This window comes from Pseudomonas sp. NBRC 111132, assembly GCF_001320565.1.
Taxonomy (GTDB): domain Bacteria; phylum Pseudomonadota; class Gammaproteobacteria; order Pseudomonadales; family Pseudomonadaceae; genus Aquipseudomonas; species Aquipseudomonas putida_P.
Window position 1 is genome coordinate 55,569 of record NZ_BCBI01000013.1, and the last position, 57,671, is coordinate 113,239.

Genomic DNA, 57,671 nt, shown 5'->3' on the forward strand with positions numbered 1-57,671 from the left:
GCGACCACGGATTTTCGCGTCACCGGCCAGCAGCAGCCAGCTTTCGATCACCAGGAACACGCCGACGGCCGCCCAGCCATTGATCAGGCGCAGCACAGACCACCAGGTGACGTCATAGAACAGCCCCTGCAGCAGGATGGTCACGGCGATCAGCGAGGCGAAGCTGGTATAGGCGCGGATGTGGCCGATGCGCAGGATCAGCCGGTCGTTGAAGATGGCACCAAGGGTCAGGCCGATGAAGTAAGTCGACGAGACGATACCAATGGTGGTGGCGGACTCACCGGCAGCGCCCAGGCGCAGGGTGGTCAGGGAAGACATGAAGCCGTTGCCCAGGGCGATGATGAACAGCCCGAGCAGGGGCGCCAGCGCCATGGCCAGCAAACGCGGAGACATACGTACCTCTAGTTGGATGAGCGGAATGAGCGCCTTCTCGGACGCGCACACCGGCTCGGCCCAACAAGGGGCGAGTGGCGACACGGATGCGACCTGGGCAAGACTCAACCGCTGGGCCTTTTGGGAAGGGGCCGGGCGGGGAGGGTTGAGCCTATTTCACATGTGCGTTCATGTGTTCAGGCGCTGACTCTGTCTTTGCTGCTGGTTGCCACCGTTCAAGGCGACGGGCGAAAAGGAAGCGGGATTCTACGGGCTTGGAAGCTTTTGCCCAAGGGGCAACGGTATGCGACGAGACGCCGCAGTCTGTGGGCGACATGAAAGTGTCTTTTACAGACAATCTTGAGGGCTGCTCCGACAGGGGTGAGGTTATCTGGGCAATCTTGCAGACTGCTGCATAATGCTGAACCCACACCAAGGAAGGCCCCCATGTTCGCGTCGTTGTTTGCAGTCCTGGCCCCGGTATTCATCGTCGCCGGCATCGGCTATATCTGGGCCCGCAAGGGCCTGGACTACCCCACCGAGTTCATCGCTCGGGTGGTGATGACCGTTGGCACACCGTCATTGGTACTGTCCACCCTCAGCCGCACCGAGCTGGACCCCGCCGCCTTCACCAGCATGGCCATGGCCTGTCTGCTGTGCACCCTGGGCATGGCCATGGCCGCTTTGCTGGTGTGCCGCGTTTCGGGGATGCACTGGCGGGTACTGCTGCCGGCGTTCATGTTCCCCAACACCGGCAACATGGGGCTGCCGATCAGCCTGTACGCCTTTGGTGAACATGGCCTGGCCCTGGCCGTGGCGTTCTTTCTCACCCTCTCGATCGTGCAGTTCACCATTGGTATGGCCATTTCCGGCACTGCCGCTTCGCTCAAGGCTTTGCTGCGCAACCCCATCGTGATCAGCCTGGCCGGTGCCATGCCGATCATATTTCTGGACTTCGAGCTGCCGCGCTGGCTGGCCAATACCGCGGACTTGCTGGGTGGCATGACCATTCCGCTGATGCTGCTGACCCTCGGGGTATCGCTGGCCAGCATTCGCCTGCGCCATGTTGGCAGTGGCATGCTGCTGGGTGGTTTGCGCATTGGCCTGGGGGCCGGGGTGGGCTGGGCGGTGGGCGCAGCGCTGGGTATGGAGAGCCTGGAGCGTGCAGTGCTGGTGGTGCAGTCGGCGATGCCGGTAGCCGTGTTCAACTACCTGATGGCGGTACGGGCCAACCGTGAGCCGGAGCAGGTGGCAAACCTGGTGATGTGCTCGACAGTGCTGTCGTTTGCCTGGTTGCCGGTGGTGTTGGCCTGGTGGATGTAGGGCAGTGGCCACGACATCTTCCGGCCCTTTCGCAGCACAAGGCTGCTCCTACACGCACTGCCTCGCATTTGCAGGCGATGCCGTCGCTGTAGGAACAGCCCTGTGCCGCGAATGGCTCAGAAGTCTACACTGGCCGACAATCGCAGCACTCTCGGCGTACCTTGGGTCAAGTAGTTGTTGGAAGTCGACGCCGAAGCCCAGTACGCCTTGTTCGCCACGTTCTCCACGTTGGCGCGCAATGTCACGTGCTTGTCATCGACCTTGAAACGGTAGCGTGCGCCCAGGTCCACTCGGGTCCAGGCCGGAATGCTCAGGCTGTTGGCCGCATTCACATACTGGCCACCCGTGCGCAGCAAGCGGGCACTGAGCGCGGCGCCTTGAATGCCAGGCACGTCCCAGTCGGCACCCAGGTTGTACTGGAAGCGTGGCACGCCAGCGGCGCGGTTGCCGTCGTTGCTGCCATAGGCCGTGTGCTTCTGCTCGGTGTGCATGAATACCGCGCCTGTCAGCAGGCGCAAGCCGTCGACGGGCTCACCAAACAGGTTCAGTTCCACGCCTTTGTTGACCTGCTCGCCGTCCATGCTGAATGTGTCCAGCGCAGCGCCCGGAGCGCGGTAGGTGACGCTGTTGGGCTGTTCGATGCGGTACACGCCCAAGGTGGCGCCAAAACTGTTCCAGTCCAGTTTCACCCCAGCCTCGACCTGCTTGCTGCGCTTGGGCGGGAACACCTCGTTGGCATTGCTGACACTCGACGGTGCCGTCGGGCCCTGGGCCAAGCCCTCGATGCGGTTGGCATAGAACGACACATGCTCCCAAGGCTTGATCACCAAGCCATACACCGGTGTGGTGATCGACTCGTCGTACGGCGTGTTGCGCACCCCCGTGGCGGTCGCCCAGCTGTCGACGCTGATCGATTGCCGGCGCACACCCACGGTCAACAGGACGCGGTCATCAAGAAAACCCAGGGTGTCGGACAATGCGACGCTCTTGTTGCGGTTTTTGCCGACGATGCGCGGGTCGTGCAGGTCGCTGCCAAAGTAGGTGTCGGTGGGGCGCGGCACTTTCACCGGGTTGTACAGGTTGCTGTCATAACGCTTGCTGGCAGCCAGTGCCTCGTAGGCCGAACGCTGTTCACCCCACATGCCTGACAGGCCGAAATTGACCCGGTGGCTGACCGGGCCGGTGGCAAAGCGGCCATTGAGCCCGGCAACGGCGCTTTTGTTGTCCTCGTCGTGGGGCGAATACAGAAAACCGCCGCGCGCGGTGCCGTTCGCGTCGCTGACGTACAGCGAGGAGTATTCGCCGTTCTCGCGCGTGTGCTTGGCGCCGGCGCCGGCATACAGCATCCAGTTGTCGTTCAGGTCGTACTCGGCGTTGAGCATGCCGTAGGTGTCTTCCAGCTGCGACCAGCTCCAGGCTTGCGAATAGTTGTCACGCGCTGAAGGCGCGTGGGGCACCTTGCTGCCGGTGGGGTAGATCACCGCGCGGCCTTGGTTGATACGTTCCTTTTGGTAGCCCAGATCGGTGGACAAGCGCAGCCGCTCGCCACGGTAATCAAGGGCCACGGCAACCAGGGTGGAATGCTGGGCTTCGTCGTCCACGCCAGTGCCGCCGTCATGCTGGGCCAGGTTGATGCGGGCGCCGAAACGATTGTCCTCACCAAACCGCGTGCCCAGGTCGAGATGGCCGCCAATGTTGTCGCCAGTGGCATAGTCGAGGGTAACGTGCCGTGTGGGGGTATCTTCGGCGCGCTTGGGCACCAGGTTGATTGCACCCCCAATGCCGCTGCCTTGCGGTGCGACCCCATTGAGGAAGGCACTGGACCCTTTGAACACCTCGACTCGCTCGAGCGCTTCGGTGGTCACGATCTGCCGCGGCAGTACGCCGTAAAGGCCGTTGTAGCTGATGTCGTCGGTGTTCAGCGGCAAACCGCGAATGGTGAACACTTGCGAGAAGTTGCCGAAGCCCGCCGACTGGCGCACCGACGCGTCATTGAGCAACACGTCACCCAGGGTGCGAGCCTGCTGGTCGGCGATGGTCTTGGCGGTGTAGCTGGTAACGCTGAACGGCACGTCGCTGATGGCCTGGTCGCCGAGCACGCCCAGGCGCGCGCTGCGGGCTACCTGGCCACCTTGCCAGGTGTCGCTGCTGGCGGCCAGGTCGCTGTTGATGGTGGTCGCACCCAGTTCCAGGGCATTGCCCAGGTCGACCGTCGGCGCCAAGGTATAACCGCCGCTGTCGGTGGTGATCAGGCTGTAGCCACTGCCGGCCAGCAGGCGGGTGAAACCTTCCGGGACGCTGTAGTTACCCTGCAGGCCCTGGCTTTGTAGGCCGTTGAGCAGGGCCGGGTCGAACGACAATGGTACTCCGGCGCTGGCGGCGAAGCGCGCCAGCACGTCGGCCAGTGGGCCAGCGGCCAGGTGATAGGTGCGCGGGGTGGTGTCGGCGGCCATCGCCGTGGGGGCCAGGGCGGCCATGGCGATAGCAAGGCTCAGTGCCTTGAAGGGCAAGCGGTACGGCTGGCGGGGCGTCATGCAAGCATCCTGTGGGTGCAGAAAATGAAGGTTCTGCACTCATCACCGGACGACGCAGGTAAAGGTATCACTGACTTTTTCGCGGTCCCTGTAGGGGCGTGTCAGCTTAGGGGCTCCACCGTCACCCAGTAACGGGTCAAACCCTGGATTGATACGGGTAGGGTGTCACCCAGCAGCCGCAAGCTGGCGTCGGTGTCTGCCAGTGGAAAGGCGCCCGATACCTTCAGCTCGCGCACTGCCGGGTGGCAGCGCAGCACGCCTGGGCGATAGCGACCTAACTCCAGCAACAGGTCGGCCAGGCGCATGTCGCGCGCCAGCAGCATGCCGTGCTCCCAGGCCAGGTCACCGGTTTCCAGCGCTGAGGCGGGCAGTACTCGGTCGGCATCGAAAGCGCTGCGCTCGCCAGCCTTGAGCAACAGGCTTGCGGCATGCAGCGGGCGTGTAGCCACTTCGCCTTCAAGTACGGCCACCCGGGTCAGCGCGCCATCGATACGCACGCTGAAGCGTGTGCCCAGCGCAGTCGCCTGACCATGCAGGGTGCGCACTAGCAGCGGCCGCGCCAGGGTGGCAGGGTCCTTGGCGCTGGTGAGCAGAATCTCGCCCGCCAGCAGGTCGATGCGGCGCTGTTGGGCGTCGAAGGTGATATCGATGGCTGTGTCGGTGTTCAGCAGCACCTGGCTACCGTCGGCAAGTGTCAATGCGCGTTGCTCGCCGACCGCGGTGCGCGCATCGGCGGTCCATTGCTGCCAAGGCGTTTCACGCCAGGCCAGCCAGGCCGTGGGTGCTGCCAGCAGCCACAGCCCCAGGCGCTGCAGGGCCTGGCGACGGCTTACCGCCCCGTTGCGGCTCAGGCGGCGCAGGGTTTCACCGGTAACCGGGGTGGGCAGGCGGCGGAAATCACCGAGGATGGCCTCGGCACGCTGCCACGCCTGGGCGTGCTGGGCGCTGCGTTGGCACCAGGCCAGGACCGCACGGCGATCGTCCTCGGTGGCGTTGCCCGACTGCAGCTGCACCAGCCAGTCAGCGGCTTCGCCAAGGATCAGTGGGTCGATGCGCTGCACCATCAGTCGATGCTCAGGCAGGCAAGGAAAGCCGTGCGCATGTCGCGCTTGATGGTGATCAGCGAAACCTGCAGCTGTTCTGCAATTTGTGCGTAGGTCAGCCCGTCCAGCTGCGACAGCAGGAACACCTGACGTACACGGGCCGGCATGTCGCGCAGCATGGCGTCGATGCGGTACAGGGTTTCGAGGATCAGCCAGCGCGTTTCCGGCGAGGGCACCTCGGGTTGCGGCAAGTGTGCGATGGCTTCCAGGTAGGCGCGCTCGACTTCCTGGCGGCGCCAGCGGTCGATCACCAGGCCCTTTGCGATGTGGGTCAGCAAGGCCCGGGGTTCATTGCCGAAAAAGCTGTTGCCCTGCCGGCTGAGCAGGCGCACGAACGTGTCATGAGCCAGGTCGGCGGCATCGCAGGCATTGCCCAGTTTCCGCCCCAGCCAGCCCTGCAGCCAGCCATGGTGCTCGGTGTACAGCGTCTGGACTTGCAGGTTCAGGGTAGGGTCGGCGGGCGGCATGACGGGCGCGAGGCTCCGGGCGAAGGGTGCAATTAAGAATTGATCGCATTCTAAGCGCCATCCACGGAGCCTGGCAATGCGCAGGCACTACAAGGCTTTGGCCAGAAACGCCGCTGTACGGCTTTCGCTACAGCCAGCCACGACTTGCGGGATGCCGCTGACCACCACCTTGCCCCCGGCATCGCCAGCTCCCGGCCCAATATCGATCACCCAGTCGCTTTGCGCCACCACACGCATGTCGTGCTCGACCACTACCACGCTGTGCCCGCCCTCGACCAGGCGGTTCAACTGCACCAGCAGCCGGTCGATGTCCTGCGGGTGCAAACCGTTGGTGGGCTCATCCAGCACATACAGCGTTGCCCCGCGGGCGATGCGTTGCAGTTCGGTAGCCAGCTTGATCCGCTGCGCCTCGCCACCGGACAGCTCGGTGGCCGGTTGGCCCAGGCGCAGGTAGCCCAGGCCGATATCCTGCAGCACTTGCAGGCAACGTCGCACCGGTGGCTGTTCGGCAAATACCTGCAGGGCTTGGTCGACGGTCATCTGCAGCACTTGCGCGATGTTCATGCCTTGCCAACTCACCGCCAGGGTTTCGGGGTTGTAGCGGGCGCCATGGCAGGTTGGGCAGGGCGCGTAGACACTGGGCATGAACAGCAACTCGACGCTGACGAAACCTTCACCCTCGCAGTTGGCGCAGCGGCCCTTGGCAACGTTGAAAGAAAAACGCCCAGCGTCGAAACCCTGCGCCTTGGCCTGCTCGGTGGCGGCGAACAGCTTGCGCACATGGTCGAACAGGCCGGTATAGGTGGCCAGGTTGGAGCGCGGTGTGCGGCCGATTGGCTTCTGGTCGACCTGCACCAGGCGCTTGATGCTGCCAAGCCCCGCACTCACCTGGCCGCTACTGGCCTGATCAGGTTCGTCTTCCAGGCTGTGTTCTTCGGGCTCGCCACGTTGCTCGGCATGACCCAGGTGTGCCCCTACCAGTTCCAGCAGGGCCTGGCTGACCAGGCTGGACTTGCCAGAACCGGAAACACCGGTAACGGCGGTGAAGCAGCCCAGCGGGAAGGCAGCGCTGAGGTTATCGAGGTTGTTGCGCGTGATGCCTTCAAGCTTCAGCCAGTCGCAGGGCTGACGGGGGGCGCGTTTGGTCTGGGGCGGGGCGCTGAACAGGTAGGCACGGGTGCATGACTGCTCGACCTCGGCCAGGCCCGCAGGCGGCCCGCTGTAAAGAATGGTACCGCCATGCTCGCCGGCAGCCGGCCCTACATCCACCAGCCAGTCGGCGCGGCGCATGGTGTCCAGGTCGTGCTCCACCACATACACCGAATTGCCTGCATGCTTCAGGCGTTGCAAGGCTTCGAACAGCGCTTCGCTGTCGGCTGGGTGCAAACCGGCCGATGGCTCGTCGAGCACGTAGATCACGCCGAACAACTGTGAATTCAGCTGGGTAGCCAGGCGCAGGCGTTGCAGCTCGCCGGAGGACAACGTCGGGGTGCTGCGCTCAAGTGCCAGGTAACCAAGGCCCAGGCCGAGCAATGTGTCGATACGCTCCAGCAGTTCGTTGGCGATGCGTTGGGCGGCCAGGCGCTTTTCCAGCGTCAGCTCATCCTGCTGCAGTGTCAGGTAGTCTGCCGCCGCCACCTTGCGCAACACTTCGGCCAGCGCCTGCAACGGCAGGTGCGACAGCTCGGCGATGTCCAGGCCGGCGAAGGTCACGCCCAGCGCGTCGCGCTTCAGGCGCTTGCCCTGGCACAGCGGGCAGGGGCTGGGGCGCATGTACTGAGCCACGCGCTTGCGCATCTGCGCGCTTTGCGAGTGCATGAACGTATGCAGCACGTAACGCCGTGCACCCATGAACGTGCCTTGGTAGCTGGGCTCCAGTTTGCGCTTGAGTGCGTCGCGGGTCTGCGCTGGGGTCAAGCCGGCATACACGGGCGCGGTAGGCGTTTCTTCGGTGAACAGGATCCAGTCGCGTTGCGCCTGGGGCAGGTCGCGCCAGGGAATGTCCACGTCATAGCCCAGCGTCACCAGGATGTCGCGCTGGTTCTGCCCCTGCCAGGCTATCGGCCACGCGGCCACCGCCCGCTCGCGGATAGTCAGCGACGGGTCGGGGACCATGGTCGCTTCAGTCACTTGGTAAACCCGGCCCATACCGTGGCACTCCGGGCAGGCGCCCTGAGGTGTGTTCGGTGAAAAGTCCTCGGCGTACAGCATCGCTTGCCCGGCCGGGTAGTGGCCCGCGCGCGAGTAGAGCATGCGGATCGAGCTGGACAGGGTGGTGACGCTGCCCACCGAAGAGCGGGCACTTGGCGTACCACGTTGCTGTTGCAGGGCCACTGCCGGCGGCAGGCCGTCGATGGCATCCACGTCGGGCACGCCAACCTGGTCGATCAGGCGCCGGGCATAGGGCGCTACCGATTCGAAATAGCGGCGCTGGGCCTCGGCATAAAGCGTGGAGAAGGCCAGCGATGACTTGCCCGAACCGGACACGCCGGTAAACACCACCAAGGCGTCGCGAGGGATATCGACATCGATGTTCTTCAGGTTGTGCTCGCGGGCGCCACGGACGCGGACGAAACCGGTGGGAGTGGGTGAGCGTGGCGGCATCTGAGCGGTCCTTGGCAGTTTGGAGCGCTCACGTTAGCAGCATTTGCCGAGGCAGTACTGGCCTGCGCCCTGGCAAGTCGGTGCGCGAAGAGGCCGGGTCGGCCCGAACGAGTATCAGGACCTTGGTTCGCGAGTGCCTAACACATCACGAATGTTGTCCACCACGTTGCTGTCTTTGATCACATCGCTCAGCCAGCCCTCCAACGGCATGTTGCCCCACTTGATCGCACGTTCGATCAAGTAAGGTACCGGGCTCTGCGGCTCGCTTTGCTTGAAAAACTGGGCGATGCCCGCAAGCATGGTGAAAGCCTCGTCGCGGGTCAGTGGTGTCGTGCGCATAGGGGCAGGCGCAGAGGCCTGGACGGGCGTGTTCATCGGTTCACCTGCTGCGTCAGTAGAGACAAAGATGGCCTCGGGTTCTGCTACCGCCACCGCTGCGGGGTGCAGCTCGACGCCGCGATCCTTGAGCAGTTTCTCCGCCAGCTGGCTGGCGCGCGACAGCATGTCGGCAAGGCTGGCGAAGCTGGGCGCCTCGTGGCCGAACAGGCGGTCGGCGCTGGCCTGCAGGCGTTTGCACGCATTCAGGCTGGTGCCGATCTGCAGCGCCTTGGCACGCAGGTGATCAGTGTCGCTCAGCGCTACCGAGCGCTGGAAAATCTCGGCGTTGATCTTGCCTTCGTTCAGTGCTGTCTGCATTGCCTTGGGGTTCTGCAGGGCGAGGTTTTCGACGTGGCGTGACTCGTCATAGCGCAACACGCCAAAATGCTGCCCTTGGGTAACGGGCAAGCCACCGGCAATGTCGGTGAGCGTGGTCTTCAGCCAGGACAGCCGCGCCGCGCGCTCGTCCAGGCCGTCTTCAAGCGTTGGGAACAGGGTGTCCCAGAACGTATCCAGAAGCCGTTCGGTCAGCTCTAGGCCAAAAGTGATGCCTTCGAAGTGCTCACGCTGGGCCAGGCCCTCGCTGAGCCAGGCCACCAGCATCAAGTCTTTGCTGTGCTGCGCCAACCCTTGAGCCGACAGGTTGATTACCTGCTCCCAGTCGGCAGTCTTCAAGTCGGTTTGCCAGTCGCCCTGGGTCAGGTAGTCAGGGTCCGCCCGGCGGGCTTCCTTGATCTGGTCGAACAAGGCAGAGAAGCTCAAGTCTTCGCCACTGCCACCTTCGATGGGTGCGGCCAGTGTGGCCAGCGAGAGGTCATTGAGGATTTCAGGCATATAACACTCTGGACATGGCTGATGAACAGCGTGCCAGAAAACCTGGCACGCCGCGCAGTACAGGCCGCCGAAGCGGCCCATGGCTTAGGCGAACACTTTGTTCGCGGTACGGTCCCAGCCACCGACGATGTTGCCGCCGGCCTGGCCGTCGGTGCGGTTCTGCTGGGTGTAGGTGGTCTTGATACGGGCAAAGTTGAAGCTGATTTCTTCTACAGGCAGGTCGCTGACCGCCTTGTCTTCACCGCCTTGGTTGCCACCGGCGATGAACTTGACCGACGACACCACGACTTCTTCCATGTCGATGGTCAGGTAGGTGACCTTGTCGCCACCGGCGCGGTTCACGTTCAGCTTCAGCTTGGCGATGTGCTTGCCGGTGCAGCAGTGCTCGAACAGCTTGGCCGAAGCCTTGTCGACGGCCTTGCGGATCTTGAAGTCGCTCAGGGCAACACGCTCGGAAGACGCACCACCCGAGGAGCTGGCGGTAGCCGAGGTTGCCTGGGTGGCGCCGTACTCGTAGCCCAGCACTTCGATCCAGTCCTTGTGTTTTTCATCCAGTACTTCGCCTGGGATGCCGTCGATTTGGATATACGCGTCAAATGCCATTGTGAAACTCTCCATTAACAACGTGTAAAGGGTTGCTCATGCGCCCCTTGGTTTTGACCTCGCCGGGCATACCGGCAGAGGTAGCTTGCCGCCACCCGGGCCTCCTCCTGTGAGGCCCGGGCGACCGGTTCTTGCGGCGTGGCTCAGTTGAGCCCACGCACTTCGATTTCCACCCGGCGGTTGGGCTCCAGGCACTTGATCAATTGCGCCCGCGGTTGTTGCATGTCGCAGTTGACCAGTGGTTTGCGGCTGCCTTCGCCTTGCGCGACCACCAGCTCGGCGGGCACGCCCTTGCCGACCAGGTAGGTGCGGATGGTTTGCGCCCGTTGCTTCGAAACCTGCAGGTTGCCCTGGCTGTCGCCGAGCTGGTCGGCGTGGCCAGAGATGACCACCTTGCCGATGTTCGGGGTGTTCAACAGCTTGCTGGCAATCGCGCTCAGTTGGTTCTGGCCTTCGTTCTTCAGGCTCTGGAAGTCGGCGCGGCCAAAGGCGAACAGGGTGTCGGATTCCAGCGTGATGGTCTCGATCGAGCGCAGCGACTGGGCCCGCAGGCTGTCGATGTAGTTGCGTGAGCTGGACATCAGGAAGGCGTTGTCGAGGATGCGTGGCACGTCCGGCTCACGGATCTGGTCGCTGTAGAAGGTGATCTGGCGGCTGGCGTACAGGTAGTCCTGGTCGCCGCTGGCGTCGCTACCGGCTGCGGCCATGCGCTTGCCGGTGTGGCGGGCGATGGCTGGGTACCAGTAGTCCGGTAGGTGCGCCTTGAGGAACGCAGGGTCAGCCTTCTCGCGCATTGCCTGCGAGAGCATCACGTAGGTGTCCAGGGTTGCTTTGCCGAAGTCGGCGATCGACTGGGCGCGGTTGTCATGCGGCAGCGCCTCGGCCTCGACGCTGTCGACGCCGCTGACCGGCTGCAGCTCGCGGGTGTTGCGTTGGTAGACCTTGAGCGTGGTCAACAGGTACAGGGTACGGGTCAGGTTATCGGCCGTGGGCTTGAGCATCACGTTCTGCAGCGTGGCGAAGTAGCGGCTGCGCAGCAGCGGCTCGACCGCATGGCCCTGGTACAAGCCCAGGCGCATGCCAAGCGGCACGCCCTGCTCGTGGTGTTGCTGATAGTAGTGCGCGGCCCAGAAGCGCAAGCGGTCAAGGCTTCTCCAGGCGGTGTACTGGTCGCTGCCAGCCTGGTCGTCGGCCTTGGCCTGAGCCAGCTCGCCGGCAATGCTGGCCAGGGTGGCGCGGTTGTTCAGGTACGACCAGCCCCACAGGCTGCAGAGCACCAGCGCTGCCAGGCCGGCGGCGCCAACCCACCCGGCCTTGCGCCGGCGCTCGCGGTGGTTGCTGGTGTACAGCGCCACCAGGTGCTGGTCGGGAATGATGACCTTGCGGAACAGGCTGTTGATGAACAGGGGGGCTGGCTGGCTGCCGGCAGTGCCAGAACCTTCAACCTGCTCGAGTGCGAAGCGTTCGGCCACATGCTGGCCGTGGCTGCCCCACTGGGCCTCGTCGGCTTGCAGCGCAGCGGTGAAATAGAACCCGCGCAGCAACTCTGCATTCTGGTAGGGGTTGGCACGCAACAGGCTGTCGACGAATTGCTGCAGGCGCGGCTTGAGCGCGGCCAGCTCCAGCGGGAAGCGATAGGCCGCGTTGTTCTGCCGAGTGACCTGAATGTCCTGGTGTACCAATTGTTGGCCAGCCACCTGTCGCCAGTAACTGGCCAGCTCGTCCATCGCGTTGCCAAAGCGCTGGCCCCAGTCGGCCTGCTCGTAACCCTTGTGCGAGAAGGTTTTGCCCATCACTTCACCACGCGCAGCGTCGTCCAGCTGGCGATAGAACGGCGTGAAACCGGGGATCAGATCGCACTTTGTGAAGACCAGATAGATGGGCAGGCGCACTTCGAGCAGTGCGCAGCTTTCCTGGATGCGTTCGCGCAGGCGTTTGGCCACGCGCTCCTGGTCCTCGGCCGAGCCATGCAGGATGTCGGCGATGCTGACGCTGACGATCAAACCGTTGAGCGGGCGGCGCTGGCGGTGCTGGCGCAGCAGTTGCAAGAAGCCACGCCACTTGCCGGCTTCTTCGGGGCTGTTCATGTAGCGCCCGGCGGTGTCCAGCAGCACCGCTTCGGAGCTGAAGAACCAGTCGCAGTTGCGCGTGCCGCCCAGGCCTGCGACCCGTGCGCCTTCGCGCTCGGCGTAGGGGAAGTTCAGGCCCGACTGCAGAATCATCGTGCTCTTGCCCGCGGCCGGCTGGCCGATCACCAGGTACCAGGGCAGGGCATACAGCGCGTCCTTGGCCGAGGCGCCGCGCGCTTTGTTGCTGTGCAGGCGCTCGATGCTCTGCAGCAGGCGCTCGCGCAACAGGCTGACCTCTTCCCGGTCGGCCGGGGTGGCGCTGAGTACGGCCTGGTCGGCGTCGTCGCGCAGCAGGCCTTCGAGGTTGTGGTGCTGGCCAGCACCGCGGTACAGCAACAGTACATAGCCCGCCGACAGCAGCAGAAACGCACCGATACCCGCCAGCAAGCTGTGCAGCGAGGCAAAGCCCAATGCACGGCCGATGGCCCAGACCAGGAAGATCGCCAGGAAGAATGCCACACCCAGCAGGTAGGGTTGGTAGCGCAGGCAGTAGTACTTGATCTTGTTCATACAGGCGTCGCATCCAGTGCATCGACGAACTGGTCGATGACGTGTTCAAGAGGTCGGTCGTAATCGTGTTGCCGTGGTGCGCCTGGTAGCGGGTTGAGCAGCTTCAGGTGCTGATGTGTGTCGGCGCATTCACTGAGCAGGCGGTAGGCGCTGTTGGCGTGGCGCGACGGGAAGCAGTACAGCCGCGGGTGCATGAAATCGTCGACCAGCAGGCTTACCGCCGGCACGTCGGGTTGCCGGCTCATGCGGGTGAGCCAGGTCAGCCAAAGGTCGGCCGTAGGGTTTTTAAGGCCACGTTCGGCCGGCAGCGGCAACTCGATACCGCCTGCAAAATCGCCATGCAGCGCGGCCCGGCTGATCTGCAGCTGGGCCAGGGCGGTGGCGCTGTCGAAATTTGGCCAGGAACCGTGTAGGGCTCGGGCGACATCAGTCAGGCTGTAATCGTGGAGAAACTTGGTGTGCACGCGGCGGAACAGGTCAAGGTCCTGGCCCTGTAGCGGGCGCAAGGCCTTGATCCGCTCGAACAGGCTGGCGCTGCCAGCGCCTTGCACGGCCTGGTGCAGCAATGGCTTGATCTGTGCGCTGAACAGCTCGCCAAGGGTGTACGGGTTGACCTGTGCAGTGCCTGCTTCACCCTTTAGCAACTGGAAGATGAAAAACGGGTAGCGCCGTTGACTGGCATCGCGCGAGCTGAGCAGGCCACCCAGCAGCCAGTTGCCGTTGCGTGCGCGGTAGTTGAAGAAACATACCGGCAGCGCGTCGAACAACGCCTGCCAGTCATCGCAGTGGCGCATGGCCGCCAGCGATGACTGCAACCAGGCGTCGAACTCGCAGACTTCCTCCGCCGCGCCATGCAGGCTGACGAAGTCCGCGCTCGACGGTAGCTTGCCGAAACAACCGATCATTGGCCGCCCCTGTCGTTCAGGGCGCTCAGCGCCTTGACGTCACCCAGGTCGGTCAGCTTGACCCCGCCAAAGTTGCGCACCACAAGGCTCACGCGACCACTGGCGGTGTTCCAGCTGAAGCGTTGCTGAATGCCATCCAGGTCGTCTACGCGGGCGCTTTCGTTCATACGCAGCAAGCCCCAGCGCCCCGGGAAGTCGAACACGGTCACCCGCGCACCGCTCAGGGTCACTACGTCCAGGCGTGCGCCAGGTGCGTTGTTGGTGCCCGGCCAGGCGAAGCGGTTCCAGCTGCTACGGCCGTTGCGGTAGTGCTGCTCCTGGCCGTCGAGGGTGAACACGATGTCGGTGAAGTTGGCCGACGGCTCCAGCATGATCTCGAAGCCGTTGTCACGGTCAGACAGGCTGGCGATCACCTGGCCCACCGAGCTGGCCTTGTCGATGCTGTTGAGCATGCCAGGGTTGACCAGCGCTGGCCCCTTGCTGTCGCCCACACCCAGGCCCTCACCGCCGGCCAGGTTGCCGATTTCGTTACGTTTGAAGGCGGGCAGCAGGCCGCTGTCCGGGTCGACGAAGCGTTGCAGGTCTTTCACCGACGCTTCATTGTTGCTGCCGCCGGCAATCGGGTAACGGTGCGCCATGACCTGTTCCCACGGTTTGGCAATCTGTTGCGCCCAGGCCTTGGCGATCTGCTGGCCGGCCGGGTCACGCAGGGTCGCCCAGGCGTACTGGATGGGCAGGCTGAACAGCCCCTGCAGTGAGCGGGACAAGCCGTCCTGGCTGGTGTCGACGCTGCTCTCCACATAGTTGCGTACGGTGGTGACTTCGCTTGGCTGGCCTTCCAAGGTTTCGCTGATCAGCTGCTTGCTGCTTTTGCCCACATCCTGCGAACGCTGGATGTTGTTCATGCGTACCTTGAGCTTGCGCAAGGCGGCCAGGTAGCGGTCCATGATGGTGCTGTCGGCGCCTTCGGCGTTGTTTTGCGCAAACACTCGCGCCACCGGCTCGAAACGTTTGGCCAGGCTGCCGTCGTCCACCGCCGGCAAGGCCGGGGCGACGCTGGTGGGCAGGGCGTTCTCGGTGTCGAACAAGCCTGTGACCTTGCTCCAGAAACCGTCATCGCGAGCGGCGCCAGGGGCCGGGATCGCGTGCTTGGTCGGCAGGTCCCACTGGGTGTTGTCATTGACCGCCGCCAGCAGGTTTTTCACAGGCGAGTTCTGCACGTCACTGAGCAGGCCCAGTTGCTCGGTGGCCGAGGCCAGGTCGGTGAAGTGGCGCACACCGACGCTGCTGACCATCTTGTACCAGGCCTGGGTGTAGTCGCGCTTGTAGCGGGTCATGAACTCGCGCACGAAGTTGGCTTTTTGCACGAGCGCGTCGCCGCCTTCACCGTCCAGCACCCAGTCCGACTCGTTGCGCAGGTTGCCCGACACCAGCTTGATCAGTTCGGGCTTGACGAAGGTGTCCCAGCCCTGGCGCGTGTAGATTGCTGGCACGCCAGCGGACCCGTACAGCAGCGCACGGCCCGGTTGCGGCACCAGGTCGTTGAGGCTCAACGTCGGGAACTGGCGGCTCGACTCAAGTTGCAGGCGCAGGTATTCACGATCGACCAGCGAGCTGGAGATCATGAATGCCTTGAGGTTCTGCCGGGTCTCGTTGATAAGTTGCTCGTTGCGCGGCAGTGCCGGCGCCTGGCCTTGCTCCAGCAACTGCACGTAAAGCGGTGCGTTTTCTTCGATTACCCCGGCGTCGGCCGGGGCCCCTTCAGCGGCTGCACCTGTCCAGGCCTGGGGCAGGCTGGCAGCGACGAAGGCCGGATCTGGATGTATCTGGGGCTCGGTCAGCAGCAGGTACAGCTTGAGCGTGTTGTAGGCGTCGATGATCGAGGCCACCTGCTGTTCGTCAAGTCGGCCGAGCATTTCTTCGGACAACGACAGGCCACCGGTGGTGGCGGACAGCTCGGCGGCATCGCTGGCGGTGGCCAGGTTGACCTTGGCGGCGTAGCCACCCAGGCGGGTGTTGGCTGCTGTGGCCTTGGCGGCCAAGGCAGGGGCGAGAGGCTTGCCGTTGCGTTTTTTAGGCAGCGGCGCTGGGGTGAACTCCAGTTCCTGGTTGATGCCGTTGGCGAATGTGTTGAACGCGCGCATCTGCACTTGCAGGCTGCGGGTGATCGGCTCAAGCGCCTGGCTGCGCAATTGCGCCAGGTATGCGGCACTGCTCACCTGATGGACTGCTTCACCGTGGTAAAGGCCAGCAGCCAACAGCAGGGGGACGCCTTGCAGGCGATGGGCTTCGACTACCGCCATCTGTTCGCGCAGCACTTCCAGGCCCTTGCCTGCGGCCAGCAGTTGCTCGCGATCCTGCGCATGTTCGATCTGCGCCAGTTGCCCGCGCAAGCCATCGAGCCACTGCCGGTTGTTGATGAACGACAATGCCTGCCAGCCGATGAACAGGACACCCGTGGCAACGGCCAGGCCCAGTAACAGCGGGCTGAACGTGGCCTGCCGGCCCAGGCGTGACTGGTACAAGGTCAGGTCGCGGTCCGGGAATATCACCTGGCGGAAGGTGTCGGTGATGAAGTAGCTGCGGTTGCCCACGGGCTTGCCAGCACGTTCGGCAGGCTCATCGTAGGCCGCTTGCAAGGCGAACTCGTCGGCGATGACGTCTTCATAGACTTGTCCCAGCTGCTGCCCGGTCTGCAGCGCACTGGTGAAGTACAGGCCACGCAGCAGCAGCGGGGTCCCGCCGCGATGGCCACGCGTGAAGTGGTCGAGGAATTGCTCGAGTACATCGCTGAGGGCGGCGAAGTACTGCGGGAAGTTCAACAGCGCACTGTCGGCCTCGGCGCCGAGGGCGATCATCTGCGCATCGACGTGCTGGCGAACGTGACCCTGCAAGTTCTTCAGGCGCGTCTGCAGCACGGCGTGCAGGCCACTGTTGCGGATTTCCGACAGGCCAAAGGTCATGCCCAGCGGTTGCTGGCGCTCATGCAGGTCGAGGCCGTCGAATGCCTGGCTGAAGCCCGGTAACTGGTCGGTCTTGCTCAGCATCAGGTAGACCGGCGGGTTGGCGTCGAGGCATTCGGCGTATTCTTCTACCCGTGCCACCAGCTGCGCCGCCAGGGCATTGCGCTCATCGCTGTTGGCCGCCAGCAGCTCGGGCAGGCTGACCACCAGCACCAAGCCATTGATCGCCGCCTTGCCGCGTTGCTTGCGCAACATGCGCAGGAAGGCCGAGAACTCACTGGCTGACTGGTCGTCGCGCAAGTAGCGCCCGGCGGTGTCGATCATTACGGCGTCGGGGCTGAAGTACCAGTCACAATGCTGGGTACCGCTTTCACTGTCGTTGGCCGTGGCGATGCTGGCCGACAGACCGGAATGGGTCAGCAGCGAGGTCTTGCCGGCAGCGGACATGCCCACCACCAGGTACCAGGGCAGGTCGGACAGCGCCGCCTTGCCGCCGCCACCGGCTGAGCGATCGGTGCGCAGCATGGCGATGGCGTGCTTCAGGCGCTCGCGCAATACCTGTTGGTCTCGGAACTCACCCGTGGCGTTCCACGAGCGGTCGACTTCGATTTGCAGCAGGTTCTCCAGGTTGTGCTCGGCGCGGATGCGCTGGTACTGGCGCAGCACGATCACCAGCAGGAAGCAGGCACTGATGATGGCCAGCGCTTCAGGTACGTGATGACGCAGCCACGGCACCAGCGGCGCGACCAGCCAGCCAATCAACAGGCTCGCCAGCCACAGCAATGGCAGCAGCACCCAGAAACTCTTCAACAGACGCAGTAATGTTTTCATGTCTTCCTGACTCGGCTACCTGATGTGTGCTCAGGCACTGAACAGCTGGCGGATTTGTTCGGACAGGGCGGCAACGTCCTTGTCCAGCAACCAGTCAAGCGTCAGGTACACGGCGACGCAGACCAGCGCGATCAGCGCCAGATACACCCACAGCGGCACTTCATGGCGCAGCATCTGCGACACCTGGTCGGGCAGTGCCCAGTCCGGTGACAGCGCTTTGGGCGCCTTGCGGTAGCGGGCAATGTCCTGGCCCAGGGTATTGGCCAGGTAACGCAGCTGGTCTTTCTGGCCAAGGCTGAACTTGCCCTCGAAGCCCAGGGCCAGGCACAGGTGGTAGACCTCGAGCACATCGACGTTTTGCTTGGTGTCAGCACGCAGCGCTTGGACTTTTTCGAAGAAACCTTCCCCGGCCAGGTGCACACCGAAATAGCGGAACTGCAACGGCTGCAGCTCAAAATGCCGACGCAGCGCGTTGTCGCCTGAGCGCAGCACGCTTTCATCAAGGAACGCGCACAGCGCGTACTGAGTGTCCTTGACCTGCTCGACGCTGTAGTTGGCCGCGCGGGCATCCCGCTCCAGGTTGGCGAAGAAGCGTTCTACGCTGCCCTCGAAGGCCGGCACCGAGGTGACCTGGCGGCCGCGACGTACGATCAGCGCCATGCTGATGAAGTCCTGGACCAGGTCCTTGAGCGTCGGTTTGTCGTTGGCGGCCGCGACGGCGCCCTGTTGCAGTACGGCTTCGGTCATTTGAGCACCGCCATCAGTTCAAGCTTGAGGTTGGTAAAGGCGCTGGGCGCATAGAAGCAGATGGCCTGGGCATTGATCATTCGCTCATACACAGTGCCGTGCGGCTCGATGGCGAAATACTGGTTATCCAGGCGCACCGGAATCGCGTTCGGTAACCGCGCGGCATGATTGAGGGTGACGCCAGGCATGGCGCTGTTGACCACCACCTCGATGTCTTCCGGCGAGCCGACCTTGAACGCTCGGGGCACCAGTTCCAGCAGGCTGGCACCGGGCATGTCGGCGTGCACGGCAATATAGAAGTCGGCTTCGGCCAGGCGTGGGTCGTGCAGCTGGCCTTGCCAATGGGACGGTTTGGTCTGGGTCAGGTTGATGACGATGCACTGGTTGGGCACCACGTTGTCGAGCATTACGCGGATCATTTCGTCCAGTTTCACCAGCGATGCCGCAGGGTCCTGGTGGTCGTACTCGGGGATGTCGCTGAGCTGGGTGTCCAGGGTGAAGGTCAGGAGCCCGCCGGCCAGGTCGACGAGGAACAGGTACAGGCGCTCCGGGTGCAGGCGCGGATGGGCCAGCAGATGCGCCAATTGCGGGTGGGCACGGTTGACCGTGTTCAACAGCCAGAACAAGGTGACGTCGCTGGAGCCGAACTCGGCGATCTGGTCGGCGCGCTCGCGGCGTCGGCCGGACAGCGCCTTGCTCTTGGCCTGCAGGGCACCGAGCAGGCGTTTGCCGAGGCTGGCGATGGTTTCGTGGCTGCCCAGGTGCAGGGTAGGGTGGACGAAATGCGGGTCGAGGTTGAAGCCGCCCATGCTGTTGCGTGTCAGCTTCGCCAGCGGGCAGTAGCTGTAGCCATCGAGGCTGTCGCCGTCGACCAGCATGACCACGTTCAGGCGCAGGCTGGTGATCTCGTTCTCCAGCTCACCTTCATTAAGGTCGGGCAGGGTGTCGAACTGCTTGCGAAAGCGCCGTGCGGCCTTGTGCTCGTGGCCATCCTCGACGTAATTGAGGCCGAATGGCTCGGGCAGCTTGAGCGCGGCATAAACCTTCAGGTCGTTGGCCTTGAGCAGGTCCTTGAGGTCACGCGCGGCCGGCAGCGGATCGTGCTGCGGAGCGTCGTACAGGCTGCCATCAGGGAACACCAGCTTCAGGCGCTTGAGCTGCAGCGAACCGTTGGCCAGGGCGTCTTCGTCCACCTGCAGCGCCTGTACACCCCAATGGAAAGGAGTACTGCGCAGGGTCGCCTCAGCCAACTGGTGCTGGTGGAACTCGTCCTGGTACTGGAAGTGCTGGGGCAGCAGGAACATGCCTTCCGACCACATCACCCGGCTCTGCTTGCTCATTTGACGCTATCCACTAAAGAGTTGAAGGTTGAATCCATGGCGTTGCTGGCCGACTGGCTGGCGGCGTCGCTGGCTTTTTGGATGACCGCGTCCTGCACCTTGTCGGTGAGCGTCGGGGCGGCATCCTTGGCCTTCTGCGCCGCCGCGAGCTGGTCGGCAGTCGGGGGTTTGTTCAGCACATCCACGCCCCGCATGGCACTGATTTCGGTTTTATCCACCAGTACCCGCAGCCCGTCGGATGAGAACCAGATGCCGTCCTTGCGCAGCGAGTTTGCGTCGAAGGCGACTTTCCAGCGTGCGCCTTGTTCATCACGGAAGAACGCCGCCACGCCGACGTAGCGAGCGCTATTGGCCAGAGGCCACTGGTCGATCTGGCCAATGCCCGGTAGCAGGGTGATCTCGCGGGCTTCCACCAGGGTATTGCCCAGTGCCTTTTCCGGGGTATCCCACAGGGTTTCGGCATCGGTTGCGGCGAAGCGCTCAAGGTCGGTCAGCTGGTACACGCGCATCACCACCGACAGCGGCTTGCCCTCGGTATCGGGGTTGAGCTGGTTGCCGCCGTCGGAGGTCAGGATGACCTTCTCGCTGTCAGCCAGCATGTCGGCCGCCCAGCTGTCCTCCATGCGTTTGCCGATACGGTCGGTGACCCCGCAGCCCGCCAGCGCCAGCAGCAGGGCGGCGGTGGTCAGGCGCTTGAAGGCGATGTGCTTGTGTTGCATGACGGCTAAACCTCCGGGTACTGGTCAGGCCAGGCGATAGGCGAAATCGCCATCGCTGCCCAGTTCGATCACAAGGCGCTCGAACGGTGTGTCCTGGGCCATGCGTTCGAGCACACGCTGGGCGAGCTCGGGCATCAGGGTTTGCGACAGGATGTTGTCGATGTTGCGTGCGCCGCTGTCGACCTCGGTGCAACGGGCGGCGATGGCTTTGACCAGCGCCTCGTCGTAGCCCAACTCGGCCTGGTGGTTGCGGGCGAAGCGCTTGGCGATACGCTCGAGCTTGAGGGCGACGATGCGCTCGAGGATCTGGTCCTGCACCGGGTAGAACGGCACGATGTTCAGGCGGCCGAGAAACGCCGGCTTGAACACTTGGTTGAGCTCGTTGCGCAGGCCTTCGACGATGGCCTCTGGCGTTGGCAGCTCGGTTGCATTCAGGCAGGTTTGCATAATGCGTTCGGTGCCGGTGTTGGAGGTGAGGATGATCACTGTGTTGCGGAAGTTGATCTCGCGGCCTTCACCGTCGTCCAGCACGCCCTTGTCGAAGACCTGGAAAAACAGTTCGAGTACGTCGGGGTGGGCTTTTTCCACCTCGTCCAGCAGCACCACGCTGTAGGGTTTGCGGCGTACCGCCTCGGTCAGCACGCCGCCTTCGCCGTAACCGACGTAGCCGGGGGGCGAGCCTTTGAGGCTCGACACGGTGTGAGCCTCCTGGTACTCGGACATGTTGATGGTGATCAGGTTGCGCTCGCCGCCGTACAGCGTATCGGCCAGGGCCAGGGCAGTTTCGGTCTTGCCGACGCCGCTGGGGCCGAGCAGCAGGAACACGCCGATGGGTTTGTTGGGGTCTTCCATGCGCGCGCGGGAAATCTTGATGCGTTTGCCGATTTCCTGCAGGGCATGGTCCTGGCCCAGTACGCGCTCACCCAGCAGGGCCGGCAGGCGCTGTACGGTATCGATTTCGTCGCGCAGCATCTTGCCCAGCGGGATGCCGGTCCAGCCGCTGATGACCTGGGCAATGGCGCCGCTGTCGACCAGGGCGTGGACCAGTGGCTGGTCACCTTGCACACGGGCCAGTTCGGCGCGCAGGGTATTGAGCTGCTCGGCGTCGGTGTCGTTGGCGGCATCCAGTGCCTTGAGTTGCTCGACCAGTTCCAGCTCCTGTTGCCACTGCGCGTTGAGCTGCTGCTCGCGCTGCTGTTCGGTCTGCAACGCGGCCTGCAGCTCGCCTAGGCGACGGGCATGGTCATGGCCTTTGCCCGCTTCGTGGCCAAGAACGGCGATTTCTGCCTGCAGGTTGTCGATCTGCCGACGGCAGTCTTCCAGCAAGCCTGGCTGCGACGACTGCGCCAGGGCGATGCGGGCGCAGGCGGTGTCGAGCACGCTAACGGCTTTGTCGGGCAGCTGGCGGCCGGTGATGTAGCGGTTGGACAGGCGCACCGCTTGTACCAGCGCTTCGTCCATCACCGCCACCTTGTGGTGCTCGCGCATCTTGCCCAGTAGCCCGCGCAGCATGTGAATGGCCTTTTCTTCATCAGGTTCTTCGACCTTTACTACCTGGAAGCGGCGGGCGAGGGCGGCGTCTTTCTCGAAGTACTTCTTGTATTCGGCCCAGGTGGTGGCGGCGATGGTGCGCAGTTCGCCACGGGCAAGGGCCGGCTTGAGCAGGTTGGCGGCATCGTTCTGCCCGGCCTGGCCGCCAGAACCGATCAGGGTGTGGGCTTCGTCGATGAACAGGATGACTGGGTGCAGGCTGCGCTTGACCTCTTCGATGACCGCTTTCAGGCGGTTTTCGAACTCGCCCTTTACCCCGGCGCCCGCCTGCAGCAGGCCCAGGTCAAGGGTGTGCAGGGCCACATCCTTGAGCACCGCTGGTACATCGCCCTGGGCGATTCTCAGGGCCAGGCCCTCGACCACGGCGGTTTTGCCGACCCCGGCTTCACCGGTGAGAATCGGGTTGTTTTGCCGGCGACGGGTGAGGATGTCGACCATTTGCCGCACTTCGAACTCGCGGCCCAGGACTGGGTCAATGCGGCCTTCGCGGGCACTTTGGGTAAGGTTGACGGTGTACTGGTCCAGCGCTGGGGTCTTGCCCCCAGCTTTAGTGCTGCTGGCAATCGGTGCTGCGGGGCTGGCCAGGGGGCTGGCCTGCCGCGACTCGGCGCTACCTTCGACCAGTGCGGCAAGGTTCAGGCGTAGGTCATTGGCATTGATCTTTTCCAGCTCCGGTGCCGAAGCCATCACCACTCGGCGCAGTTCGGCATCATCAAGCAGGGCTTGCAGCAAGTGGCCGCTGCGTACTTGGCCAACGCCATACTCGATCGATGCCAGCAACCAGGCCTGCTCGATCATGCGGGTGATGTGCGGCGACAGCGCTGGGGTACGGGTATTGCCTTTCTTGAAGGTGCCCAGGGCGGTGACCAGTTGCGCCTGCAGGCGCTCGGTGACGACCTCATAGTGGCGCAGGATCGGTGCCAGGTCATTGTCACTGCTGTCGAGCAGTTGCAGCAGCAGGTGCTCAACCTCGACATCGTAGTGATGCTCCGACAGGCACAGGGCCGCCGCGCTTTCGGTGGCCGTGCGGCTGGTTTCGTTTAGCTTGGCGAACAGAGACTTCAGGTTCACAAGGCGACCCCATCGTAAGGAATGTGGAAAACGGCGCAACGCGAAGGCTCCGCGTCACGGCCAGGGCGTTTGAGCCAGCCCATCCAGCCCAAGGCGACATTGCCTTTGCGGCCGAGCTGGGCGCGTGGCACTGCCTCGCGCTTGAGGCGCGGGGCGATTTCGAAGTCCAGCCCGGCACCTATATAGAAGCGCACCAACTCGACCAGCTTGCGATAGCACTCGGTGCCCGGCTGAAAACGCTGGTAATCGGCCAGGCTCAGTGGGCCCAGCTCGATGCGAATGCACGATTGGTAATCCCAGGTTCGCTTGCCCGCTACGGCGCTTTGGCCGAGCTGGGCGTTGCGCCGCCCAAGCTGGGTGCGCTGTTCAGGCGGCAGGTGCAACCAACGACCGGCGAACTGCTTGACGTGGATCGGCAACGAGAAATAGAAGCCGAGCATCCGTTCGAGGTTCAGCGCATTGCGCGGCTTCTGGCTGAGCAGGCCGGCAAAATAGCTGAACAGCTCACGACGCAATACTGACGGTTGTTCTTCGAACTTCAGTTTTTGCGCGCGCGGCCCGAAGCCCGCCAGGTTGAGCAGGTAGCCATCGAAACCCGAGGTGCCATTGCGCTCGTGCTCGATATGGAACTTGTATTTTTGCCAGGCCTCGTAGAACAGCGTGGTCATACGGTGCGAGAAGATGTCGAGAAACGCATGGGCGGCATCGTCGCGGTATTGCACATGGCGCTCGAGCAGCAACTCGGTATACGGGCGCGGCAGCACGCCCGACGGCCCGACCAGGCCCATGAAGGTAACCTGCACTTCCGACAGTGGCAGGCCAGCCGGCGATAGCTTGCCTTCGCGCTCAAAGTGCAGGTCGCTGACCTCGCTGGCCGGAAATGCCAGCGACAACTGGGTGCGGAAACGCAGCGGGTCTTCATGGGGCCGGGTTGCCAGGTCCATGCGACCGGTGCGGCTGTAGTGCAGGCGGAGCAGGCGCACCAATTGAAAGAATTCGAATCGGTGCGGCTCGGCTCGGGCCTGATCGATCAGACCAGGGGCTGATCGCCAGTGCGTGCTGGCCATTGGACGATTCTCTTTTCTCGTTGTTGGGTACGCAGGGTCAGTTGGGTGAAGCTGTTCATCGAGCAGTACTGGCCGAAGAAGTGGTCCAGCACCATGCCGAACAGGAACACGCCGCTGCCGGTGTATTGGTGCTCGTCGAGGGTGAGGGTAATGCCTACGCCCCGCACAAAATTCGGCCGCGGATGGCCGATGCGCGCAACCACTGGCTCGCTGCTGATGGCCTTGATGCCATTGATCTGTTTGCGGATGGCCGACACGTTGCGGTAGTTGTAGAGCGACAGCAGTTCCAGCAGCACTTCGCGGCCTTGGCTGACCAGCGACATATGGTTCAGCGACAGGTGCGCGATCAGCCGCCAGATCAAGCCTTTTCCCAAGGGCACGCGCACGGTGGCAGTGGGCTTGCGCAGGCAGCGGATGTCCTTGATTACCGAGTTGGCGGGAATGTTGAAATCGCCACGCTCGCCACCGAACGGCAGCATCAGCGGCACATCGCGGTTGCTGCAGGTGAGGCCGATGCTGAGGGTGTCGCTGCTGGCGCCGATCAGCTCCAGGTCACGGTCGACCACGCGGATGCTCATGGCCGTGGCGTCACCCTGATTGCGCCGACGGGCGACCCAGAAGCTGCTGTGCGGGTCCTGTTCGCCACGGGGCTCGAAAAACGGCAGGCAGGTGGTGACCTGGTCGATGCCGCCAAGTTTGCGCACCCGGCGCACGCGGTCGATTGACACCACTTCGGCAGCGTTGTGCAGCCGGGTATCAGGCGTGACCGGGTACTCGTGCTGGGTGTGGGTCAGCTTGATCGGCTCGGCCTGCTGGCGGAACAGATTGATGATTGGCGTGCAGTTGAGCTTGAAATTGTTGCGCCCGATGTTCTGCGTCAGCCGCGCCAGGCGCTCGCTGAGGTCGTAGTCGGAAAAATAGAAATTGATCTCGACCTGCTCGATAGCCTTGCCTTGCAGGATGCGTGCAAAACCACTGAGGTCGAAGAACATGAATTTGTCGGGGAAGGTGAAATACTCGTGCAGCAGCCGGTAGCCCAGGAACGAGCGCTCGGAGTAATCCACCAGGCCTTCGTCACGGGTAAAACCCACGGCATTTAGCGCACCGGCTGGCAGCGCGACTTCACGGCTGCGGCCCTCGTCGTGGAAGCTCAGGGTGGCCTTGGCCAGGTTGTTGAACAGCAACTCATATAGATGCAGCATCAGCGTGGCTTCGCCGTCGAGGAAAAACCGCAGGCGGTCCATTTCCATCTGCCCGAACAGGGCATCACCTGTGGCGGTCAGGCGGATACGCAGGCGTGCGACCAGGTCGGCGCTGTGGCCGTTGAATGCCGAGCGTTCCATTTCGGCGAACGAGGCCTGCTGCACGGCAATCGGCCACAGCTCTACGGGGTAACAGGTGCGGAACTTGCACACCACGCCCTCGACGGCATTGGCATGCATTTCGGTATGGCGCGCCACGTGGTATGCCTCGGTGACTTTCTCATGCCTGCCCAGGCTCAACTCGGCAATCGACATGGACGGGGTCGGGCGCAGGTAATGCGGGTACAGCACCTCGAGGAAGGATTCGACGATTTCCGGGAACTCGTCATCGAGCTTCTTGTGCACCCGCGCAGAAAGGAACGAGAACGCCTCGATCAGGCGCTCGGTATGCGGGTCCTCGCAGTTGTCGCCCTCGATCAGCAAACGAGAAGCGATTTTCGGGTACTGCGCAGCAAACTCCTGGCCGAGGAAGCGCAGGTGCGACAGTTCCTTTTCGTAGTAGGGCAGCAGTTCGTCGAGCATCAGTTGAGGTTCTGCACTTTGTATTCCTGGGTGTTGACCTGCAGCACGGCGTCGAACGACACCTGGCGGCTGATGTCCTGCAGACGCAACACGGCGTCCACGCGGAAGGTCAACATGCGGTGGCCGTCCTGCTGGGCCAAGAGCTGCACACGGACCCGGCGAAAGCGCCGGTCGCCGGTGCTTATCGCACGCTCCAGCTGCTGCTGAATAAGGCGACGATCGTGTGGGTCGAGCACGCTGCGGCTGATGAAGTCAGGCATGCCGTATTCAAGGATGGAACCACCGAGTTGGCTGAAACCGTCGAGCGCCTCGGCGACCAGCGATTGGCGGGTATTCACCAGCACTTCCAGGTCGCGGACGATACTGGCCTTGTACTCGGCCAGCGAGCAGGTACGCTGCGCGGCCGGCTCGGCCGACTGATAGGGACGGTCGTCCAGCAGTCGGTCGAGCAGCGAGGGCAGCAGGCGGGCCTGGTTACTCATGTGTCATCCCTGTACACAGCGGGCTGTCAGCCGCGCGCGCCTTGTGGCAGCTCGGCGACCAGCCGCAGCGAGGCGGTCAGTTCGTCCAGTTGGTAGTGCGGGCGCAGGTACGTGACGGCCTTGTACACGCCTGGCTTGCCTGGCACCTCGAACACCTCGGCGCGGGCCTCACGCAGCGGGAACTTGGCCTTGGCTTCCTGGCTGGCGGTATCGTCGAGCAGCACATAGCTGGCCAGCCACTGGTTGAGGAAGCGCTCCACGTCCATGCGCGAGGCGAAACTGCCGATCTTGTCGCGCATGATCGCCTTCATGTAGTGGGCGATACGCGAGGTGGCGAAGATGTATTGCAGTTGGGCCGACAGGCGTGCGTTGGCATTGGCGATGTCGGTGTTGTACTGCTTTTGCTTCTGCGCCGACTGGGTGCCGAAGAATGCGGCATAATCGGTGCCCTTGCAGTGCACCAGGGGGATGAAGCCCAGGTCCGACAGCTCTTTTTCGCGGCGGTCGGTAATGGCGATTTCGGTCGGGCACTTGAGGGCGATTTCGCCATCGTCGGTGTTGAAGGTGTGGGTCGGCAGGCCTTCGACCAGGCCGCCCCCTTCCACGCCGCGGATGGCTACGCACCAGCCGTAGCGGGCGAAGGCATCGGTGACGCGGGTGCCAAGGGCATAGGCGGCGTTCATCCACAGGTATTTGTTGTGGTCACGGCCGTCGACGCTTTCGACGAAGTTGAATTCCTCCACCGGCGTGGTATCGGGGCCATACGGCAGGCGGCCAAGCACATGGGGCAGGGTGAGGCCGACGTAGCGAGAGTCTTCCGATGCGCGGAACGATTTCCACTTGGCGTATTCGACGGTGTCGAAGATCTTCGCCAGGTCTCGCGGGCCGGACATCTCGGTGAACGAGTCCCAGCCGAACAGTTCAGGGGAGGCGGCGGAGATGAACGGCGCGTGCGCCGCTGCGGCCACGTGCGAGATCTCTTCCAGCAGGTACATGTCTTCGGGGTTGCGGTTGAATTCGTAGTCGCCGATCAGCATGCCGAACGGCGCGCCACCGAAAGTGCCGTACTCTTCTTCGTAGACTTTCTTGAACAGTGCGCTCTGGTCGAATTCGCTGGCAGCCTTCAGATCACGTACCAGGTCTTTCTTGGAGGCATTGAGCAGGTGAATTTTCAGCGTGGTGCTGGTTTCGGTCTGGTCTACCTGGTACTTCAGGCCACGCCAGGAGGCTTCCAGCTGCTGGAACTCGCGAGCGTGCATGATTTCGTTCATCTGCTCGGAGAGCATCGCGTCGATTTCGGCGATACGCGAGTCGAGCACGGCGATCAGGTCCTTGCTCGGGGTCATCTCGCCTTCGAGCACCTGGTTCACCAGTTCGCCGATCAGGTCGCGGGTGCGGTTGCGTTCGGTGTCGGAACGGGCCACGCGGCTTTGCGAAATGATGCTGTCCAGCAGCGAGGGCTGTGGGGCGAAGTTTTCCACTTCGACCAGTTCGCCAGCCTGTTGCGGTGCGGTTTGCTTGTCGGTCATGTTAAGGCTCCTGCTCAGGCGCGATCGCTGCTGGATGGGTCTTTCACTTCGGCTTCACGGCCGAATTCCTTGCCCAGGGTCTTGAGCTTTTCGGTGTTTTGCAGCACGTCCATCAGCAGCTCTTCGAGCTTGTCGTTGCCGCCCATCTTGTTGCGCAGGTCGGCCAGCTTGTTGCGCACTTCCAGCAGCTTGCGCAGTGGTTCCACCTGCTTGACCACGTTCTGTGGCTCGAAGTCTTCGAGGCTGTTGAAGTTCAGCTCCACGCCCAGCTGGGTGCCGTTCTTGGCCAGGGTGTTGTCGACGCGGTAGGTCAGGCGTGGCTTGATGCCCTTGAGCACACCGTTGAAATTGTCGCGGTCGATGAAGACGAACTTGCGGTCCTTGAGCTTGGGCAGCGGCTCCAGCGGGTTGCCGGAAAAGTCGCCCAGTACGCCGACGACGAAGGGCAGCTCCTTTTTCTCGATGGCATCGCCGATGTCCACGTCGTAGGTGATATGGACCCGAGGCGCGCGGACGCGGTCGAGTTTGTGCTGAGTGCTTTCCTTCTTCGCCATCGTGTTCTCCAGTGCGAGCAGTTCGCTGCGAATCATTGCGCGGCCCGGTAAGGGGCGTTGCGGGTTACAGGCCTTCGATCGTCAGCAGCAGGCGCTGACGGATGTCGTCGTTCATTTCCAGAATGTTGTCGCGGCCCACCAGCTCTTCGAAGCTGGTGTTGCCGGCAATTTGCGTGCTGCTACGGATGACCGAATCGTCGGGAAGTTCCGAACGCACCGGCGAGCTGATGACGCAGAACGGCAAGTCACCAAAGCCCTTGAGGCGCTCGAAGCTCAGGCTGTAGCGCAGGCCTTCGAACAGCCGGCCAAGGCCTGGCGACTTGCTCAGGCAGTAGAACAGCACCAGGTAGTGCACCACGAAGCGGTACAGCTCGGCGCTGCTGCGGTTGGGGTCTTTGATGACGTTGCGAAACCGCGCCAGTTCGAAGGTGTGGAAGCCCACCACCCAGCGTGTCGGGCTGGTGATGCGGATGACCTGGCCGCTCTGTGCGAGGGCCTTGTCGTACTCCAGCGGGAACAGTTCGGGGGTGGTGCTGATCAGGTTCAGCGGCACTTCCAATTCGCTGACCAATTGGAATGGCGCGGCCGAGCCGATGCGATCGTAGAGTTCGATCAGGGACTGGAAATGGCCCTGGGTTTCGCGCCCGCTGCTGCGTTGGGCGCCTTGCAGGTATTCGCCAAACAGGGTTTGCGGACGGATCAGCGGCGCCACGGTGGCAAGGTAATCCGCCGCCTGCGCCTTCAGCGCATCGGAGATCGCCCGCGTCTGGCTACGCAGCTTGATCAGTGCTTCGACATCGAATGTCTGGGTCATCGGTGCATCGTCCATGTGCCTGCTTGATCGTCCTGAAACGCCAATGGCGCGGACCTGAAATAGAGCCTTCGGCGGCGGTAAATTTGAGTGCTGGCACATGAATATTGTGTTGCCAGCAATGCCGAGTAGGGCACCTCACTGCGGAAGAAGTTCCGGCGAAGGGGGCGATTTATTACTCGTATTGTGACGCGGCGCAATAATGGCGCTGTGATATTGGCGATGGGGCCGGGGCGCGGGGAACGGCGGCTCAAGCCCTAAATTTGGGGGGCGAGTAGGGCCGGAGATCGATGAAAATTATCGGCAAAAATATCTTTCAAAAAGTGAATCAGGTCCCATTTTTTGCGGCGACCGAGTGCTTGGCGGGGTGATGACAAGGCAAGGTGGAATGATGGCAGTGCGACGGAATATGGCGTGGCTAGAGGCACCTGTGAAGGGATGCTATCGCCCGTCAACCTGTTGAACTAGAGGCGAGAGGCGTTCATAGCTGTCGAGGCTGTGCGGCGACATTCAATCGGGGCGTTGGATCTTCACGCCGCGACCGGACTGAATGGCCACGTAATACGCGTTCTCCAACCCAACGGACACAATCCGACTTACTTAATCGCGGACGCGTCTACTGCTCCAACAACCCGTAATACGCCATTTGGTAAAGGCATTTTGACGTTAGCTCCATGGCCCTATAGCGCAAGGCCATCATTTGACAGCCTCTGTCAAGCACGTTTTCATTGGGCGATTTCCAGCTTGATGCAGGATGCATTGACATGATTACGGACGCCCTCGAATCGGTGCTCACGCGGCAGACTTCGCGTAGCAGGCATACGCTATCAGTTGGCTCAGTTGTGTTTCCTTCAGGCTCGCCAAGGTGTGTGTCAATTACGCCATTCTTCAACGGACTGTGATCTAGAAAATGGACCTTTTAGCTAACGTCCCTAGCTGGAGTGACATCGAGCGCAGCCTCGATCAGAAATTCAGCGCGGTGAACCAGAGCATCCACCAGGGGCTGCAGAGCGCCAATGACAGCTGGCACGGTTTCTCTCGGCGCGTTAGTGATGGCGCCGGCCAAGCCTATGGCTACCTGGGTGGCCATCGCATCGACAATGTGCAACAGGCACTGGCGATGTCGTATCCGATCTTCCAGGAAGACCTCAAGCGCAAATGGGCTTCGATCGGTATCGAACAGATTTTGCCGGTGCTGCTGCAACTGGTGAAGGAAGTGTCGATGATCCTCGGTGGGAGTATTGCCGTGGGCTCTGCTGCAGGCGGTGCGATCGGTGCTTTGGCCTTTGGCGTCGGCGCGGCGCCCGGCGCCGTGGCAGGGGCGGGCATCGGTCTGGAGGTCGGTAACCTGATCCTTCTTGCGTTGGGCCTGTCGGCGATCGCCGAATACTTCATCAAAGGGCTGCCGGTTTGCCTGGCCACTCTTCAGGAGGGTATCGCTACGGCCTGGAATGCCGAAGAAGGCGTCAAGCCTGCCGGGCTGGACCCTACTGGAGGGTCGGTGGCCGTTATCCAGGAGCGAACCGAACGCGCCGCGCGGCAGCTGGCCCGCGGGCAGGAACAGCTGGTGTTGTTGTTACTGATGGCCATCGTCACCTACCTGCTGCGCGGACAGATGAAGGCCGGCATCATGGGCAGCATGGAGAACATTGCCACGCGCAGTGCCAAGCTGCAGGCCGACATTGCCAATAAGCAGTTTGGTGCCTGGCTTGCCAAGAACGAAGCCAAGCTGCTGGCTCACCCAGACCTGCAGATCAAGGGCCCCACCCCCCTCAAGAAACCTGAGCCGCTGCAGCCTTCTCGTCAGCCGGAAAAAGCCTCGGCACCGAAGCCTGTAGCAAAACCGGCAGTCATGTCTTTGCAAGAGGCCGTGGGTAGTCAGACTGCAGACCGCTGGATATCCACGGGCAGGCGCATCGCCGACTTCACCGACCCTAAGCGTTCAGCCTTGCTCACGGACGATCAGATCGGCGCGCTGCATGGCTACACCACCAACGAAGGCTATCAGTGGATCAACCCGGCGCTGCGCGGGCAGACCCCGCTTAGCCCGCAGATGGAGGCCTTCGTCACGCATGCCAACGAAGGCCTCGCAAAGCTACCGTCCTACACGTTGGGGGATACCTTCCGCGGTACTACGTTGCCGGAGGATGTCATGTCGAGGATGCAAGTCGGTCTGCCAACCAGTGATGCAGCGTTCCTGAGTACTTCTGCAGACCGTGCCCTGGCATTCAACGGTAATGTGAAGATGACCTTGCAGGGCGTGACTGGCAAAGATATCAGCTTTCTGTCTGGCCACAGGGAAGCTGAGGTATTGTTTGGGCCAGGCACGCGCTTCAATGTTGTCGACAGGGTCGACAATGGCTCCGTCACTCAATTTATTCTCAAAGAAATCCCATGATCGATCTAAGAAGCCCAAACGCATTGTTGTCGGACTACGTGGAGCGCTACGCGCACCTGTCACCGGAGCCCTCTCGGCAGTTGCAGCAGAGAATGGACTACAACGTGCAGGCAGACGCCCCGGCAGAGCCGGCGAGCAAGCCGCGCTGGTTGCAGTCCAGGGCCTGTACCTTGACGCCAGAACAGGCACTGGACCGCGCCAAAGGCGCGTTGCTGGGCCTGGCCATTGGCGATGCGGTAGGCACCACGCTCGAGTTCCTGCCGCGCGACCGGGAGCATGTGAACGACATGGTCGGTGGCGGGCCATTCAGGCTTGCTGCCGGCGAGTGGACCGATGACACTAGCATGGCGCTTTGCTTGGCGGATACGTATGTAAGCCAGGGCAAGTTCGACTACGCCACCTACGCAAATGCCTTGGTGCGCTGGTATCGACACGGGGAAAACAGTGTCAATGGCCGTTGTTTCGACATCGGCAACGCTACACGTAACGCGCTTGAAGGCTGGTTGCGCGAAGGCATCGGTTGGCAAGGCAACTACGACCCGTCCACTGCAGGTAATGGCTCGATCATACGCCTCGCGCCCACGGCCATCTTTCGTCGACATTCACTGTCTGCGAGTTGGTGGGAAAGCGTCACGCAGAGCAGCGTGACCCATAACGCCGATGAAGCGGTGAACTGTTGCCAGTTGCTCGCCGCACAACTGCATCTGGCACTGAACGGTGCAGACAAGGAAGAAACCCTTGCACCTGCGGTGCGCTCGCTGCGTCCGCGCCCGATGATCATCAATGCTGGCGAGTACAAACAGAAGAGCCGCGATCAGATCCGCTCTTCTGGTTATGTGGTCGACACGCTGGAGGCAGCCCTGTGGGCTGTATGGAACAGCAACAACTTCCATGACGCGATTCTTCTGGCCGCCAACCTTGCCGATGATGCTGACAGCGTCGCGGCCACAGCCGGCCAGCTGGCTGGCGCGCTGTACGGTGTGTCAGGCATGCCACCGGAGTGGGTGGAGAAGGTCGCCTGGTCGCAGCATATCCAGAAGCTGGCACAGGAACTGTTCGACCGCGCACCGCAGGTGGATGAACTGGATGCACTGTTGTACGGGAAGCGATAACGGCAGGCTCAGGAAATTGCCCTGACGTGCAAAAGCGTGACAGTTGTCGCGTTTCTGTCAACGCGCCGCGGCACTTTTTCGGGTGCTGTCGGTCGCATGAAATCGCGGTGCGCCTGCCTGGCATCCCGCATGAACAAAGTTGTAGCTAAGCATCGCAAGCGCGTGCTGGCCCTGTTTTCAAGGAGATTTCGCATGATCATGGAACTGGCCTCCGCGCTGCTATCGCCGCAGAACCGCCGGCTGTTCAAGTTTCACAACCTGGCCAACCCTGAGCAGGAACTGTTGCTGGAAACCTTCAAGGGCGTCGAGGGCCTTTCGCGGGCGTTCAACTACGAACTGCTGCTGATCTGCGAAGACTCTGGCGTGCCGCTTAAATCCATGATGGGCCAGCACGTGAGCATCGAGATCGAGTTGGCCGAAGGTGCTCCACGCCACATCACCGGTTACCTTACGCGCTTTGCCAGCATTGGCAGCGATGGCGGCATGGCCCGTTACACCGCCACCCTCAACCCCTGGTTTTCGATGCTGAAGAACCGCTTCGACACGCGGATCTTCCAAGGCAACACGGTCGAGGAAGTGGTCACCGAAGTATTCGCCCTGTGTCCGGCTTTCTCCCGCCACGAGTTCCGCCTGACCCGCCCGCAGAAGCGCTACACCTACATTACCCAGTACCGCGAAACCGACTTCAATTTCGTCCAGCGCCTGCTGGAGGAAGAGGGGATGTTCTATTACTTCGAGCACACCGCAGAAGGCCACACCATGATCATCTGCGATGACTCCAGCACACTGGTGGACATCCCCGAGCAGCCGCAAATCCGTTTCCACAGCGCCTCGGTTACCGAGACCGCCGACTCCATCACCCAGTGGAGCGGCAACCGCCAGCTGCAGTCCGGCAAGATGGCCACGCAGACCTTCGATTACCGCCAGCCCAACAACCGCCTGCCGGTGGCGCTGAACAGCGTGAACAAGCAGGGCGATGTCGAGAACTTCGAGATCTACGACTTCCCCGGTCAGTACACCCACGGCACCTACGATGAAGGCGAAACCCTGCTGCGCCTACGTATCGAAGCGCTGGAGCTGCGCGGCAAAAAGTTCGAAGGCGCCAGTAATTGCCGCGCCATGAAGCCCGGCTATACCTTCGAACTGCTGCAGCACTACAGCCACGATCAAGGCGCCGTGGAGGACCGACAGTTCCTGCTGATGAGCGTGGAAAGCGAAGGCCACAACAACTACCTCAGCGGCCAACAGGCGAGCTATTTCAACACGTTCAGTTGCGTGCGCAAGAAGATCCCGTTCCGCCCGCAACTGAGCACTCCCCGGCCGACCATCGCCGGCCCGCAGACTGCCATCATCGTTGGCCCACCCGGCGAAGAGATATTCACCGACGAACTGGGCCGGGTGAAAATCCAGTTTCACTGGGACCGTAAAGGCCAGCACAACGACCACAGTTCGTGCTGGGTACGCGTCGCCCAGTCCGGCGCCAGTGGCGGCTTCGGCAGCATCCAGATCCCGCGTGTGGGCGATGAAGTGGTGGTGGTGTTCCTCGACGGCAACCCGGACCGCCCGTTGATCATGGGCAGCCTGTACAACAGCAGCAACACCCCGCCGTGGGCACTGCCGGCGAACAAGACCCAGAGTGGGTTCCTGACGCGCTCTACCAAAGGCAAAGGGTCGAATGCCAACTTCTTCCGCTTCGAAGACAAGGCCGGCGCCGAGCAAATCATCATGCATGCTGAGCGCAACCTGGATACCGAGGTTGAGGCAGATGAGAGTCTCAAGGTGGGTGGCAATCGAACGATCAATGTCGAAGGTAAGCATTCCGAGACGATCAAGCTGGAAACCAGCATTGCGGTGGAAGAGGGGTCGTACTTTGTGACCGTGGATCAAGGGGCGGTGAAAATTAAGGCAGCAACGTCTATTACGCTTGAGGTCGGAAACAGCAAGCTGGAGATGAAGTCGGATGGCACGATTACCCTGTCAGGTATCACTGTGGACGTTGCAGGCAGCACGATAATTAATCTGAACAAGTCTTGATTAGCGACAAGGAAAGGTCCCATGCGCGGTAATATCTACGACCGATTAGCTGAGCGACGCGAGCGCGAAGAGCGCGTTGAACGTGAGCGTCTGGAAGAGGGCGCTCTCAATGTAGAACCTCCTCCGCCGGAGCGCTTTCTTACAAATGAATTGAGCTTCGTTCGTCCAGAGAACTTAAAAGACAAGACTTTTCATGTTTTTACATTGACGGATATAGGGCCAAGCCCGTTCTCGCTCGTTGTTGGGCGTTCGCCTGCGGAGCAGGATGCAGACTTGGAGACGCTTGCACAACAACTGCTGGGTGAATTGAAAAAGACGTTGTCCCATGTTCAGTGGATCGAGCCGGTTACCCCGGTAGAGGTGGCTGGGTTGGAGGCGCGGCGTGTAGAGTTTCGCTGGCGGCAACAAGGCCAACCGGTTCATCAAGTACAGCTGATTTTTCTGCATCACGATGAGCACAAGCGCCCTTTGCTCATGCAGATTACCGGTACGAGTAACAATGCCAAAGGCATGACAGAAGATGAGCGTAGTGCTTTCAATACTTTAGTTGATAGTCTTCAATTGCGCCTTCCGCCTGCGAGAGAGGGGGATGCGCAACAGGTCGAGTCGGCATGACTGCGGCTGCCGCGAGATTAGACGATCCAATCGAGCACTCTAGCGCCTTAGGCGGATTACTTGCTGGTTTGGCGATTGGTGCAGGTGCAGTGCTCATCGGTATTGCTGTGGTTGGCACCGGCGGGCTTGGGGCGGTAGCCCTCGCTGCGATGGTGGGCGCGGGAGCCGCTACTGGTGCTGGAATTGGTCAACTGATTGGTAGCTTATCGTTCGCCTGTAGTGAAACGGGACAAATACGATCAGGGTCGGGCAACGTTTATATAAATGGGAAACCTGCTGCGAGGGCGCATCTGGATAATGCCGAGTGCTCTGATCATCCCGGGATCCCTAAGATATTAGCTCAGGGCAGCGATTCGGTATATATAAATGGTCAGCCTGCGGCTCGAGTAGGTGACAGAACAGTTTGCGATGCGAAAATAAGTGCGGGCTCTCCCAATGTATATATAGGTGGGGGCACCGAGACGACGGATGCCATTGACCCGGAGGTCCCTGTCTGGCTGGAGCGTGCAGTGATGGGGGTGGGACTGGCAAGTGCATTTGTGCTGGCAAGTCCTGTTTTGGTGGTGGCAGGGTTGGTGGGTGGTATAGCGGGTGGAATGGCAGGGCATTGGGCCGGCGGCGAGTTGTTTGGAGAGGGCTCCGACGGCCAGAAGTTGATGGCGTTTGGTGGTGCTCTGCTTGGAGGGGGGATCGGCGCCAAGGGCGGGAAGGCGTTTGATGCTCGCTATGAAATTAAAGTCCAAGGCTTTGGCTCAAACTTAGGAAATGTAAAAATTGTTCCTAGATCTAAGCCAGATGTTGAAGCTCCACCCATGTCCAGGCCTGTGCGTGGGCCAGATGGTAGATTTATAAAGTCAACAGATGGCGCCAGGCTTAATAGGAAGACAGAATACGCCAGTGGCTATCGAGCAGGTGTAAAAGAAGAAGTTTTAGATGCTAATACAATCCAAAGTGGAAAACATGCTGGAAAAGTAATGACTGCGGATGGTGATAAGGTATACAGGAACGACCCGAGGTTGACCATAGAGCATAACAAACCTGTTGTTGAGCATTGGAATGAAGTCGGCTATAATTCAATTCGAGCTGAGAGAAATGACTTCTATAATGATACCGGCAATATGAGCCTGAAGTTACGCTCCGCTAACAGTTCCGAGGGTGCCAAGATGGGGGCTAGCGGGGTTAGATATAGGCAAGACGTTGGTCCAAACTACGAGTGAGGCATATTGCTATGATATCACGAAATGATCTACTTGAAGAATACGATTCCGTTAGAGATCTTGTTGGTGGCGTTTGCTTTTTTCAGGATGAAATGCGGGATTATACATACAATTATTGGTTAAAATCATCCGATGATCTAGATTTGATTGTTGTTTCTCAAGACGAGATAAAAGATTCGCTAGCGCTCAATGTTTTAAATTCTATTGCGCCAGAGGTAAGTCGAGTATCTCCCTCAATATTTGAGTTGTGCTCATCTGAAAGAGGCTTCACTCATGTAATCGTTGTTCCTAGCAATTTCCATGGTTACCTGAAAGGTAATGATGGGGTGGTTAGAGATGATCTTTTTTTATGCTTGCCAATCTTTAGGTGCGAATTTTCCGGGCGCGAGACTGTTGAAGAGTTCAAAGAGTTGCGTCTGCATTACGTGCCAACATTAAATTGGCAGAGGCAGCCTTGCCCTAAACTTCGGGTTTATTTTGATAATCCCAAAACCGGTGGTGGTACCGATGAGGCCGGGGCATTCCTCAAGTGGCTAGATTTATTGAGGGAAATTGACGCTCTTAACGGAGTTTCTAGTGGTTTTATTGAAGTGACTAATTGGTCCGATGAAATCATTGAGATTATCTCTCCCGGCGAAGGTGAGTATGTCTTGATTAGAGATAGAAAGGATGAGCAGCCATTGCCAATTAAAGGTCTGCTTGATGAAGTTAAAATTTTCGCTTTCGCTTGATCAGTGTTGATGTTCGATTTGGCCGAATTCTGGGGTGGGTATTCCCACTCTAGTTGACTCGTTTGCTTTAAGTTCGATGCGACCTCTACTGGGGCAATTACCAAGGTCTCACCCAGCGTTGTCATCAACAGCCGAAAACTCGCCAATGCCTTGGGCCTGATCGCACTGGTCTAAGAAGACAACGCCACCTACAGCTTTGCCTACGACGTGTCGGACCGGCTGAGCGAAGAGGTGCGGGTGGATAACCTGACCCGGCGTTTCAGCTACAACGTTGGCGGCCACCTCACGCGGCTGGATGAGATTGGCTATGGCGAAAACGCTGAAGGTCCAGAGCGTCACACGCTGTTCGAGCGCGATGCTATCGGCCGCTTGATCAGCAAGCTCAATCGCGACACCCAGCAGCAGTTCACCTATGACGATGGCGACCGTTTATTGAGCATCGAGCGCAAGCCCAGCACTGTCGGCAAGCAGCTTGGGGTGACTGAGGAAAAGCTTGAATATGCCTACGATCTGCTGGGCAGGCTGACCCAAGAGATTACGCCCGACGGCACGCTCGGCTATGCGTACGACCCACTCAGCAACCTGACCACGCTGACCCTGCCAGATGGCCGTCAGGTCAACCACCTGTATTACGGCAGCGGGCATCTGCACCAGTTGAACCTGGACGGCCAGGTGATCAGCGACATGGAGCGTGACGACCTGCATCGCGAGGTGTACCGCACCCAGGGCAAGCTCACCAGTTGCTTTGGTTATGACACCATGGGGCGCAAGGCCTGGCAGTTTGCCTCGACGCTACCCGCTGACAAGCTTTCCCAGGTACACAACACCGGCATCAATACGTCGCTGCTGGTGGAGCACGCGTATAACCCGATCCACCGGCGTTACCAGTACGACCCAGCAGGAGAACTGGTGCGCACGCTCGACAAACTGCATGGCGAGATCAAGTACGAGTACGAAGCCAACGGCCAGTTGCGCAGCCGCGATACCGGTTCACTGATCGGCAGTGAAGAGTTTCGTTATGACGCGGCGGCGAACCGCCTGGACTTCTGCGCGGCAGTTTGACAAGGTCAAGGACAACCGGATCAGGCAGTGGCGCGATCAGGAGTACCGCTACGACCCGTGGGGCAACCTGATCGAGAAGCGCTCGGGGCACAGCAAGTTGCAGCATTTCAGCTATGACTGCGAAAACCGGCTGGTGCGAGCGGAGACGCTGGTCAATGGCAAACTGTTAAGGAGGGTGGGAATGAATTGGTCTGAGTCTTTAAAGCAGCGTATTGTGACTGAGTTAAATGGCTATGATGTGTATTTCGCATCTTGTGACGTGCCCCTTGAAGTAAAATTTCCCAAGCAGTGGCTTGGCTTTGGTTTTTTAGATGATGAAAAAAAACATATCCCGGCGGAGTGGGTCGATTTTTCTGAAAAGTTACCATGGGTAAGCGCGTGGCTTGATAAGTGCGTGCTAGGCACTGTTTTGGCCGTAAGTGATAAGCCGTATCTTATGTATGTTTACGTCGATGGTGGTGATTTGTGCTTCTATATGGGGGGCGCTCCAGTAGGTATTGAAAGTTCGAGTTTAGATGACTGTCCTGACCTGCCTGCGGATTTTAAGCAGTTTTACTCAAAGCTGCATAATGGCTTTGGTTTTTACATCGGTTGTACCATGGGTCCATCGAGACTGGAGGATTTCGTTCAAATAAAGGACCTGTGTGACGAAGAGTATCCAGCGCTTCCCGATATGTTAGGCGTATTTTCTAGCGGGGCTGGTGATTACTTGGCTATAGGTGAGGGGGCATTTAAGGGTGAGGCGTTTATTTGGTGGCATGAAAAGCCAGATACTCCTACGAAAGGAATCGATGTTTGGGATGTAATGGATTCGTGGATGTCAATATTTTTGGAGAATTCAGAGTCAAACGAGAACTTTCGGGCGTAATTTTTAGTTATTTTGCGAAAATATTTAGTGCGAGCCATGAACCACACCTACTCAAGGTGGAACCCAAGGTTAAGCGCTACCGGCGGCCTCCGTGCGCACCTGCATTATGACAACCCGCAGGGGCGCCTGACCGACATCAAACGGCTGGTCAACAATGAGGCGGTCGAGACACTCGCGCAGTATCTCTACTACGAACACGGCCAGCTGACCGCCGTGATAAATCATAACGGCGACCCGTTGGGGTGCAAGACTGCCTATGACTATCACCACCTGACCACGCTGGTGACCAAGGTCAGTTATCTGGATAGCAGCACCTGGCAGGCACGCTACGACGACAAGGGCAACCTGCTCGCCGAAATCGATGCACTGGGCCAGATCACCGAGTACCTGAACAGCGACGACGGCCTGCCACACACCATCATCGATGCGACCGACAAGTCCAAGCACCTGTGGTGGAACACCCTGGCCCAGGTGGAGCGTTAGCAGGACGAGTACGACAAGGCCGTCCGCCTGACCGCACTGGTCAACGAGAACAACGCCACCTACAGCTTTGCCTACGACGTGTCGGACCGGCTGAGCGAAGAGGTGCGGGTGGACAACCTGCCCCGGTGTTTCAGCTACTAAGCCCCGGAAATTTGACCACTCCATTGCTCACACCACTTCCCGCCTCCGCGACTGGTTCCGCTGGGTGGAACCACATTCGTTTGTTATCCCTCGTCACTCGCGCTTATCTGTCAGCCAAGCACGACCTGCCTCACCCGTCGTGACCTCAAGGCGAACAACAAGAACGGGAAACCACCCGCGCGAGGAGACTCTACATGTCCCGACATCAGCACATTCTGGCCTGGCTGAACGATGTGGCCAGCGACCTGCACGCGATCCGTCACGATATCCATGCCCACCCGGAACTGGGGTTCGAAGAAAGCCGCACTTCGGCGCTGGTCGCCCGGCTGCTCCTGGAATGGGGCTATGAAGTACACACCGGCATCGGCAAAACCGGAGTGGTCGGCGTGCTGCGCAATGGCAGCAGCCCACGCCGCCTGGGCCTGCGCGCCGACATGGACGCGTTGCCCATCCACGAAGCAACGGGCGCGGCCTACAGCAGCCAGCATCAAGGCTGCATGCACGCCTGTGGCCATGACGGGCACACCACCATGCTGCTGGGCGCGGCGCGCTACCTGGCGGCGACCCGGCAGTTCGACGGCACGCTGACGCTGATCTTCCAGCCGGCCGAAGAGAGCCAGGGTGGCGCCGAGGCAATGCTGGCCGACGGTCTGCTGGAACGCTTCCCCTGCGATGCACTGTTCGGCATGCACAACATGCCTGGGCTGCCGGCCGGGCACCTTGGCTTTCGCGAGGGGCCGATGATGGCCTCGCAAGACCTGCTCACGGTGACCCTCGACGGGGTGGGCGGCCATGGCTCGATGCCGCACCTGACCGTCGACCCGCTGGTGGCAGCGGCCAGTGTGGTGATGGCGCTGCAAACCGTGGTGGCGCGCAATATCGATGCGCAGGAGGCGGCGGTGGTCACCGTCGGTGCGTTGCAGGCTGGCGAAGCGGCCAACGTGATCCCGCAACAGGCGCTACTGCGCCTGAGCCTGCGCGCGCTGAACGCCGAAGTACGGGCGCAGACCCTGGAACGGGTGCGGGCGATCATCGTCAGCCAGGCCGAAAGCTTTGGCTGCCGCGCCAGCATCGAACACCGCCCGGCTTACCCGGTGCTGGTCAACCATGCAGCGGAAAATGCCTTCGCCACGCAGGTAGGGGTAGAGCTGCTCGGTGCCGAGGCGGTGGATGGCAACACCCGCAAGCTGATGGGCAGCGAAGACTTCGCCTGGATGCTGCAGCGCTGCCCGGGCGCCTACCTGTTCATTGGCAATGGGGTATCGCGGCCGATGGTGCACAACCCGGCCTATGACTTCAACGACGACATTCTGCTGACCGGCGCCGCCTACTGGGGCGCGCTGGCAGAGCGCTGGCTCGCGCCCGCCTGATCGGCCTTTTTTGACGACTGCCGCTGGAACCTGGGCGCGACCGCGCCTGGGCGATCACCCAATCATTGTGTGGAGTGTTCCCTATGCAGACTTCGAGCACCGGCGTGTCGCGTACCCGGCAAGTGGTCGCCGCCGTTATCGGCAATGCCCTGGAATGGTATGACTTTATCGTGTACGGCTTTTTGGCCAGCATCATTGCCCGGCAGTTTTTCCCGTCCGACGATGAATACGCTTCGCTGCTGATGGCCTTGGCCACCTTCGGCGTCGGCTTTTTCATGCGCCCGGTGGGTGGCGTGTTGTTGGGCATGTATTCCGATCGCAAGGGCCGCAAGGCGGCCATGCAGATGATCATCCGCCTGATGACCGTGTCGATCGCGATGATCGCCTTTGCCCCCGACTACCTGGCCATCGGCATGGCGGCGCCGCTGTTGATCGTGGTCGCGCGCATGCTGCAGGGCTTTGCCACGGGTGGCGAGTATGCCAGCGCTACGGCGTTTCTGGTGGAAAGCGCGCCGGCCCACCGCAAGGGGCTTTATGGCTCGTGGCAATTGGTAGGGCAGTGCCTGGCGGTGTTCTCCGGCGCGGCCATGGTGGCCTTGGTTACTCACCTGTGCACGCCTGAAGCGCTGGACAGCTGGGGCTGGCGTATTCCCTTCGTGCTGGGCCTGCTGATCGGCCCGGTGGGGCTGTGGATTCGCAAGCATATGGAAGAGCCCGAGGAGTTCGTCGAGGCGCGCCGCCAGGCCAAGGGGCAGTCGCCCAGCCTGTGGCAGGTACTGCGTGAACATCGGCGTAGCCTGCTGGTGTCGATGGGCCTGGCCTGTGGCGCGACGGTGTCGTTCTACGTGGTGCTGGTGAACATGCCGACCTTCGCCCACAAAAACCTTGGGCTGCCGCTGGACCAGGTGCTGCTGGTACAGATGCTCGCGGTCGGGCTGATGACCGTGGTGATTCCGTTGTCTGGCGCGCTGTCTGACCGGTTGGGTCGGCGCCCGGTGCTGATGGCCTTCACCCTGGCGTTCTTCGTGATGGTCTACCCGCTGTATGTGTGGGTGGCCGCCGCGCCCTCCGTGGAGCGGCTGCTGGTCATGCAACTGCTGCTGTGCACCGCCATTGGCGGCTTCTTTGGCCCGGCACCTACCGCCTTGGCCGAGCAGTTCCCGGTCGAGGTGCGTTCCACTGGCGTGTCGGTGGCCTATAACGTAGCGGTAATGGTGTTCGGCGGCTTTGCCCCGTTGATCGTGACCTGGCTGAGCAAAGTGCTGGGTACCCCGGTGGCGCCATCGTTCTACGTGCTGTTCGCCTGCCTGCTGACGCTGTTGGCTACCTACTGCCTGAAAGAAGCACCCCGGGCGGGCCAGCCTGCCACTTTCAACCTTGGAGTAAAACCGTGAAGCCGCTAGCCATCGACCCCATCGTTGCCCTCGATGCAGAGGCATTGTCCCAGGCCATTCATGGCGGCCAGCTGTCGTGCCGGGAGGTGATGCAGGCTTACCTTGCGCATATCGAACGCTTCAACCCGCAGGTCAATGCGCTGGTATCGCTGCGCCCGGCCGAGGTGCTGCTGGCCGAGGCCGACGAGCGCGACCGCGAACGTGCCCGTGGCCACTCGCGCGGCTGGATGCATGGCATGCCGCAGGCGATCAAGGACCTGGCCGCCACCGCCGGGCTGCGCACCACCCTGGGTTCGCCGCTGTTCGCCGAGCAGGTGCCCGAGCAGGATGCGATCAGCGTGGCGCGGGTGCGGGCTAGCGGGGCGCTGATCGTGGGCAAGAGCAACGTGCCTGAGTTCGGCCTCGGCTCGCAAACCTACAACAGCCTGTTTGGCACCACTACCAATGCCTACGACTCAGGGCGGGTGGCCGGTGGCAGCAGCGGCGGGGCGGCTGCGGCACTGGCCATGCGCTTGCTGCCGGTGGCCGACGGCAGCGACATGATGGGCTCGCTGCGCAACCCGGCGGCGTTCAACAACGTGTTCGGCCTGCGCCCGTCACAAGGCCGGGTGCCGCATGGGCCGGCGCCGGAGTTGTTCGTGCAGCAGCTGGCCACCGAGGGGCCGATGGGCCGCAGTGTGGTCGATGTGGCGCGGTTGTTGTCGATACAGGCTGGCGTCGACGCGCGGGTGCCGCTGTCGTTAAGCGAAGGCCGGCGCGATTTCACCGACGCCTTGCCGCGCGACTTCCGAGGTGTGCGGGTCGGCTGGCTGGGCGACTACAACGGTTACCTGCCGATGGATGACGGGGTGATGAGCCTGTGCGAGTCGGCGCTGGCCGACTTTGCCGAACTGGGCTGCCAGGTCGAGGCCTGCCAGCCGGCATTCGACCTGGCACGCTTGTGGCAATGCTGGCTGAGCCATCGCCACTTCCTGGTGCACGGCAACCTCGGCGCGGCCTATGCCGACCCAGCCAAGCGCGCACTGCTCAAGCCCGAAGCCCAGTGGGAGGTGGAAGGTGGCTTGCAGATGAGTGCGGCGGCGCTGTACCAGGCCTCGTTGGACCGCAGCGATTGGTACCGCGCCTTGGCCAAGCTGTTCGAACGTTACGATTTCCTGCTGTTGCCCTCGGCCCAGGTGTTCCCTTTCGATGCACGCCAGCCATGGCCGACGGCGGTCGGCGGGCGGGCGATGGACACCTATCACCGTTGGATGGAGGTGGTGATCGGGCCAACCCTGGCCGGCTTGCCGAGCATCAGCGTGCCGGTCGGGTTCAATGCTGGCGGCCTGCCCATGGGCCTGCAAATCATAGGCCCGGCCCAGGCGGACCATGCCGTGTTGCAGCTGGCGTATGCCCATGAGCAGCTCACCCGCTGGGTGGAGCGTTGCCCGCCACAATGCCTGCAGGGTTCATGACAGCACTGGGCAGGCGCGGTTCTTGCTGGCTATCCTGACCATCCCGCTACAAGGAGGTCATACCCATGGGCATCACGGCAGACAGCGGCGGCGTGCGTTCGGTGGAGCGGGCGCTGGCCATTGTCGACCTGCTGGGCGAACACCAGGCACTGGGCCTGGAAGAACTGCATTACCTGACGGCGCTGCCCAAGGCCACGGTGTCGCGCATGCTTGCCACCCTGCAGGAGCAAGGCTGGGTGTACCGTGGCCTGAGCGACAGGCGCTACCGGCTGTGCGCGCGGCGCCTGTTCGGTGACCGCCAGTTGCGCTTCAAGCGGCGCCTGGTGGAAAGCGCCGCGCCCATGCTGCTGGAGCTGAGTGAACGCACTGGGCTGGTAGCGGACCTGTCGTGCTTCGACGGCCAGCGGCTGGAAGTGATGGAAAGCGCCATTCCCCAGGTGTTGCGCAAGCGTTACCCGCACACCTGCCAGATCGTCGGGCACCATGCCAGCCTGTTCCATTCGGCGATGGGGCGGGCCTGCCTGGGTGAGCTGGCGGAGGACGAAGTGCAGCGCCTGGCGGCCCATGCGCGGCTGGGTGACGACACGTTGCTGCGCGATATCGAAGAAGAAGCCCACAAGGGCTTTGGTCAGCGGACCGAGGGGCACTGGGAGTACCCGGTGCGCCTGCCGTTCCTGATCCGTGCCATTGCTTTGCCGGTGCACGCCGAAGGGCGCCTGGCCGGGAGCATTGCCTTGCACTGGCCGCTGGACCAGGCGCCGGTGGAGCGGGTGTTGAATTTACACTTGAGCAGCCTGGCGACCACCGTCGGCGAGGTGCAGCGGGCCTTGGCTGTTTGATCGTTCCTGCGCCGGCCCTGCAGGTGTCAATGGCCTTCACGGAAAGCACTCGGGCTCACCCCAGCCTGCTTGCGAAAGAACCGGCTGAAATACCCCACATCGGCAAACCCCAGTTCGTGGGCGATCTCTTTCACACTAAGGCTCGAATGCCCAAGCATGCGCTTGGCCTCCAGCACCTGGCGGGCATTGATCACGTTCATGGGGGTCATGCCCAGGTGCTCCTGGCATAACCGCCCCAACGTCGCCAGGGTCATGCCCAGTTCGGCGGCGTAGTCTGCCAGTGGCCTGTGCGCGCGGTAGTGCATGTCCACCAGCTCGCGAAAAGCGGTCAACTGCTGGCTGCGCCTGGACACCGGTCGGTGCTCACCCTGGGGCAAGTGCGGCTCATGGCGCAGCACCTGGATCATCAGCGTCAGCAATAGCGCCATGCTGCTGGCCACATGCTCGCGGGCGCGGTTGTGGTATTCCTCGCGCAGGGCCCGGCACAGTGGCAGCAACGGGTCTTCATCAGCGGCCCATTGCGGTAGGGCGACCACCTGCGGTTTGCGAAGTTGCACCAGCAGGTTGGGCGCCAGCACCTGGGCGATGCTCTCCAGCGGGTGTTGCGCGGCAGTGATCACCTGGCCCTCGACCTGGCCGGCCCAATGAAAGCCATGCACCACTTGCGCCGGCACATACACCACGCAAGGCGCATGAACCTGCAACCGGTCACTGTCGAACAGCACTTCACCGCCACCGCTTTGCAGGTACAGCAGCTGCAGCAAGCCTTCGTGACGGTGTGCGGCGATTTCCCAGTTGTGTGCGCCAGAGCGCTGGGAAATCTGCTCCACGTGCAGGGCTTCGTGCCACACCGGCTGTGCGGTTTCACCGTACAGGGCGTAATTGGGGATTTTGTTCATGTTGTTGTAATTGTTCTGTTCGGTACCTGATCACTGTGCCACAGCTGTACGCAGGCTTCAGGGCACAAAGGAAAAAATGACGGGAATGTGGGGCTGGTTGCAGGTTTTGTCCATTCTGCCGATGGGCCTGCCGGCCATAGGCTGTTGTCCAGAACAAGCGACACTCTGGAGAACAGCATGAACAACAATAAGATTGCCTCTCAGTGGCTGGGCCTGGACTCGGCCGTATGCGTGGTAACCGGCGCCGCCGGCGGCATTGGTGCCGCGCTGGCCGCAGCCTTGGTGGAGCAGCAGGCCCACGTGGTGCTGCTGGACCGCGACCTGGACAAATGCCGCGAACTGGCGGCCACCTTGGGTGAGCACAGCACGGGCGAAGTCAGCGCCCTGGCCTGTGACATTGCCGACCCGGCCAGCGTGGGGCAAGCGGCTGCCCAGGTGCAGGCACTGCATGGGCGCTGCGATGTGCTGGTCAACAATGCCAGCGTGCTGCGCCCCGGCGCGCTGGACACGCTGAGCCTGGAGCAATGGAACCAGGTGCTGGCGGTCAACCTCAGCGGCTACCTGTTGTGTGCCCAGGCCTTCGGCCGCTCGATGCTGGCTCGCGGCCAGGGCCGCATCGTGCATGTAGCCTCGATTGCCGCCCATTACCCGCAACCCAACAGCGGTGCCTACAGCGCGGCCAAGGCTGGCGTGAGCATGCTGTCGCGGCAGCTTGCCGTGGAGTGGGGGCCGCGGGGTGTGCGCAGCAACGCCGTGTGCCCGGGCTTGATCCGCACGCCCTTGTCGGCGGCGTTCTATGCCGACCCGCAGGTGGAACGCCAGCGTAGCGCCATGACCGCCAACCGTCGCATTGGTGAGCCGCAGGATATCGCCGAGGCCGTGCTGTTTCTGGCCAGCCGCCGCGCCGACTATATCAACGGCGCCGAGCTGACCGTGGATGGCGGGCTGGAGTGCATGCCCATGGCATTGATCCCGCGCCCGGGCTTCGAGGGGGCTGGCCAATGAATACGCGTAGCTGCGATGTACTGGTAATCGGCGCGGGGGCTGGCGGCCTGGCGACAGCCATCACGGCGAAAAAGCTTGGCCTGGATGTTATCGTCATTGAAAAGGACGACTGCTTTGGTGGCACCACGGCGTTTTCCGGTGGCGTGTTGTGGGTGCCGGGCAACCCGCACGGGGCCGAGGACAGCCATACAGCGGCCATGACCTACCTGCGCAACGAAGCCGGTGCCTGTTTCGATGCGGCGGGGGTGGAAGCCTTCTTGCGCTACGCGCCGCAGATGGTGGCGTTTTTCGAGCGCGAAACGGCGGTCAAGTTCGTGCCCACGCTGTACCCCGATTACCACCCACAGGTGGAGGGCGGTGTCGATGTGGGCCGCTCGATACTGGCCGCTCCTTACGACATTCGTGGCCTGGGGCCCGACATGGCGCGCCTGCGCCCGCCGCTGAAGACCATCACGTTCATTGGCATGATGTTCAATTCGTCGAATGCCGACCTCAAGCATTTCTTCAATGTCACCCGCTCGCTGACTTCGTTCGTGTATGTGGCCAAGCGCCTGATAACCCATTTGAAGGAGCTTGCCCTGTACCGACGTGGCACCCAGGTCACCAGCGGCAATGCCCTGGCAGCGCGGCTGGTACGCTCGGCACTGGACCTGGGCATCCCGATTCTCACAGGTACACCGGCGCGGCAACTGCTGCATGAAGAGGGTCGAGTGACAGGGGCATTGGTCGGGCAGGCTGACAGCGAGCAGCGCATTCAGGCCCGGCGTGGGGTGGTACTGGCTTGTGGCGGTTTCTCCCATGATTTGCAACGGCTGCGCCAGGCCTACCCGCATGTGCGGCGTGGCGGCGAGCATTTTTCGCCGGTGCCGGCGGGCAATACCGGTGACGGTGCGCGCATGGCCGAGGCGTTGGGGGCCAAGGTCGATATCCGCCTGCAGGCAGCCGCCGCCTGGATGCCGGTATCGAAGGTGCCAGTGGCTGGCGGGCGGCACATTGCCTTTCCGCATTTGCTCGACCGCTACAAGCCAGGTGTGATCGGTGTGCTGCGTTCGGGGCAGCGTTTCACCAACGAGTCGAATTCTTACCATGACGTGGGCGCAGCATTGATCGAAGCCTGCGCCGGTCAGGCAGAAACCGCCATGTGGCTGGTGTGCGACCGCCGCACCCTGGCCAAGTATGGCCTGGGCTTTGCCAAGCCTGCACCGATGCCGTTGGGGCCCTTGTTGCGTAATGGTTACCTGCTCAAGGGCAAGACCCTGGCCGAGCTGGCGGGCAAGGCCGGTATCGACGCGCAAGGGCTGCAGCAGACCGTGCGCGAATACAACCTTGGCGCGGTGCAGGGCGAAGACCGCCAGTTCGGTCGCGGCAGCACCAGCTTCAACCGCTACCTGGCCGACCCGCAGCAACAGCCCAACCCGTGCGTGGCGCCGGTGGGCGAAGGGCCGTACTTTGCCGTGAAGGTGATCATGGGCGACCTGGGCACCTTCGACGGGCTACGCACCAGCGTGGTCGGTGAAGTATTGGCGGCCGATGGGCAGGCCATCGACGGCCTGTACGCGGTGGGTAACGACCGAGCCAGCATCATGGGCGGCAACTACCCCGGTGCCGGCATCACCCTGGGGCCGATCATGACCTTTGGCTACATCACCGGGCGCCATCTGGCGGGTGTCGAGCAGGGCCTGGCGGCTGCGGGCAAAGCGCGGGAGGTGGCGTGATGGACAAGCCTGTAGTCGACCACCGCATCTACACCATTCGCCCGCGTTGCATGGCGGCCTTTCTCGAAGCCTTCGACCAGTTGGCGATGCCGATCCTGCTGCGCCACCTCGGCGCACCCCTGGCGTTCTACACCAGCAGCATCGGCCCGTTGAACCAGGTGGTGCACTTGTGGGGCTATGACAGCCTCGATGATTTTGAAAAGCGCAGCGCGGCGCGGGATGCCGACCCGGACTTTGCTGTCTATCTGCATGCCACCCGCGACCTTGTGGTAGCGCAGGAGACACGGATCATAAGGCCTGTGCGCTTGCCCAGCCTGGGCTGAAACACCGTCATAAAAACAACAACAGGTGATACCCATGAACAACACGCTCGACGTGCGCCAACTGATCGACCAGCAACCCATCGGCCGCTACCAGAAATGGGTGGTGTTCCTCGGCTTTCTCATCATTGCGCTGGACGGCCTGGACGTCGCCATCATCGGCTTCATTGCCCCACAACTGAAAAGCGATTGGCACCTGGGTGCGCAAAGCCTGGGCCCGGTTTTGAGCGCCGCGCTGATCGGCCTGGCGCTTGGCGCGCTGATTGCCGGGCCCCTGGCGGACCGCTACGGGCGCAAGGCGGTGCTGCTGTACAGCGTGCTGCTGTTCGGCATCTGGACCTTGGCCTCGGCCTTTTCACCCAACTTGGAAACCTTGGTTGCGCTGCGCTTTCTCACGGGCCTGGGCCTGGGGGCGGCCATGCCCAATGCCAGCACCTTGGTCAGTGAATACGCCCCAGCACGCAGCCGCTCACTGCTGATTACCCTGGCGTTCTGCGGGTTCTCCCTGGGGGCGGCGATGGGTGGGTTCGTCAGCGCCTGGATGATCCCCAACCTGGGGTGGCGCAGTGTTCTGGTGCTGGGTGGGGTGTTGCCGCTGCTGGTCCTGCCGCTGCTGTATTGGCACCTGCCGGAATCGGTAACGTTCCTGGTCAGCAAAGGTGCAGAGCGCAAGCGCATTATGGCCATTGTCCGCCGCTTGGCACCTGAGCATGTCAACGCCGACACCACCTTTGTCATGCCCGGCAACGCCCCGGCTGCAGGTGGAGCCATCGGCACCATCCTCTCACCGCGCTATCGCTTTGGTACCTGCATGCTCTGGGCGGGCTATGTGTTGGCGCTGTTTCTGGTCTATCTGTTCAGCGGCTGGCTGCCGACGCTGGTGAAGGAGGGCGGTGGTTTTTCGGTCTCGGAAGCGGCCATTGTCACGGCCTGTTTCCAGATAGGCGGCCCGGTGGGGGCGATTTCAGTGGGTTGGGCCATGGACCGTTGCAATCCGCAGCGGGTGTTGATGCTGACGTTTCTGTTCAGTGGCGCGGTTATCTTCACGATTGGCCAAGTGGTGGGGGATTTCGCCTGGCTGTGCGCCATAGCCTGCGCTGTGGGCTTTGGGCTGAACGGCGCGAGTGTTGGCATGAATGCATTGGCGGCGGCCTTTTACCCTACGCAAGCGCGGGCGACCGGGGCCAGCTGGATGAGCGGCATTGGGCGCATCGGCGCCGTGCTCAGCGCCTTCGCCGGGGCTCAGATGCTGGCGTTGGGCTGGAGTTTTGCACAAGTGTTTGCATCATTACTGGTCCCTGCCGGGTTGGCGGCTTTGGCCGTATTGCTGCAAGGGTGGCATGTGAGCAGGGCTTCATCCGTCACAAATGCGACGCATTACCAATAGTATTTACTTCCCATTACCTTTACTCCAGACTCCGCTCCGCCTGCAGGGAGGAGCGTGCAGGCATACGGCAAAGTGACCGGGAAAAGATCAACCGCCCCTGGAGTAGACCCAGTCGAGCGTGGTCGTGATCACCGACGAGCAACTGCGTGAGAAGGAAGACCACAACCTGGTAGTTGTGTTTGCGCGCACGCCCGGTGTGTACAACCAGTCTGGCAACTACCAGAGCACGTCGCCATCCGAGTATGAGTCTGATGACGCCGGGCAGGTCACCGATGAGCGTCGCAGCGACAATTATTGGCTGGTCAACTTCAATACCGAGCGTTACGACCTTTGAGCCCATGAATCTGCACCGGCCGTTGCTGGCGCAGGTTCAGTTATCTCGGCTGTACATTCGGCACTCTGCCAACAACGCCAACAAGTTTGGCTCCCGCTCGCGCGCCTTCAGAAACACCACGCCAATGTGCTGCTGCAGGCGATATTGCGGCTTCAAGGCAATCAACCTGACGCGGTTCTCGTACACCGCCGCGATGCGCCCAGGCAGCAGGGCGAAGCCCACGCCTGAACTGACCATGCTCAGCAGGGTGAAGATATCGTTCACCTGCATGGCCACCTTCGGCTCGAACCCGGCCTGCTGGAACACCCGGGCGCCATCGCGGTGTGTGGCGAAGCCCTGGGTCAGGGTAATGAAAGTGGAGTCGGCGAGGTCGGCCAGGTCTACCTCGGCCTGCCCGGCGAAGGGCGAATCAGTAGGTACGGCAAGGAAAATGTCGTCGGAGAACAGCGGCAGTTGCTCGCAGGCCGGGTCGCTGGCGCTCTCGTCGAGGGAGACGAGGATGGCCTCCAGTTCGTGGTTCTTCAGGCGCTGCAGCAGATCGACGTTGGAGCCCAGGGTCAGGTCGATGTTCAGTTCGCTGCGGCGCAGCTTTAGGCCCATGACCAGCTTTGGCACGGTTTTCACGGTCAGCGAGTAGAGTGCGCCCAAGCGGAAGCGCTCGGCGTAAAAACCGGCGGCTTCGCGGGTTTGGCGCACCATCTGCTCGGCGTCCTGGATCAGTTGCCGGGCTTTCTTTTCCAGCACGTAGGCGCTTTCCAGCGGGATCAACTGGCGGCCTTCGTGCTTGAACAACGGGCAGCGCAGCGCGCTTTCCAGCGAATGGATGGCACGGTGCACGCTGACTGCGCTGGTCGACAGCTCGGCGGCGGCGCGGCCGAGGTTGCCGGTGCGCATGAAGGCGAGGAAGGTTTCCAGCTTTTTAAGGGTCAGTTCTTCGTCGATCAGCATGGGGGCCCCAGATGCTTACTGCATGGACTCGATCAGGGCCCACAGTGCAGGGTCGTTGAAGTCATCTATCACCAGCTGTGCACCCGCCGCCAGCAAACGTTCAGCGGTCTGCGTCGTTGCCACGCCCACGGTAAAGATCCCCGCGCCACTGGCAGCGGTCACCCCCGGCAATGAGTCCTCGAAAGCCAGCGCCTGCCTGGCCTCGGCACCCAGCTGCTGCAGCCCGGTGAGGTAAGGCAGCGGGTCTGGCTTGGGCCGCGCCAGTTCCTCGGCCACCAACACATGTTCAAAGCGCTGGCCAAGGCCCATGGCGTTCAGCATGTGCTCGGCGTTCAGTCGCGGTGCGTTGGTCACCACACACATGCCGATGGCATGGGCCTGGGCGTGCTCCAACAGGCGCAGCAGGCCTGGCATGGGTTCAAGTGACGGCGACAGGTCGCGGAACAATGCCTCCTTGCGGTCGGCCAACGCCTGGCACTGTTCGACACTGGCGCCGTTGAACAGCTCGGCGAACAGTTCACCATTGGCGCGGCCACTGACCTGAGCATCGAACTGCGCCTGGCTCAGCTCACGGCCGTCGTGCTCACGCAGCAGTTGGCGAAAGGCCTGCAAGTGCAGGGTGTCGGTGTCGGTAAGGGTTCCGTCGAGGTCGAACAGCAGGGCGGTCAGCATGGGATATCCAGATCAAAAAAACACAAGCCAAGGGATCATAACCAAAGTGGACGACAAAGGGGGCTGGTCAGCGCGCCACGAAAAGAGTACAAATGTGCTCCATGGACAATCTTACCCCCAAGCGCCGCGCTATTTTCGAATTCATCCGCGAGCGCATTGCCGAGCACAGCCAGCCGCCAAGCCTGGCCGATATCGCCACGCGCTTCGGTTTTGCTTCGCGCAGCGTCGCCCGCAAGCACATTACCGCCCTGTGCCAAGCCGGTTACATCGATGTCACGCCTAACCAGGCGCGGGGCATTCGCCTGGCCGAACCGTTGCGCCGGCCGGCGATTCTCGAAATCCCGGTGCTGGGCCAGGTAGCGGCAGGCGCCCCCATAGGCCCGGACCTCGATATCCACGAACAGTTGCTGCTCGACCCCAGCATGTTCCGCCGCACCCCTGACTACCTGCTTAAAGTGCGTGGCGACTCGATGATCGACGACGGCATCTTCGACGGTGACCTGGTCGGCATCCTGCAACAGGCCGACGCCCGTGACGGGCAGATCGTGGTGGCGCGCCTGGACGGCGAAGTGACCATCAAGCGCCTGCAACGCCAGGGCGGCAATTACCGGCTGTTGCCCCGTAACCCGGCCTATGCGCCCATCGATGTGCAGCCAGAACAGGAATTCTTCATCGAAGGCGTATTCTGCGGCCTGCTGAGGCGCGACTGATGGGCGCGGTGGTCGACCTCGACAGGCTGCTCGACCAGCGCCGTATCTGGCGCGGTCGGCAGGCCGAGGCGCGGCCACTCGGGTTGCAGCCAACCGGCCATGCGGCCCTCGACGCACGCTTGCCCGAAGGCGGCTGGCCGGCGGCAGCACTGAGCGAGCTGTTGCTGGCCAGCCCCGGCTGTGGCGAGTTGCACTTGCTGTGGCCAACCCTGGCCCGGCTGAGTGCAGATGCCAACCGCGTAGTGCTGGTGGCACCGCCCTTCATTCCTTACGCACCGGCCTGGCAGGCAGCAGGTGTGGACCTGCGCTGGCTGGTACAAATGGACGCCGAACCTGCCGATGCCCTGTGGGCCGCCGAGCAGTGCCTGCGCTCGGGCAGTTGTGCGGCGGTGCTGTGCTGGCCGGAGCGCGCCGATGACCGCGCCCTGCGGCGCTTGCAGGTGGCCGCCGAAACCGGTCAGGCGTTGGCATTCGCCTGCAGGCCGCAGCAGGCGGCGCACAACCCTTCACCGGCAGCACTGCGCATTGCCGTCGACACTCGGCCGGCACAATGGCGCGTGCTGAAAAGCCGTGGTGGCATGCCTCCAGCGCTGCCCATTGCCTGCCCAGGGCGGGGCTGATGCGCCATGCTCTGGGCTTGCATTCTGCTCCCCCAGCTTGCGCTGGATACCGTGCTGCGTGAGCGTGACGACCTTGATACCCCCTTGGTACTCATTGGCGGGCCGACTCAGCGACGTGTGTTGCAGTCGGTCAACATGGCCGCCGCTGCACTGGGCCTGCGAGCCGGGCAAACCCTGACTGCAGCGCGTGCCCTGGCGGATGGCTTCACCTGCGTCGAAGTCGACCCAAAACGCATCGACCAGGTGCAGCAACTGCTGGCAGCCTGGGCTTACCGCTTCAGTGCCCAGGTCAGCCTGCATTACCCTCGGGCGCTGTTGCTGGAAGTAGGCTCCAGCCTGCAACTGTTCGGCCCCTGGCCTTTGTTCGAGGCGCGCCTGCGCCAGGAGTTGGCAGAACTGGGCCTGCGCCAACGCATCGTTCTGGCTAGCAACCCGGTGGCGGCTCGCATGCTTGCCAATGGGCACGATGGCTTGGCCGTGAGCGATGCCGAGGCCACCCGTGCAGCGCTGTTGAGCATGCCCATCACACGTGTCGGCTTGCCGGCAGAAGCCGCCGAAGCTTTTGCCCGCATGGGCCTGCGCCAGCTGGGCCAGGTAGTGGCCTTGCCGCGCGACACGTTGGCCAGACGCTTTTCTGCCCAGGTGCAGTTGCACCTCGACCAGCTGCTAGGCCTGCGCAACCTGGGGCTGGACTTCTATCGGCCACCGGACCGCTTTGAAACCCGTCTCGAACTGAACTTCGACGTCGAATCGCACCAGGCGCTGTTGTTCCCACTGCGGCGCATGCTCAACGACCTTGCTGCCTTTCTGGCCGGGCGCGACTGCGGGGTGCAGCGCTTTTGCCTGTATCTGGAGCATGCCGAGGGGCCAGACACGGTGCTCAAGGTTGGCCTGCTGGCGGCCGAACGCGATGCGTCGATGTTGTTCGAATTGGCCCGTGGCCGCCTGGAGCCGCTACGCATACCCGCACCGGTGCGCAACCTGCGGCTGGTGGCCGAAGACTTGCCACCGTTCGTGCCACAGCATCAGGCGTTGTTCGACCCTCGGGCGCAACAGGCGCAACCCTGGGAGCAATTGCGTGAGCGGCTGCGCGCGCGCCTGGGGGATGAGGCCGTCAAGGGGCTAAGCGCGGCAGCCGATCACCGCCCCGAATGCGCCTGGCAACTGGCAGAGCAGGGCGCTCAAGGCCACATGCCGGTTGCCCCAGGCAGTCGCCCAGGCTGGCTGCTGCCGGCACCGATGGCGTTGGATGGTGTCGGCTATCAGGTGCAGGGTTACGCTGAACGCATCGAATCCGGTTGGTGGGATGGCGGCGATGTGCGACGCGATTACTACCATATCGAAACCCGTGACGGCCTGCGCGGCTGGGCCTACCGCGACTTGAGCCAGGCCGGCCCACTGTGGTTGCAGGGCTGGTTCGCATGAGCACGCCGGGTTATGCCGAGCTGCATTGCCTGTCCAACTTCAGCTTCCAGCGCGGTGCGTCAAGCGCCGATGAGCTGTTCCGGCGCGCGCGCGAACAAGGCTACCAGGCCTTGGCGATCACTGACGAATGCACGTTGGCCGGTATCGTACGCGCCTGGCAGGCCGCCAAGGCGCATCAGCTGCGGCTCATCGTCGGCAGCGAGGTGCAGTTGCACGACGGGCCCAAGCTGGTGCTGTTGGTCGAGAACCTGACCGGCTACCAGAACCTGTGCGCACTGATCACCCGTGCCCGGCGGCGGGCAGAGAAGGGTGAGTACCAGTTGTTTCGTGACGACCTGCAGCAGCACCATCAAGGCCTGCTGGCCTTGTGGGTGGCCGACGACAGTGTTGATAAAGCCACCGGTGAATGGCTGCGCAGTGTATTCGCCGAGCGCCTGTGGCTGGCCGTGCACCTGCACCGGGGCTGTGACGATGCCATGCGCCTGCAGCGCCTGCAGGCACTGGCGGCTGATGTGGGCGTGCGCGCCGTGGCCTGTGGCGACGTACATATGCATGTGCGAGGCCGCCGTGCCTTGCAGGACTGCATGACTGCCATCCGCCAGCATTGCCAGGTAAACGAGGCCGGGCGCTTTCTGTTTGCCAACGGCGAGCGGCACCTGCGCAGCCAAGCGCAACTGGGGGAACTGTACCCGGCCAACTTGCTGGCTGAGACCTTGACCATTGCCCAGCGCTGTCAATTCGACCTCAGCGAATTGAAATACCAGTACCCGTGCGAACTGGTGCCCGAGGGCCACACCCCGGCCAGCTGGTTGCGTGATCTGTGCGAGCAGGGCTTGCCGTTGCGCTGGCCAAACGGGCCAAGTGAAAAGGTGCGCGATGTGCTGGCCAAGGAACTGGCGTTGATCGAAGAGCTTGGTTACGAAAGCTATTTCTTGACCGTGCACGACATTGTCGCTTTCGCCCGCAGCCAGCGCATTCTGTGCCAGGGCCGTGGCTCGGCAGCCAACTCGGTAGTGTGTTTCGTGCTGGGCATCACCGAACTCGACCCTATGGAGCATCACCTGCTGTTCGAGCGATTTCTGTCTCGCGAACGCAACGAGCCGCCCGATATCGATGTGGATTTCGAGCATGACCGACGCGAAGAAGTGATCCAGTACGTGTTCCGCCGCTATGGCCGGCACCGTGCAGCACTGACGGCGGTGGTCAACACCTATCATGCCGCCGGAGCTGTGCGGGATGTGGCGAGGGTGCTGGGGCTGCCTGCCGACCAGGTGGATGCATTGGCCAAGTGCTGTGGCCGCTGGAGCGACCGTATACCCGATGAGCAGCGCCTGGCCGAGGCCGGTTTTGAGGCCGGCAGCCCTTCGCTGCGGCGGGTGCTGGTACTTGCTGGTGAACTGATCGGCTTCCCCCGGCACCTGTCGCAACACCCAGGTGGCTTCGTCATCTCCCAGCAACCGCTCGACCAGTTGGTGCCAGTGGAGAATGCGGCCATGGCGCAGCGTACGGTGATCCAGTGGGACAAGGACGACCTGGACATGGTCGGCTTGCTCAAGGTCGACGTGCTGGCGCTGGGCATGCTCAGTGCCTTGCGCCGTTGCTTCGACCTGCTGCAGCGCCACCGTGGCCGGCAGCTGACCCTGGCGACCATCCCCAGCGAAGACCCAGCCACCTACGCCATGATCAGCCGCGCCGAGACCATGGGTGTGTTCCAGATCGAGTCACGCGCGCAAATGGCCATGTTGCCCAGGCTGCGGCCCACCACGTTCTACGATCTGGTCATCGAAGTGGCCATCGTCCGCCCCGGTCCGATCCAGGGCGACATGGTTCATCCGTACCTGCGCCGGCGCCTGAAACAGGAGCCGGTGACGTACCCGTCCGCGCAACTCAAGGCAGTCTTCGAACGTACGTTGGGTGTACCGCTATTCCAGGAGCAGGTGATGGAACTGGCCATGGTCGCAGCCGACTATACGCCGGGCGAGGCTGACCAGTTGCGCCGCAGCATGGCGGCCTGGAAGCGCCATGGTGGCCTGGAGCCGCACCGCGAGCGGCTGGTACAGGGCATGCTGCGCAACGGTTACGAGCTGGCGTTTGCCCAGCGCATCTTCGAGCAAATCAAGGGCTTTGGCAGCTATGGCTTCCCTGAATCGCATGCGGCCAGTTTTGCCCTGCTGTGCTACGCCAGCAGTTGGTTGAAGTGCCATGAGCCGGCGATCTTCACGTGTGCGTTGGTCAACAGCTGGCCGATGGGCTTCTACAGCCCTGACCAGTTGCTGCAGGAGGCTCGCCGCCAAGGTATCGAGGTGCGGCCCGTAGACGTTTGCCACAGTGAATGGGACTGTACCCTCGAGCCTGATGAGCATGGCACATTGGCCATTCGCATGGGCTTGCGCCTTGTGCGTGGCCTGGCCGAAGCCGATGCCAGGCGTTTGCAGCAGGCAAGGGCGCAACGGCCATGGCGCGACGTCGAAGACCTGTGCCTGCGTGCCGGGCTCGACTCACGGGCCCGAGCCCGCCTGGCCGATGCCGGAGCGCTGCGGGCCTTGGCCAGCGATCGGCATCAGGCACGCTGGCAGGTGGCAGCGGTGCAGCCGCAGCTGCCGTTGTTCGCCGACGTGCAAGCCTTGCCGGAAGTGGCGGTGGCTTTGCCTGCACCTACCGTGGACGAGGACCTGGTAGCCGATTATCAAACCCTCGGTACTACGCT

Annotated in this window: 43 protein-coding genes and 2 pseudogenes (2 of these 45 cut by a window edge); 22 read left to right on the plus strand and 23 right to left on the minus strand. The window is 62.2% G+C overall.

Translation table 11 applies throughout. The features are described from left to right. Window positions 1-393, minus strand: partial view of an MFS transporter gene (locus APH35_RS08755; RefSeq protein ID WP_012272416.1) — the 5' end (the start) only. It extends 903 nt beyond the left edge of the window; the window shows 393 of its 1,296 coding nt (coding positions 1-393); its start codon is at window positions 391-393; its stop codon lies off the left edge, out of view. 426 nt (window positions 394-819) lie between these two features. Here APH35_RS08755 and APH35_RS08760 point away from each other — a divergent pair, with 426 nt between their 5' ends. Further along, window positions 820-1,695 (plus strand): AEC family transporter, encoded by an 876-nt coding sequence (locus tag APH35_RS08760; RefSeq protein ID WP_060493105.1) that lies wholly within the window; start codon window positions 820-822, stop codon window positions 1,693-1,695. A 116-nt stretch (window positions 1,696-1,811) separates the two neighbouring features. On the opposite strand, the gene APH35_RS08765 is transcribed toward APH35_RS08760, so the two are convergent. The 19 genes from APH35_RS08765 to APH35_RS08855 form a co-directional block, all read right to left on the minus strand. Continuing rightward, window positions 1,812-4,229: a TonB-dependent receptor gene (locus tag APH35_RS08765; protein ID WP_012272414.1), complete on the minus strand. Its 2,418-nt coding sequence runs from the start codon at window positions 4,227-4,229 to the stop codon at window positions 1,812-1,814. 101 nt (window positions 4,230-4,330) lie between these two features. Then, window positions 4,331-5,293: a FecR domain-containing protein gene (locus APH35_RS08770; protein ID WP_060493107.1), complete on the minus strand. Its 963-nt coding sequence runs from the start codon at window positions 5,291-5,293 to the stop codon at window positions 4,331-4,333. After that, the gene (locus tag APH35_RS08775; RefSeq protein WP_012272412.1) at window positions 5,293-5,799 is read right to left on the minus strand and encodes a sigma-70 family RNA polymerase sigma factor; all 507 of its coding nucleotides are present in this window, start codon (window positions 5,797-5,799) and stop codon (window positions 5,293-5,295) included. The genes APH35_RS08770 and APH35_RS08775 overlap by 1 nt, the downstream gene beginning before the upstream one ends. Window positions 5,800-5,886: 87 nt before the next feature. Continuing rightward, on the minus strand, window positions 5,887-8,403 hold the full coding sequence (locus APH35_RS08780; RefSeq protein ID WP_060514560.1) for an excinuclease ABC subunit UvrA: 2,517 nt from the start codon (window positions 8,401-8,403) through the stop codon (window positions 5,887-5,889). A gap of 114 nt (window positions 8,404-8,517) precedes the next feature. Next, the gene (gene tssA, locus APH35_RS08785; protein ID WP_060514561.1) at window positions 8,518-9,615 is read right to left on the minus strand and encodes a type VI secretion system protein TssA; all 1,098 of its coding nucleotides are present in this window, start codon (window positions 9,613-9,615) and stop codon (window positions 8,518-8,520) included. Between the two features lie 84 nt (window positions 9,616-9,699). Further along, window positions 9,700-10,218, minus strand: a complete 519-nt coding sequence (locus tag APH35_RS08790; protein ID WP_012272409.1) for an Hcp family type VI secretion system effector — start codon at window positions 10,216-10,218, stop codon at window positions 9,700-9,702. A 143-nt stretch (window positions 10,219-10,361) separates the two neighbouring features. After that, on the minus strand, window positions 10,362-12,857 hold the full coding sequence (gene tssM, locus APH35_RS08795; RefSeq protein ID WP_060493110.1) for a type VI secretion system membrane subunit TssM: 2,496 nt from the start codon (window positions 12,855-12,857) through the stop codon (window positions 10,362-10,364). Next, entirely contained in the window at window positions 12,854-13,762 is a 909-nt protein-coding gene (gene tagF, locus APH35_RS08800) for a type VI secretion system-associated protein TagF (RefSeq protein WP_060514562.1), read from the minus strand. Before tagF ends, tssM begins: the two co-directional genes overlap by 4 nt. Further along, window positions 13,759-17,556 (minus strand): type VI secretion protein IcmF/TssM N-terminal domain-containing protein, encoded by a 3,798-nt coding sequence (locus APH35_RS08805; protein ID WP_060514563.1) that lies wholly within the window; start codon window positions 17,554-17,556, stop codon window positions 13,759-13,761. Before APH35_RS08805 ends, tagF begins: the two co-directional genes overlap by 4 nt. A gap of 30 nt (window positions 17,557-17,586) precedes the next feature. Then, the gene (gene icmH / locus APH35_RS08810) at window positions 17,587-18,303 is read right to left on the minus strand and encodes a type IVB secretion system protein IcmH/DotU (protein WP_012272405.1); all 717 of its coding nucleotides are present in this window, start codon (window positions 18,301-18,303) and stop codon (window positions 17,587-17,589) included. Next, window positions 18,300-19,643 (minus strand): type VI secretion system baseplate subunit TssK, encoded by a 1,344-nt coding sequence (gene tssK / locus APH35_RS08815; protein ID WP_060514564.1) that lies wholly within the window; start codon window positions 19,641-19,643, stop codon window positions 18,300-18,302. The genes icmH and tssK overlap by 4 nt, the downstream gene beginning before the upstream one ends. Beyond that, window positions 19,640-20,362 (minus strand): type VI secretion system lipoprotein TssJ, encoded by a 723-nt coding sequence (gene tssJ, locus APH35_RS08820; RefSeq protein WP_012272403.1) that lies wholly within the window; start codon window positions 20,360-20,362, stop codon window positions 19,640-19,642. The genes tssK and tssJ overlap by 4 nt, the downstream gene beginning before the upstream one ends. A 24-nt stretch (window positions 20,363-20,386) precedes the next feature. Beyond that, window positions 20,387-22,984 (minus strand): type VI secretion system ATPase TssH, encoded by a 2,598-nt coding sequence (gene tssH, locus APH35_RS08825; RefSeq protein ID WP_060514565.1) that lies wholly within the window; start codon window positions 22,982-22,984, stop codon window positions 20,387-20,389. Then, the gene (gene tssG, locus APH35_RS08830) at window positions 22,981-24,051 is read right to left on the minus strand and encodes a type VI secretion system baseplate subunit TssG (RefSeq protein WP_060493115.1); all 1,071 of its coding nucleotides are present in this window, start codon (window positions 24,049-24,051) and stop codon (window positions 22,981-22,983) included. The genes tssH and tssG overlap by 4 nt, the downstream gene beginning before the upstream one ends. After that, a complete protein-coding gene (gene tssF / locus APH35_RS08835; RefSeq protein WP_060493116.1) occupies window positions 24,015-25,835 on the minus strand; it encodes a type VI secretion system baseplate subunit TssF in 1,821 nt (606 codons plus the stop codon). The genes tssG and tssF overlap by 37 nt, the downstream gene beginning before the upstream one ends. Further along, window positions 25,835-26,317: a type VI secretion system baseplate subunit TssE gene (gene tssE, locus APH35_RS08840; RefSeq protein WP_012272399.1), complete on the minus strand. Its 483-nt coding sequence runs from the start codon at window positions 26,315-26,317 to the stop codon at window positions 25,835-25,837. Before tssE ends, tssF begins: the two co-directional genes overlap by 1 nt. A gap of 26 nt (window positions 26,318-26,343) precedes the next feature. Next, complete coding sequence (gene tssC, locus APH35_RS08845; protein ID WP_012272398.1) at window positions 26,344-27,846, minus strand: type VI secretion system contractile sheath large subunit; 1,503 nt, start codon at window positions 27,844-27,846, stop codon at window positions 26,344-26,346. A gap of 14 nt (window positions 27,847-27,860) precedes the next feature. Continuing rightward, the gene (tssB, locus tag APH35_RS08850) at window positions 27,861-28,400 is read right to left on the minus strand and encodes a type VI secretion system contractile sheath small subunit (protein ID WP_012272397.1); all 540 of its coding nucleotides are present in this window, start codon (window positions 28,398-28,400) and stop codon (window positions 27,861-27,863) included. A 64-nt stretch (window positions 28,401-28,464) separates the two neighbouring features. Further along, a complete protein-coding gene (locus APH35_RS08855; protein WP_060514580.1) occupies window positions 28,465-29,214 on the minus strand; it encodes a hypothetical protein in 750 nt (249 codons plus the stop codon). A 907-nt stretch (window positions 29,215-30,121) separates the two neighbouring features. On the opposite strand from APH35_RS08855, the gene tre1 reads away from it, so the two are divergent. The 12 genes and pseudogenes from tre1 (at window position 30,122) to APH35_RS08920 (ending at window position 44,929) form a co-directional block, all read left to right on the plus strand. After that, on the plus strand, window positions 30,122-31,609 hold the full coding sequence (gene tre1 / locus APH35_RS08860) for an NAD(+)--protein-arginine ADP-ribosyltransferase Tre1 (protein WP_060514566.1): 1,488 nt from the start codon (window positions 30,122-30,124) through the stop codon (window positions 31,607-31,609). Next, window positions 31,606-32,721, plus strand: coding sequence for an ADP-ribosylarginine hydrolase Tri1 (gene tri1 / locus APH35_RS08865; protein ID WP_060514567.1), 1,116 nt, complete (start codon window positions 31,606-31,608; stop codon window positions 32,719-32,721). Before tre1 ends, tri1 begins: the two co-directional genes overlap by 4 nt. Window positions 32,722-32,913: 192 nt before the next feature. Next, window positions 32,914-34,755 (plus strand): type VI secretion system Vgr family protein, encoded by a 1,842-nt coding sequence (gene tssI / locus APH35_RS08870; protein ID WP_012272393.1) that lies wholly within the window; start codon window positions 32,914-32,916, stop codon window positions 34,753-34,755. A 21-nt stretch (window positions 34,756-34,776) separates the two neighbouring features. Beyond that, on the plus strand, window positions 34,777-35,370 hold the full coding sequence (locus APH35_RS08875) for a DcrB-related protein (protein ID WP_012272392.1): 594 nt from the start codon (window positions 34,777-34,779) through the stop codon (window positions 35,368-35,370). After that, window positions 35,367-36,587, plus strand: a complete 1,221-nt coding sequence (locus tag APH35_RS28185) for a PAAR domain-containing protein (protein WP_082425726.1) — start codon at window positions 35,367-35,369, stop codon at window positions 36,585-36,587. Before APH35_RS08875 ends, APH35_RS28185 begins: the two co-directional genes overlap by 4 nt. Before the next feature lie 11 nt (window positions 36,588-36,598). After that, a complete protein-coding gene (locus APH35_RS08885) occupies window positions 36,599-37,318 on the plus strand; it encodes a hypothetical protein (protein WP_012272390.1) in 720 nt (239 codons plus the stop codon). A 174-nt stretch (window positions 37,319-37,492) separates the two neighbouring features. Continuing rightward, a pseudogene (locus tag APH35_RS08890) lies at window positions 37,493-38,612 on the plus strand (type IV secretion protein Rhs); the annotation flags it as partial. Between the two features lie 849 nt (window positions 38,613-39,461). Further along, window positions 39,462-39,869: pseudogene (locus APH35_RS08900) on the plus strand (hypothetical protein); the annotation flags it as partial. 197 nt (window positions 39,870-40,066) lie between these two features. Continuing rightward, entirely contained in the window at window positions 40,067-41,242 is a 1,176-nt protein-coding gene (locus APH35_RS08905) for a M20 aminoacylase family protein (protein WP_060514569.1), read from the plus strand. Between the two features lie 83 nt (window positions 41,243-41,325). Then, on the plus strand, window positions 41,326-42,636 hold the full coding sequence (locus tag APH35_RS08910) for a citrate-proton symporter (protein ID WP_012272388.1): 1,311 nt from the start codon (window positions 41,326-41,328) through the stop codon (window positions 42,634-42,636). Beyond that, window positions 42,633-44,090 carry an amidase gene (locus APH35_RS08915; RefSeq protein ID WP_060514570.1) on the plus strand — a complete coding sequence of 486 codons (1,458 nt, stop codon included), beginning with the start codon at window positions 42,633-42,635 and terminating at the stop codon, window positions 44,088-44,090. Before APH35_RS08910 ends, APH35_RS08915 begins: the two co-directional genes overlap by 4 nt. 65 nt (window positions 44,091-44,155) lie before the next feature. Continuing rightward, on the plus strand, window positions 44,156-44,929 hold the full coding sequence (locus APH35_RS08920) for an IclR family transcriptional regulator (RefSeq protein ID WP_012272386.1): 774 nt from the start codon (window positions 44,156-44,158) through the stop codon (window positions 44,927-44,929). A gap of 26 nt (window positions 44,930-44,955) precedes the next feature. On the opposite strand, the gene APH35_RS08925 is transcribed toward APH35_RS08920, so the two are convergent. Then, complete coding sequence (locus APH35_RS08925; protein ID WP_060514571.1) at window positions 44,956-45,828, minus strand: helix-turn-helix domain-containing protein; 873 nt, start codon at window positions 45,826-45,828, stop codon at window positions 44,956-44,958. 177 nt (window positions 45,829-46,005) lie between these two features. Between APH35_RS08925 and APH35_RS08930 the strand changes: the two genes are divergently transcribed. The 5 genes from APH35_RS08930 to APH35_RS08950 all read left to right on the plus strand — a co-directional run bounded on the left by APH35_RS08930 (window position 46,006) and on the right by APH35_RS08950 (window position 50,589). Then, the gene (locus APH35_RS08930; protein ID WP_060514572.1) at window positions 46,006-46,833 is read left to right on the plus strand and encodes an SDR family NAD(P)-dependent oxidoreductase; all 828 of its coding nucleotides are present in this window, start codon (window positions 46,006-46,008) and stop codon (window positions 46,831-46,833) included. Continuing rightward, window positions 46,830-48,548, plus strand: coding sequence for an FAD-dependent oxidoreductase (locus tag APH35_RS08935; protein ID WP_060514573.1), 1,719 nt, complete (start codon window positions 46,830-46,832; stop codon window positions 48,546-48,548). The genes APH35_RS08930 and APH35_RS08935 overlap by 4 nt, the downstream gene beginning before the upstream one ends. Beyond that, entirely contained in the window at window positions 48,548-48,871 is a 324-nt protein-coding gene (locus APH35_RS08940; RefSeq protein ID WP_060514574.1) for an NIPSNAP family protein, read from the plus strand. The genes APH35_RS08935 and APH35_RS08940 overlap by 1 nt, the downstream gene beginning before the upstream one ends. A 34-nt stretch (window positions 48,872-48,905) precedes the next feature. Further along, complete coding sequence (locus APH35_RS08945) at window positions 48,906-50,255, plus strand: MFS transporter (protein ID WP_060514575.1); 1,350 nt, start codon at window positions 48,906-48,908, stop codon at window positions 50,253-50,255. A 124-nt stretch (window positions 50,256-50,379) separates the two neighbouring features. Continuing rightward, on the plus strand, window positions 50,380-50,589 hold the full coding sequence (locus APH35_RS08950; protein ID WP_370739302.1) for a hypothetical protein: 210 nt from the start codon (window positions 50,380-50,382) through the stop codon (window positions 50,587-50,589). Between the two features lie 36 nt (window positions 50,590-50,625). Here APH35_RS08950 and APH35_RS08955 read toward each other — a convergent pair whose 3' ends face one another. Both APH35_RS08955 and APH35_RS08960 read right to left on the minus strand, forming a co-directional pair. Continuing rightward, window positions 50,626-51,537: a LysR family transcriptional regulator gene (locus APH35_RS08955; protein ID WP_012272379.1), complete on the minus strand. Its 912-nt coding sequence runs from the start codon at window positions 51,535-51,537 to the stop codon at window positions 50,626-50,628. Between the two features lie 15 nt (window positions 51,538-51,552). After that, the gene (locus tag APH35_RS08960; RefSeq protein WP_012272378.1) at window positions 51,553-52,209 is read right to left on the minus strand and encodes an HAD family hydrolase; all 657 of its coding nucleotides are present in this window, start codon (window positions 52,207-52,209) and stop codon (window positions 51,553-51,555) included. A 92-nt stretch (window positions 52,210-52,301) separates the two neighbouring features. On the opposite strand from APH35_RS08960, the gene lexA reads away from it, so the two are divergent. The 4 genes in view from lexA to APH35_RS08980 are tightly spaced (at most 6 nt apart) and all read left to right on the plus strand, a layout consistent with a single transcriptional unit that may run on beyond the window. Further along, complete coding sequence (gene lexA, locus APH35_RS08965; RefSeq protein ID WP_060514576.1) at window positions 52,302-52,919, plus strand: transcriptional repressor LexA; 618 nt, start codon at window positions 52,302-52,304, stop codon at window positions 52,917-52,919. After that, entirely contained in the window at window positions 52,919-53,539 is a 621-nt protein-coding gene (gene imuA / locus APH35_RS08970) for a translesion DNA synthesis-associated protein ImuA (RefSeq protein ID WP_060514577.1), read from the plus strand. Before lexA ends, imuA begins: the two co-directional genes overlap by 1 nt. Before the next feature lie 6 nt (window positions 53,540-53,545). Next, window positions 53,546-54,964 (plus strand): Y-family DNA polymerase, encoded by a 1,419-nt coding sequence (locus tag APH35_RS08975; RefSeq protein WP_012272375.1) that lies wholly within the window; start codon window positions 53,546-53,548, stop codon window positions 54,962-54,964. Next, window positions 54,961-57,671: the 5' portion of an error-prone DNA polymerase gene (locus APH35_RS08980; protein ID WP_060514578.1), read on the plus strand. Its footprint extends 370 nt past the window's final position; the window shows 2,711 of its 3,081 coding nt (coding positions 1-2,711); it begins with the start codon at window positions 54,961-54,963; the stop codon falls past the right edge of the window. Before APH35_RS08975 ends, APH35_RS08980 begins: the two co-directional genes overlap by 4 nt.

Excerpts from the sequence above, each read along its gene's own strand:
- APH35_RS08760 (WP_060493105.1), top strand. The coding sequence starts at position 820 with ATGTTCGCGTCGTTGTTTGCAGTCCTGGCCCCGGTATTCATCGTCGCC.
- APH35_RS08765 (WP_012272414.1), bottom strand. The coding sequence starts at position 4,229 with ATGACGCCCCGCCAGCCGTACCGCTTGCCCTTCAAGGCACTGAGCCTT.
- APH35_RS08770 (WP_060493107.1), bottom strand. The coding sequence starts at position 5,293 with ATGGTGCAGCGCATCGACCCACTGATCCTTGGCGAAGCCGCTGACTGG.
- APH35_RS08775 (WP_012272412.1), bottom strand. The coding sequence starts at position 5,799 with ATGCCGCCCGCCGACCCTACCCTGAACCTGCAAGTCCAGACGCTGTAC.
- APH35_RS08780 (WP_060514560.1), bottom strand. The coding sequence starts at position 8,403 with ATGCCGCCACGCTCACCCACTCCCACCGGTTTCGTCCGCGTCCGTGGC.
- tssA (WP_060514561.1), bottom strand. The coding sequence starts at position 9,615 with ATGCCTGAAATCCTCAATGACCTCTCGCTGGCCACACTGGCCGCACCC.
- APH35_RS08790 (WP_012272409.1), bottom strand. The coding sequence starts at position 10,218 with ATGGCATTTGACGCGTATATCCAAATCGACGGCATCCCAGGCGAAGTA.
- tssM (WP_060493110.1), bottom strand. The coding sequence starts at position 12,857 with ATGAACAAGATCAAGTACTACTGCCTGCGCTACCAACCCTACCTGCTG.
- tagF (WP_060514562.1), bottom strand. The coding sequence starts at position 13,762 with ATGATCGGTTGTTTCGGCAAGCTACCGTCGAGCGCGGACTTCGTCAGC.
- APH35_RS08805 (WP_060514563.1), bottom strand. The coding sequence starts at position 17,556 with ATGAAAACATTACTGCGTCTGTTGAAGAGTTTCTGGGTGCTGCTGCCA.
- icmH (WP_012272405.1), bottom strand. The coding sequence starts at position 18,303 with ATGACCGAAGCCGTACTGCAACAGGGCGCCGTCGCGGCCGCCAACGAC.
- tssK (WP_060514564.1), bottom strand. The coding sequence starts at position 19,643 with ATGAGCAAGCAGAGCCGGGTGATGTGGTCGGAAGGCATGTTCCTGCTG.
- tssJ (WP_012272403.1), bottom strand. The coding sequence starts at position 20,362 with ATGCAACACAAGCACATCGCCTTCAAGCGCCTGACCACCGCCGCCCTG.
- tssG (WP_060493115.1), bottom strand. The coding sequence starts at position 24,051 with ATGGCCAGCACGCACTGGCGATCAGCCCCTGGTCTGATCGATCAGGCC.
- tssF (WP_060493116.1), bottom strand. The coding sequence starts at position 25,835 with ATGCTCGACGAACTGCTGCCCTACTACGAAAAGGAACTGTCGCACCTG.
- tssE (WP_012272399.1), bottom strand. The coding sequence starts at position 26,317 with ATGAGTAACCAGGCCCGCCTGCTGCCCTCGCTGCTCGACCGACTGCTG.
- tssC (WP_012272398.1), bottom strand. The coding sequence starts at position 27,846 with ATGACCGACAAGCAAACCGCACCGCAACAGGCTGGCGAACTGGTCGAA.
- tssB (WP_012272397.1), bottom strand. The coding sequence starts at position 28,400 with ATGGCGAAGAAGGAAAGCACTCAGCACAAACTCGACCGCGTCCGCGCG.
- APH35_RS08855 (WP_060514580.1), bottom strand. The coding sequence starts at position 29,214 with ATGACCCAGACATTCGATGTCGAAGCACTGATCAAGCTGCGTAGCCAG.
- tre1 (WP_060514566.1), top strand. The coding sequence starts at position 30,122 with ATGGACCTTTTAGCTAACGTCCCTAGCTGGAGTGACATCGAGCGCAGC.
- tri1 (WP_060514567.1), top strand. The coding sequence starts at position 31,606 with ATGATCGATCTAAGAAGCCCAAACGCATTGTTGTCGGACTACGTGGAG.
- tssI (WP_012272393.1), top strand. The coding sequence starts at position 32,914 with ATGATCATGGAACTGGCCTCCGCGCTGCTATCGCCGCAGAACCGCCGG.
- APH35_RS08875 (WP_012272392.1), top strand. The coding sequence starts at position 34,777 with ATGCGCGGTAATATCTACGACCGATTAGCTGAGCGACGCGAGCGCGAA.
- APH35_RS28185 (WP_082425726.1), top strand. The coding sequence starts at position 35,367 with ATGACTGCGGCTGCCGCGAGATTAGACGATCCAATCGAGCACTCTAGC.
- APH35_RS08885 (WP_012272390.1), top strand. The coding sequence starts at position 36,599 with ATGATATCACGAAATGATCTACTTGAAGAATACGATTCCGTTAGAGAT.
- APH35_RS08905 (WP_060514569.1), top strand. The coding sequence starts at position 40,067 with ATGTCCCGACATCAGCACATTCTGGCCTGGCTGAACGATGTGGCCAGC.
- APH35_RS08910 (WP_012272388.1), top strand. The coding sequence starts at position 41,326 with ATGCAGACTTCGAGCACCGGCGTGTCGCGTACCCGGCAAGTGGTCGCC.
- APH35_RS08920 (WP_012272386.1), top strand. The coding sequence starts at position 44,156 with ATGGGCATCACGGCAGACAGCGGCGGCGTGCGTTCGGTGGAGCGGGCG.
- APH35_RS08925 (WP_060514571.1), bottom strand. The coding sequence starts at position 45,828 with ATGAACAAAATCCCCAATTACGCCCTGTACGGTGAAACCGCACAGCCG.
- APH35_RS08930 (WP_060514572.1), top strand. The coding sequence starts at position 46,006 with ATGAACAACAATAAGATTGCCTCTCAGTGGCTGGGCCTGGACTCGGCC.
- APH35_RS08935 (WP_060514573.1), top strand. The coding sequence starts at position 46,830 with ATGAATACGCGTAGCTGCGATGTACTGGTAATCGGCGCGGGGGCTGGC.
- APH35_RS08940 (WP_060514574.1), top strand. The coding sequence starts at position 48,548 with ATGGACAAGCCTGTAGTCGACCACCGCATCTACACCATTCGCCCGCGT.
- APH35_RS08945 (WP_060514575.1), top strand. The coding sequence starts at position 48,906 with ATGAACAACACGCTCGACGTGCGCCAACTGATCGACCAGCAACCCATC.
- APH35_RS08955 (WP_012272379.1), bottom strand. The coding sequence starts at position 51,537 with ATGCTGATCGACGAAGAACTGACCCTTAAAAAGCTGGAAACCTTCCTC.
- APH35_RS08960 (WP_012272378.1), bottom strand. The coding sequence starts at position 52,209 with ATGCTGACCGCCCTGCTGTTCGACCTCGACGGAACCCTTACCGACACC.
- lexA (WP_060514576.1), top strand. The coding sequence starts at position 52,302 with ATGTGCTCCATGGACAATCTTACCCCCAAGCGCCGCGCTATTTTCGAA.
- imuA (WP_060514577.1), top strand. The coding sequence starts at position 52,919 with ATGGGCGCGGTGGTCGACCTCGACAGGCTGCTCGACCAGCGCCGTATC.
- APH35_RS08975 (WP_012272375.1), top strand. The coding sequence starts at position 53,546 with ATGCTCTGGGCTTGCATTCTGCTCCCCCAGCTTGCGCTGGATACCGTG.